At 41.2% G+C, this 57,671-nt stretch carries 57 protein-coding genes and 2 pseudogenes (1 of these 59 running past the window's edge); 42 read left to right on the forward strand and 17 right to left on the reverse strand.

Annotated features, from left to right (window positions below; all coding sequences use genetic code 11):
- Positions 1 to 58 precede the first annotated feature (58 nt).
- On the reverse strand, positions 59 to 397 hold the full coding sequence (locus PG840_RS09580) for a hypothetical protein (protein WP_173686612.1): 339 nt from the start codon (positions 395 to 397) through the stop codon (positions 59 to 61).
- 151 nt (positions 398 to 548) lie between these two features.
- Here PG840_RS09580 and PG840_RS09585 point away from each other — a divergent pair, with 151 nt between their 5' ends.
- The 26 genes from PG840_RS09585 (at position 549) to PG840_RS09705 (ending at position 27,321) form a co-directional block, all read left to right on the forward strand.
- Complete coding sequence (locus PG840_RS09585) at positions 549 to 740, forward strand: hypothetical protein (protein ID WP_008370191.1); 192 nt, start codon at positions 549 to 551, stop codon at positions 738 to 740.
- A gap of 21 nt (positions 741 to 761) precedes the next feature.
- A complete protein-coding gene (gene bsh / locus PG840_RS09590; RefSeq protein ID WP_270613549.1) occupies positions 762 to 1,751 on the forward strand; it encodes a choloylglycine hydrolase in 990 nt (329 codons plus the stop codon).
- Between the two features lie 50 nt (positions 1,752 to 1,801).
- The gene (gene ftsH / locus PG840_RS09595; RefSeq protein ID WP_270613550.1) at positions 1,802 to 3,616 is read left to right on the forward strand and encodes an ATP-dependent zinc metalloprotease FtsH; all 1,815 of its coding nucleotides are present in this window, start codon (positions 1,802 to 1,804) and stop codon (positions 3,614 to 3,616) included.
- Between the two features lie 712 nt (positions 3,617 to 4,328).
- Entirely contained in the window at positions 4,329 to 4,700 is a 372-nt protein-coding gene (locus PG840_RS17035; RefSeq protein WP_416387083.1) for a hypothetical protein, read from the forward strand.
- 244 nt (positions 4,701 to 4,944) lie between these two features.
- Complete coding sequence (locus PG840_RS09600) at positions 4,945 to 5,109, forward strand: helix-turn-helix domain-containing protein (RefSeq protein WP_270613551.1); 165 nt, start codon at positions 4,945 to 4,947, stop codon at positions 5,107 to 5,109.
- 144 nt (positions 5,110 to 5,253) lie between these two features.
- The gene (locus PG840_RS09605; RefSeq protein ID WP_270203665.1) at positions 5,254 to 5,547 is read left to right on the forward strand and encodes a hypothetical protein; all 294 of its coding nucleotides are present in this window, start codon (positions 5,254 to 5,256) and stop codon (positions 5,545 to 5,547) included.
- A gap of 25 nt (positions 5,548 to 5,572) precedes the next feature.
- The gene (locus tag PG840_RS09610; protein ID WP_270613552.1) at positions 5,573 to 6,184 is read left to right on the forward strand and encodes a site-specific integrase; all 612 of its coding nucleotides are present in this window, start codon (positions 5,573 to 5,575) and stop codon (positions 6,182 to 6,184) included.
- A complete protein-coding gene (locus PG840_RS09615; protein WP_147326329.1) occupies positions 6,175 to 6,612 on the forward strand; it encodes a tyrosine-type recombinase/integrase in 438 nt (145 codons plus the stop codon). Before PG840_RS09610 ends, PG840_RS09615 begins: the two co-directional genes overlap by 10 nt.
- 17 nt (positions 6,613 to 6,629) lie before the next feature.
- Complete coding sequence (gene mutS, locus PG840_RS09620; protein ID WP_330412065.1) at positions 6,630 to 9,281, forward strand: DNA mismatch repair protein MutS; 2,652 nt, start codon at positions 6,630 to 6,632, stop codon at positions 9,279 to 9,281.
- A 33-nt stretch (positions 9,282 to 9,314) separates the two neighbouring features.
- Positions 9,315 to 11,435, forward strand: coding sequence for a DNA mismatch repair endonuclease MutL (gene mutL, locus PG840_RS09625; RefSeq protein ID WP_270613553.1), 2,121 nt, complete (start codon positions 9,315 to 9,317; stop codon positions 11,433 to 11,435).
- Between the two features lie 9 nt (positions 11,436 to 11,444).
- Complete coding sequence (gene miaA, locus PG840_RS09630) at positions 11,445 to 12,410, forward strand: tRNA (adenosine(37)-N6)-dimethylallyltransferase MiaA (protein ID WP_173692525.1); 966 nt, start codon at positions 11,445 to 11,447, stop codon at positions 12,408 to 12,410.
- A complete protein-coding gene (locus PG840_RS09635) occupies positions 12,410 to 13,705 on the forward strand; it encodes a methionine gamma-lyase family protein (RefSeq protein WP_270613554.1) in 1,296 nt (431 codons plus the stop codon). Before miaA ends, PG840_RS09635 begins: the two co-directional genes overlap by 1 nt.
- A 1-nt stretch (position 13,706) precedes the next feature.
- On the forward strand, positions 13,707 to 14,942 hold the full coding sequence (locus tag PG840_RS09640; protein ID WP_195250626.1) for an NAD(P)/FAD-dependent oxidoreductase: 1,236 nt from the start codon (positions 13,707 to 13,709) through the stop codon (positions 14,940 to 14,942).
- Complete coding sequence (locus tag PG840_RS09645) at positions 14,935 to 16,602, forward strand: NAD(P)/FAD-dependent oxidoreductase (RefSeq protein WP_270613555.1); 1,668 nt, start codon at positions 14,935 to 14,937, stop codon at positions 16,600 to 16,602. The genes PG840_RS09640 and PG840_RS09645 overlap by 8 nt, the downstream gene beginning before the upstream one ends.
- Positions 16,603 to 16,707: 105 nt before the next feature.
- Positions 16,708 to 16,968, forward strand: coding sequence for a DUF4321 domain-containing protein (locus tag PG840_RS09650; RefSeq protein ID WP_008370229.1), 261 nt, complete (start codon positions 16,708 to 16,710; stop codon positions 16,966 to 16,968).
- Positions 16,969 to 17,034: 66 nt separating this feature from the next.
- Positions 17,035 to 17,745 (forward strand): RadC family protein, encoded by a 711-nt coding sequence (radC, locus tag PG840_RS09655; protein ID WP_008370231.1) that lies wholly within the window; start codon positions 17,035 to 17,037, stop codon positions 17,743 to 17,745.
- A 21-nt stretch (positions 17,746 to 17,766) separates the two neighbouring features.
- Complete coding sequence (locus PG840_RS09660) at positions 17,767 to 18,789, forward strand: rod shape-determining protein (protein ID WP_118198279.1); 1,023 nt, start codon at positions 17,767 to 17,769, stop codon at positions 18,787 to 18,789.
- Complete coding sequence (gene mreC / locus PG840_RS09665) at positions 18,790 to 19,677, forward strand: rod shape-determining protein MreC (RefSeq protein ID WP_117823648.1); 888 nt, start codon at positions 18,790 to 18,792, stop codon at positions 19,675 to 19,677.
- A 2-nt stretch (positions 19,678 to 19,679) separates the two neighbouring features.
- On the forward strand, positions 19,680 to 20,207 hold the full coding sequence (gene mreD / locus PG840_RS09670; protein ID WP_173826051.1) for a rod shape-determining protein MreD: 528 nt from the start codon (positions 19,680 to 19,682) through the stop codon (positions 20,205 to 20,207).
- A gap of 61 nt (positions 20,208 to 20,268) precedes the next feature.
- On the forward strand, positions 20,269 to 23,109 hold the full coding sequence (locus PG840_RS09675; RefSeq protein WP_442872507.1) for a penicillin-binding transpeptidase domain-containing protein: 2,841 nt from the start codon (positions 20,269 to 20,271) through the stop codon (positions 23,107 to 23,109).
- A 19-nt stretch (positions 23,110 to 23,128) separates the two neighbouring features.
- Entirely contained in the window at positions 23,129 to 23,773 is a 645-nt protein-coding gene (locus PG840_RS09680) for a septum site-determining protein MinC (protein ID WP_242999992.1), read from the forward strand.
- A gap of 13 nt (positions 23,774 to 23,786) precedes the next feature.
- Positions 23,787 to 24,578 (forward strand): septum site-determining protein MinD, encoded by a 792-nt coding sequence (gene minD / locus PG840_RS09685; RefSeq protein WP_215686514.1) that lies wholly within the window; start codon positions 23,787 to 23,789, stop codon positions 24,576 to 24,578.
- 11 nt (positions 24,579 to 24,589) lie between these two features.
- Complete coding sequence (locus PG840_RS09690; RefSeq protein ID WP_022221008.1) at positions 24,590 to 24,820, forward strand: cell division topological specificity factor MinE; 231 nt, start codon at positions 24,590 to 24,592, stop codon at positions 24,818 to 24,820.
- Positions 24,817 to 25,941, forward strand: coding sequence for an FtsW/RodA/SpoVE family cell cycle protein (locus tag PG840_RS09695; protein WP_195250629.1), 1,125 nt, complete (start codon positions 24,817 to 24,819; stop codon positions 25,939 to 25,941). Before PG840_RS09690 ends, PG840_RS09695 begins: the two co-directional genes overlap by 4 nt.
- A gap of 14 nt (positions 25,942 to 25,955) precedes the next feature.
- Positions 25,956 to 26,351: a methylglyoxal synthase gene (locus PG840_RS09700; RefSeq protein ID WP_008370250.1), complete on the forward strand. Its 396-nt coding sequence runs from the start codon at positions 25,956 to 25,958 to the stop codon at positions 26,349 to 26,351.
- Entirely contained in the window at positions 26,335 to 27,321 is a 987-nt protein-coding gene (locus tag PG840_RS09705) for a D-alanyl-D-alanine carboxypeptidase family protein (protein WP_055157101.1), read from the forward strand. Before PG840_RS09700 ends, PG840_RS09705 begins: the two co-directional genes overlap by 17 nt.
- 122 nt (positions 27,322 to 27,443) lie before the next feature.
- Here the strand turns inward: PG840_RS09705 and PG840_RS09710 are convergent, their stop codons facing one another.
- Positions 27,444 to 27,650 (reverse strand): DUF378 domain-containing protein, encoded by a 207-nt coding sequence (locus PG840_RS09710; RefSeq protein ID WP_022221010.1) that lies wholly within the window; start codon positions 27,648 to 27,650, stop codon positions 27,444 to 27,446.
- Between the two features lie 79 nt (positions 27,651 to 27,729).
- Between PG840_RS09710 and PG840_RS09715 the strand changes: the two genes are divergently transcribed.
- From PG840_RS09715 to pepV, 10 genes are all read left to right on the forward strand, one after another.
- Positions 27,730 to 28,674 carry a TIGR01212 family radical SAM protein gene (locus tag PG840_RS09715; RefSeq protein WP_055248553.1) on the forward strand — a complete coding sequence of 315 codons (945 nt, stop codon included), beginning with the start codon at positions 27,730 to 27,732 and terminating at the stop codon, positions 28,672 to 28,674.
- 17 nt (positions 28,675 to 28,691) lie between these two features.
- Positions 28,692 to 30,107, forward strand: coding sequence for an HlyD family efflux transporter periplasmic adaptor subunit (locus tag PG840_RS09720; RefSeq protein ID WP_270613557.1), 1,416 nt, complete (start codon positions 28,692 to 28,694; stop codon positions 30,105 to 30,107).
- A gap of 17 nt (positions 30,108 to 30,124) precedes the next feature.
- Positions 30,125 to 30,823, forward strand: coding sequence for a YggS family pyridoxal phosphate-dependent enzyme (locus PG840_RS09725; protein WP_270613558.1), 699 nt, complete (start codon positions 30,125 to 30,127; stop codon positions 30,821 to 30,823).
- A gap of 28 nt (positions 30,824 to 30,851) precedes the next feature.
- Entirely contained in the window at positions 30,852 to 31,397 is a 546-nt protein-coding gene (locus tag PG840_RS09730) for a cell division protein SepF (RefSeq protein ID WP_008370263.1), read from the forward strand.
- 17 nt (positions 31,398 to 31,414) lie between these two features.
- On the forward strand, positions 31,415 to 32,191 hold the full coding sequence (locus PG840_RS09735; RefSeq protein ID WP_008370265.1) for a YlmH/Sll1252 family protein: 777 nt from the start codon (positions 31,415 to 31,417) through the stop codon (positions 32,189 to 32,191).
- Positions 32,192 to 32,216: 25 nt separating this feature from the next.
- Positions 32,217 to 32,744 carry a signal peptidase II gene (gene lspA / locus PG840_RS09740; protein WP_118198275.1) on the forward strand — a complete coding sequence of 176 codons (528 nt, stop codon included), beginning with the start codon at positions 32,217 to 32,219 and terminating at the stop codon, positions 32,742 to 32,744.
- On the forward strand, positions 32,734 to 33,651 hold the full coding sequence (locus PG840_RS09745) for an RluA family pseudouridine synthase (RefSeq protein ID WP_022221013.1): 918 nt from the start codon (positions 32,734 to 32,736) through the stop codon (positions 33,649 to 33,651). The genes lspA and PG840_RS09745 overlap by 11 nt, the downstream gene beginning before the upstream one ends.
- Before the next feature lie 83 nt (positions 33,652 to 33,734).
- Positions 33,735 to 34,370 carry a cytidylate kinase-like family protein gene (locus PG840_RS09750; RefSeq protein ID WP_117558349.1) on the forward strand — a complete coding sequence of 212 codons (636 nt, stop codon included), beginning with the start codon at positions 33,735 to 33,737 and terminating at the stop codon, positions 34,368 to 34,370.
- Positions 34,371 to 34,513: 143 nt separating this feature from the next.
- On the forward strand, positions 34,514 to 34,963 hold the full coding sequence (gene dtd, locus PG840_RS09755; protein WP_055260960.1) for a D-aminoacyl-tRNA deacylase: 450 nt from the start codon (positions 34,514 to 34,516) through the stop codon (positions 34,961 to 34,963).
- Between the two features lie 78 nt (positions 34,964 to 35,041).
- A complete protein-coding gene (gene pepV, locus PG840_RS09760) occupies positions 35,042 to 36,409 on the forward strand; it encodes a dipeptidase PepV (RefSeq protein WP_195502631.1) in 1,368 nt (455 codons plus the stop codon).
- A gap of 271 nt (positions 36,410 to 36,680) precedes the next feature.
- Here pepV and lexA read toward each other — a convergent pair whose 3' ends face one another.
- A complete protein-coding gene (gene lexA, locus PG840_RS09765) occupies positions 36,681 to 37,301 on the reverse strand; it encodes a transcriptional repressor LexA (protein WP_173826056.1) in 621 nt (206 codons plus the stop codon).
- 235 nt (positions 37,302 to 37,536) lie between these two features.
- Between lexA and PG840_RS09770 the strand changes: the two genes are divergently transcribed.
- From PG840_RS09770 to PG840_RS09785, 4 genes and pseudogenes are all read left to right on the forward strand, one after another.
- On the forward strand, positions 37,537 to 37,956 hold the full coding sequence (locus tag PG840_RS09770) for a LysM peptidoglycan-binding domain-containing protein (RefSeq protein ID WP_055157086.1): 420 nt from the start codon (positions 37,537 to 37,539) through the stop codon (positions 37,954 to 37,956).
- 278 nt (positions 37,957 to 38,234) lie between these two features.
- Positions 38,235 to 39,605: a sodium-dependent transporter gene (locus tag PG840_RS09775; RefSeq protein ID WP_270613559.1), complete on the forward strand. Its 1,371-nt coding sequence runs from the start codon at positions 38,235 to 38,237 to the stop codon at positions 39,603 to 39,605.
- Between the two features lie 27 nt (positions 39,606 to 39,632).
- Positions 39,633 to 40,631: pseudogene (locus PG840_RS16945) on the forward strand (Gfo/Idh/MocA family protein); the annotation flags it as partial.
- 175 nt (positions 40,632 to 40,806) lie between these two features.
- The gene (locus tag PG840_RS09785; RefSeq protein WP_270613560.1) at positions 40,807 to 41,883 is read left to right on the forward strand and encodes a tyrosine-type recombinase/integrase; all 1,077 of its coding nucleotides are present in this window, start codon (positions 40,807 to 40,809) and stop codon (positions 41,881 to 41,883) included.
- A 21-nt stretch (positions 41,884 to 41,904) separates the two neighbouring features.
- On the opposite strand, the gene PG840_RS09790 is transcribed toward PG840_RS09785, so the two are convergent.
- Together PG840_RS09790 and PG840_RS09795 are read right to left on the reverse strand one after the other, a co-directional pair.
- Positions 41,905 to 42,609: a DNA alkylation repair protein gene (locus tag PG840_RS09790; protein WP_117558359.1), complete on the reverse strand. Its 705-nt coding sequence runs from the start codon at positions 42,607 to 42,609 to the stop codon at positions 41,905 to 41,907.
- 80 nt (positions 42,610 to 42,689) lie between these two features.
- Positions 42,690 to 44,084, reverse strand: a complete 1,395-nt coding sequence (locus PG840_RS09795; protein ID WP_117558361.1) for an MATE family efflux transporter — start codon at positions 44,082 to 44,084, stop codon at positions 42,690 to 42,692.
- Positions 44,085 to 44,236: 152 nt separating this feature from the next.
- Between PG840_RS09795 and PG840_RS09800 the strand changes: the two genes are divergently transcribed.
- Positions 44,237 to 45,091 carry a LysR family transcriptional regulator gene (locus PG840_RS09800; protein WP_022221020.1) on the forward strand — a complete coding sequence of 285 codons (855 nt, stop codon included), beginning with the start codon at positions 44,237 to 44,239 and terminating at the stop codon, positions 45,089 to 45,091.
- Between the two features lie 88 nt (positions 45,092 to 45,179).
- Here the strand turns inward: PG840_RS09800 and PG840_RS09805 are convergent, their stop codons facing one another.
- Positions 45,180 to 46,712 carry a hypothetical protein gene (locus tag PG840_RS09805; RefSeq protein WP_270613561.1) on the reverse strand — a complete coding sequence of 511 codons (1,533 nt, stop codon included), beginning with the start codon at positions 46,710 to 46,712 and terminating at the stop codon, positions 45,180 to 45,182.
- A gap of 114 nt (positions 46,713 to 46,826) precedes the next feature.
- Positions 46,827 to 47,720, reverse strand: a complete 894-nt coding sequence (locus PG840_RS09810; protein ID WP_008370312.1) for a NifB/NifX family molybdenum-iron cluster-binding protein — start codon at positions 47,718 to 47,720, stop codon at positions 46,827 to 46,829.
- A gap of 125 nt (positions 47,721 to 47,845) precedes the next feature.
- On the opposite strand from PG840_RS09810, the gene PG840_RS09815 reads away from it, so the two are divergent.
- Positions 47,846 to 49,732, forward strand: a complete 1,887-nt coding sequence (locus tag PG840_RS09815) for an ATP-binding protein (RefSeq protein WP_270613563.1) — start codon at positions 47,846 to 47,848, stop codon at positions 49,730 to 49,732.
- Between the two features lie 62 nt (positions 49,733 to 49,794).
- Here PG840_RS09815 and PG840_RS09820 read toward each other — a convergent pair whose 3' ends face one another.
- The 10 genes and pseudogenes from PG840_RS09820 to PG840_RS09865 form a co-directional block, all read right to left on the reverse strand.
- Positions 49,795 to 50,457, reverse strand: coding sequence for a vWA domain-containing protein (locus PG840_RS09820; RefSeq protein ID WP_270613564.1), 663 nt, complete (start codon positions 50,455 to 50,457; stop codon positions 49,795 to 49,797).
- A 170-nt stretch (positions 50,458 to 50,627) separates the two neighbouring features.
- Positions 50,628 to 51,638 (reverse strand): O-acetyl-ADP-ribose deacetylase, encoded by a 1,011-nt coding sequence (locus PG840_RS09825; protein ID WP_270613565.1) that lies wholly within the window; start codon positions 51,636 to 51,638, stop codon positions 50,628 to 50,630.
- A gap of 2 nt (positions 51,639 to 51,640) precedes the next feature.
- Positions 51,641 to 52,039 (reverse strand): (deoxy)nucleoside triphosphate pyrophosphohydrolase, encoded by a 399-nt coding sequence (locus PG840_RS09830; RefSeq protein WP_270613566.1) that lies wholly within the window; start codon positions 52,037 to 52,039, stop codon positions 51,641 to 51,643.
- A gap of 192 nt (positions 52,040 to 52,231) precedes the next feature.
- On the reverse strand, positions 52,232 to 52,948 hold the full coding sequence (locus PG840_RS09835) for a hypothetical protein (protein ID WP_270613567.1): 717 nt from the start codon (positions 52,946 to 52,948) through the stop codon (positions 52,232 to 52,234).
- Positions 52,949 to 53,159: 211 nt separating this feature from the next.
- Positions 53,160 to 53,378: pseudogene (locus tag PG840_RS16950) on the reverse strand (DEAD/DEAH box helicase); the annotation flags it as partial.
- 64 nt (positions 53,379 to 53,442) lie between these two features.
- Positions 53,443 to 54,852, reverse strand: a complete 1,410-nt coding sequence (locus PG840_RS09845; protein WP_270613568.1) for a YecA family protein — start codon at positions 54,850 to 54,852, stop codon at positions 53,443 to 53,445.
- Between the two features lie 67 nt (positions 54,853 to 54,919).
- Positions 54,920 to 55,087, reverse strand: a complete 168-nt coding sequence (locus tag PG840_RS09850; protein ID WP_211133917.1) for a hypothetical protein — start codon at positions 55,085 to 55,087, stop codon at positions 54,920 to 54,922.
- A 384-nt stretch (positions 55,088 to 55,471) separates the two neighbouring features.
- A complete protein-coding gene (locus PG840_RS09855) occupies positions 55,472 to 55,828 on the reverse strand; it encodes a hypothetical protein (RefSeq protein WP_270613569.1) in 357 nt (118 codons plus the stop codon).
- Between the two features lie 36 nt (positions 55,829 to 55,864).
- Positions 55,865 to 56,956 (reverse strand): DEAD/DEAH box helicase, encoded by a 1,092-nt coding sequence (locus tag PG840_RS09860; RefSeq protein WP_270613570.1) that lies wholly within the window; start codon positions 56,954 to 56,956, stop codon positions 55,865 to 55,867.
- A 21-nt stretch (positions 56,957 to 56,977) separates the two neighbouring features.
- On the reverse strand, positions 56,978 to 57,671 hold the 3' portion of the coding sequence (locus PG840_RS09865; RefSeq protein ID WP_270613571.1) for a hypothetical protein. 116 nt of this gene lie beyond the right edge of the window; the window shows 694 of its 810 coding nt (coding positions 117-810); the start codon falls outside the window, past its right edge; the stop codon is at positions 56,978 to 56,980.

Raw genomic sequence — 57,671 nt, forward strand, 5'->3', positions numbered from 1 at the left:
TATGACAAAAAGACAGATTGCATATCTGCCTCATAACGCAGTATAATGGTAACGAGATTTATGCAACCCGATACATGAAATCCCTATTTCTCTTTGGACTGAGGTGGATAGGATATTTTCGATTGTACCTGACAGGTGTCAGATACTTTTGTATGAGAAGCATGGTCTCTGTTTCATCACCGCCGTGTTTGAGATATGCCCTGCATATGTTTACTGCATTTGAAACGGATTTACTCTGCATCTGGAGCATAAACTGAATATACTCGCGGAAAGAAAGTTTGCGGTTCCTGGTAAAATCACTTTCCGGATTACGGCAGAACATGGAGTGAATTTCATCGAGTTCTGTGATGCAGTTGTCGAGTGTGGATTTTAAATTAGATAAGAAAAAATCAGCCATAATGAGCCTCCTTGAAATATGTTTATAATCAAGGCTTGCGCAACATATATTGGCTTACTTGTCAACTGTTTTTTGTAATATTTTTAAAGTTTTTAGGCATAAAAACAGTGGCTTTCTATGACAGAAAACCACTAAAATGATGCTTAACTGAATGGCATTGCTTTATAATCACTTTGAAAATGGTTGTTTTATGGCGGATAGTCAGACAGTTTTGGATATAAGAGATGATCTTGGAGCAACAATGAATGAATGCAGGGAAGTGACCGAAAAGTACCGCACAGGACGGAGTGCATATTTACGGATCGGACAGTTGTTTATGAGATTGTTTGCAGGACTATTATAGCAGAAAGAAGAGGTGTTCGATATGTGTACAGCAGCAACTTACAAAACAAAAGATTTTTATATGGGTAGAACGCTTGATTATGAATTTTCCTATGGGGAACAGATTACGATAACGCCAAGAAATTACGAATTTGATTTCCGGTTTGCCGGGAAGATAAAAAGCCATTATGCTTTGATCGGAATGGCATTTGTTGCAGGAGGTTATCCGCTTTATTATGATGCTGTTAATGAAAAAGGCCTTGGAATGGCAGGTCTTAATTTTGTCGGCAATGCGGCATATGAAGAGGCTTTGCCGGAAGATGAAACAGAAGTCAGCCAGGTGGCACAGTTCGAGTTCATCCCATGGATCCTTACACAGTGTGCTACTGTAGCAGAGACGAGAGAGAAGCTGGCAGCAATGAGACTGACAGGCACAGCATTCAGTGAACAGCTGCCGACAGCACAGCTTCACTGGATCATTGCAGACAAAGACGCCTGTATCGTTGTTGAGTCTATGAAGGATGGGCTGCATGTATATGATAATCCGGTAGGAGTGCTTACCAATAATCCACCATTCCTGGGTCAGATGTTTGCACTGAATAATTATGCCGGAGTATCCAGAAAACAGCCGGAGAGTACTTTTGCAGGAGTATTACAGCTTGATGCATATAGCAGAGGAATGGGTGGAATGGGAATACCTGGAGATCTTTCCAGCCAGTCAAGATTTGTGAAAGTTGCCTTTACAAAATTAAATTCGATCTCCGGTGAAGAAGAGGGTGAGAGTGTAAGCCAGTTCTTCCATATCTTAGGATCTGTAGACCAGCAGCGTGGATGTTGTGAGGTGACAGAAGGCAAATATGAGATCACGATATACACGTCCTGTTGTAATACAGCAAAAGGTATTTATTATTATACGACTTATGATAATCATCAGATCACAGCGGTTGACATGCATGCGGAAAATCTGGATTCAGATCAGCTGATCTGTTATCTGCTTCTGTCCAAGGGCGAAGTCAGATGGCAGAATAAATAATACGAAAATGCACGGAGAAAGCATATCGCAGAATAACAGGAGGAAAGACCATGAAAGAAGTTAAAACACCGAAAAAGCCACTGGCATATTATTATGGGATTGTGTTAATAGTGCTGATCGTATTTAATCTGGTTGTCACACCAATCCTTATGGAGCATCAGGTAAAGGAAACGGATTATGGAACTTTTATGAGCATGATCGAGAAGAAGAATATCGGTGAAGTAGAAGTTAAGGACAATCAGATCATCTTTACAGATAAAGATCAAAAAAATATTTATAAAACAGGTCTGATGAACGATCCGAACCTGACGGACAGGCTATATGAAGGTGGAGCAGTATTCGCAAAAGATATTGATAAGCAGATGTCACCGATCATCAGCTTCCTGCTGACCGGGGTTTTGCCATTGATCCTTTTTATCGCACTGGGAAATTATATGGCGAAGAAACTGATGGAGCATGCCGGAGGAAAAAATTCGATGGCTTTTGGAATGGGAAAAAGCAATGCGAAGATTTATGTGCAATCCAGTGAGGGAATCCGTTTTTCAGACGTTGCAGGAGAAGATGAGGCGAAAGAAAACCTTTCAGAGATCGTTGATTATCTTCACAATCCGAAGAAGTATACCGATGTAGGTGCGTCTATGCCAAAAGGTGTCCTTCTTGTAGGACCTCCGGGAACTGGTAAAACAATGCTTGCAAAAGCAGTTGCGGGTGAATCAAATGTACCATTTTTCTCAATGTCCGGATCAGAATTCGTAGAGATGTTTGTCGGTATGGGAGCTTCCAAGGTTCGAGATCTTTTCAGACAGGCAAAGGAAAAGGCACCATGTATCGTGTTTATTGATGAAATTGATGCCATTGGTAAAAAGCGTGACGGACAAATGGGCGGAAATGATGAGAGGGAGCAGACCTTAAATCAGCTTCTTACAGAGATGGATGGATTTGAAGGAAATAATGGTGTCATCATTCTTGCTGCAACGAACCGTCCGGAGTCGTTAGATCCGGCACTTACACGTCCGGGACGTTTTGACAGGCGTGTGCCGGTTGAACTGCCGGATCTTGCAGGCCGTGAAGCAATTTTAAAGGTTCATGCAAAGAAGATAAAAGCATCTGATGATGTTGACCTGCATACGATTGCACGTATGGCATCCGGTGCATCCGGTGCGGAGCTTGCCAATATTATAAATGAAGCAGCATTACGTGCTGTCCGTAGTGGAAGGACCGTTGTAAATGAATCTGATCTCGAAGAAAGTATAGAAGTGGTTATTGCAGGATATCAGAAGAAGAATGCGGTTCTTTCAGATCAGGAGAAGAAGGTTGTTGCATATCATGAGATAGGACACGCTCTGGTAGCTGCATTGCAGAGTCATTCAGCACCGGTCCAGAAGATTACGATCATCCCGCGTACCTCAGGTGCACTCGGCTACACTATGCAGGTTGAGCAGGGTGATAAATATCTGATGACGAAAAAAGAACTTGAGAATAAGATTGTTACATTTACAGGCGGACGTGCGGCAGAGGAGATCGTATTTGGTGAGATCACGACAGGAGCCTCCAATGATATCGAACAGGCAACAAAAATTGCAAGAGCGATGATCACCCGCTACGGCATGACAGATGAATTCGACATGGTGGCAATGGAAACCGTGACCAACCAGTATCTTGGCGGCGATACGTCTCTTTCCTGTTCCACAGATACCCAGAAGGAAATTGATGAAAAAGTCGTGCAGCTCGTAAAAGCAGAGCATGAAAAAGCAAGAAAAATCCTTTCCGAAAACAGGGAAAAACTGGACGAACTGGCTATGTACCTGTATGAGAAGGAAACAATTACAGGTGACGAATTTATGGATATTTTAGACAGAAAATAATGTAGTTAATTAGATAATCAATGTCATTTAGATAAGGTTTTTTATGATGAAAACAGTATATCATATGCGTTCATGCATTGAAAATACTGTTCAGTTAAGAAATGCTGTATTTTTTAGGTGCACTAATGCGTAGAAAGCAGGTGTATGATGAGTTCAAATCATTTTTTGTGTATGACAAAAAGACAGATTGCATATCTGCCTCATAACGCAGTATAATGGTAACGAGATTTATGCAACCCGATACATGAAATCCCTATTTCTCTTTGGACTGAGGTGGATAGGATATTTTCGATTGTACTTGACAGGTGTCAGATACTTTTGTATGAGAAGCATGGTCTCTGTTTCATCACCGCCGTGTTTGAGATATGCCCTGCATATGTTTACTGCGGTGGCGAAATTAATTTTATAGACGTGTTTGGTATTTTTAGATGTTTTTACCACAGCGTGAGAAGTCACTAATTCACAGAAATTATACAGAATCATACGAGCATTGATTTCCCCAATTAATACTAAATTGACTACTCCAGCATCACCTATTGATCATATCTTTATTAAAGGATTTATAAAAAATACATGTAGAGTGTCGCAACCAACAGAGTGTTCTGATCATTTAATTTTATGGGCTGAAGAAAAATAGTTAGTAGTTCTGAAAAATGGAATTATTTTTATCAAATTAATCAATACAGCCTGCTGGTTTGATCCAAAAAGTCCAATTTACAGCTTTGGGGCATTTATTTATCTGCTACTCATCATAATGTACTCATATTTTTATACAAATATTACTTTCAATGCGAGCGAAGTAGCACACAGCATTCAGAAAAGTGATGGAATTATCCCTGGAATAAGGTCTGGGCAAAATACAGTTGCATATTTAAAAAGACAGATGAAATCACTGATCTTTATCGGAGCAATCTGTATGTCCATCATTGCTATGGTTCCTATTTTTATCAGTGCACATTATGGATTATCCCGGCTGTCGTTTCTTGGTACATCAGTAATCATTACTGTGAGTGTAATTACTGATACAAAAAATCAAGTACTTAGTCAGCGACGCAGTAAAAAATATATAGCAAAGGCGGTGTAAAAATGTTTAAGAAAAAAGAAAAAAAAGATACAGCATCCGTGTTTTTCTATCCGTCATTAAAGAACACTATCGTCGATACTTTTTTTATTTTATTCATTGCGGCTATAGGAACTGCCACTTATTTTGGAATCGATATGATCATGAGTAAAATAATTTCGTTTATTTGAAAAAAGGCTGGGGAACCAGCCTTTTCCTATTTTTTACAAATTATTTCATATTGCTCATAGCTAAGGAGGTTTATTAATTGGAATATGCTAAGAAAAATACAGAGGATCCAAAACTTCTTTTATCAGTAAAAGAAGCCTGCAAGTTAACAGGAGTGTCCGAAAAAACAATGCGTTCTTTAGCTTATGAGCAAAAAATGATGGTGCGAATAGGAAAAAGAACTTTAATTCACAAAAAAAATTAGAAAAATGGATTGACCATCAAGTGCGGCATTGAGTATTTTATCCTATAGTACCCAAAAAGAGCTTCTTGAAAAGCTCATTAAAATTTGATACTATTAAACGGATGAAGTACCTGTCCATGGGTCAAGGAAAGACAGGTGATCGTCATGGGAAAAGATCTAACAGGCAAAGAATTAGGAAAAGGGTTTACCCAACGAAAAGATGGGCGTTATCAAACACGTATATCCCTTGGAGGAGGAAAGAAACCGATATGCCTATATGGTCATACTTTAAAAGAAGTTAAAAAGAAAAGGGAAAAATTATTAGAAAAAACAAAATACGGATTAGATATAGACACACACAAAATAACTCTAAATCAGTGGTTTGAAAAATGGATGGAACTCTATATCGTAAATAGGATAAAAAAAAACAACAATTCGAAATTATATCGATTCGTATAATCGGTGTATAAAATATATAGGCTATATGAAATTAGCAGATATTCAAATCACGCATGTTCAAAATATGGTTATTGAACTAGCTAACAAAGGCTATAAAAAATCCACTATCCGTTCTACTGTTTCTGTCGTATCCAGCTGTCTTGAAAGAGCTGTAATCGGAAAAATGCTTTTATTCAATCCATGCAGAGGGATTGTTTATCCGGAAATAACGAATAAAAACTTCAAACCGGTCAAAATGGCAGGACAGAATTTGAAACGCATGACAAATGACGAAATCATAAGGTTTTTTGATGTAGCAAGAGATACTCGATATTACGAATTATATATACTGCTTCTTTTTACAAGAATGCGGATTGGAGAGGCGTGTGCATTGGAATGGAAAGATGTTGACTTTCAAAACAACTATCTCCATGTGTATAAAACAATCAATATTGTCCCTGTTTATTACGATGACAACGGGAACAAACTAGATAGACCTTATTACATCAAGCAAATTACATCTCCAAAAAGAACCGCAAGTATAAGAAAAATCCCACTATTCAAGGCTGCAGTTGATGCGTTATATAGTTGGCACGAAAAACAGCTTGCTGACAAAAGAAAGTACAAAAAAAGTGGGGGATTAAAAATTTGTTATTAAATGATTATCCTCAATTGATTTTTACGACACAAGAGGGAAATTGTTTTATGCCGACACAGGCAGAAAAAGAGTGCCGACGGATAACTTCCATAATGAATAATCATGAAAAACAACAGGCACTAACAGAAAATAGGGAATATCATATTTCCAATATTCATCCTCATTTATTCCGCCATACGTTTATTACATTGTGTTATGAATCTCATATGGATCCAGCGTCTATAATGCTTATTTCCGGACATAATGATATTGATATGATGAAACATTATACACATCCGGACTCCGTATTTATTAACAGCGAGTTTAATAAATATACAGATTATATGCATAATTATTCATTCCGTTCAAATGCAACAATTGATCAGGATTTACAAATTTGGTCAAAAGATGGTCAAATTAGCATACCACAAACGCTGAAACCCTTATAAAATAAGGAGATTTTGATATGAGTAATGAATTAACACCGATGATGAAGCAATATATGCAGACAAAAGAGGAATACAAGGATTGTATCCTTTTTTACCGCTTAGGAGATTTTTATGAAATGTTTTTCGACGATGCTCTCACAGCATCAAAAGAGCTGGAAATTACTCTGACTGGAAAGAATTGCGGACTGGAAGAACGGGCACCGATGTGCGGAATCCCGTACCATGCAGTTGACAGTTATCTGAACCGTCTGGTATCAAAAGGCTATAAGGTAGCAATCTGTGAGCAGGTAGAAGATCCGAAAACAGCAAAAGGAATTGTAAAACGGGAAGTTATCCGTGTAGTAACACCTGGAACCAACCTGGATACTCAGGGACTGGATGAAACAAAGAACAATTACATTATGTGTATTGTCTATATGGCAGACCGGTACGGACTTTCGGTTGCGGATGTTACAACTGGGGAATATCTGGTAACAGAACTGGATTCCCAGACAAAACTGATGGATGAGCTTTACAAATTTATGCCGTCTGAGATTGTCTGCAATGAAGCATTTTACATGAGTGGACTGGATTTGGATGATCTGAAAAACCGTCTGCATATGGCAATTTATTCACTGGAAGCATGGTATTTTGATGATGCACTCTGCCGGGAAACTTTGCAGGAACATTTTAAAGTGGCTTCTCTTGAAGGGATTGGACTTTCGGATTGTGAATGTGGGATGATCGCGTCCGGTGCGCTTTTAAAGTATCTGGAAGAGACGCAGAAGAATTCCCTGTCTCATATGAGCCGTCTGACACGTTATGCAACGGGTAATTATATGGTTCTGGACAGTGCTACAAGGCGTAATCTGGAGTTGGTTGAGACTTTGCGTGAAAAGCAGAAAAGAGGATCCCTTCTGTGGGTACTGGATAAGACAAAGACGGCAATGGGGGCGAGAACCCTTCGGAAATATGTAGAACAGCCGTTGATCGACAAGGAATCCATTGTCAAAAGGCTGGATGCAGTTGCGGAATTGAAGGACAATGCTATTTGCAGAGAAGAAATCCGGGAATATTTGAATCCGGTGTACGATCTGGAGCGTCTGGTCGGGAAAATCACCTATCAGTCAGCAAATCCAAGAGACTTGATTGCATTTCAGAGTTCCCTTTCCATGCTCCCGTCGGTTAAATGCATATTAAAGGATATGGAGAGTGACCTTTTAAAAGAAATTTATGAAGAACTGGATCCGCTGGAAGAACTTTGTGATCTGGTTGGACGGGCGATTCAGGAAGAACCGCCGCTTGCCATGAAAGAAGGCGGAATCATCAAAGACGGTTATAATGAAGAAGTGGATCGTCTTCGAAAAGCAAAATCCGAAGGAAAGAACTGGCTTGCTGATCTGGAGACCAAGGAACGGGAAAAGACCGGGATTAAAAACCTGCGGATCCGTTATAATAAAGTATTCGGTTATTATCTGGAAGTTACCAATTCGTTCAAAGATCTGGTTCCGGATTATTATACAAGAAAGCAGACCCTTGCCAATGCGGAGCGTTATATCATTCCAGAACTGAAAGAGCTGGAAGATACGATTCTGGGAGCAGAGGATAAACTCTGTGCACTGGAATATGAGCTTTACTGTGAGGTGAGAAATACTATCGCAGCAGAGTTAACCAGGATACAGAGAACAGCAAAGGCAGTTGCAAAGCTGGATGTGATAGCTTCTCTTGCACTGGTTGCCGAGCGCAACAACTATGTACGGCCAAAGATCAATGAAAAGGGCGTGATCGACATTCGTGATGGGCGACATCCGGTGGTGGAAAAGATGATCCCGAATGATATGTTTATTGCCAACGATACTTATCTGGATGATAAAAAACAGCGCATTTCCATCATTACCGGACCAAACATGGCTGGAAAATCCACCTATATGCGTCAGGCTGCGCTGATCGTACTGATGGCACAGCTGGGATCCTTTGTGCCGGCGTCTTCAGCAAATATTGGACTTGTGGACCGCATTTTTACCCGTGTGGGAGCGTCAGATGACCTGGCAAGCGGACAGAGCACCTTCATGGTGGAGATGAACGAAGTGGCAAATATTCTGCGAAATGCGACAAGCAAGAGCCTTCTGATCTTGGATGAGATTGGAAGAGGAACCAGTACCTTTGATGGATTGAGTATTGCTTGGGCGGTTGTCGAGTATATCAGCAACAGCAAGCTTCTTGGGGCAAAGACCTTATTTGCAACCCACTATCATGAGCTTACCGAGCTGGAAGGCAAGATTAGCAATGTCAACAACTATTGTATTGCGGTCAAGGAAAAAGGTGATGATATCGTATTCCTGCGTAAGATCGTAAAGGGTGGAGCAGACAAGAGTTATGGTATCCAGGTCGCAAAGCTTGCAGGAGTGCCGGATCCTGTCATTAACCGCGCCAAAGAGATCGTAGAAGAGCTGGTGACAGCGGATATTACCGGAAAAGTAAAGGATATTGCGGTACAGGGAAGTGAGACGAAGAAAAAAACGCAGAAGAAGCTGGATGAGGTGGATCTGACACAGTTTTCTCTGTTTGATACCGTAAAAGATGATGATGTGTTAAATGAGTTAAAGGAACTGGATATCAGCCATATGACGCCAATGGATGCCATGAACAAACTGTATCAGTTGCAGAATAAGCTGCGGAACAGATGGTAGGCTGATCCATAAGAGAAAGGAAAGAAGAATCGAATGCCGCATATAGAATTGCTGGATCAGATTACAATTGATAAGATAGCAGCCGGGGAAGTGATTGAACGCCCGGCTTCTGTTGTGAAAGAGCTGGTGGAAAATGCGATTGACGCAGGATCTACAGCGGTGACTGTGGAGATTGAAGAGGGCGGGATTTCTCTGATACGAATTACGGATAATGGTTGTGGGATCGCGAAACAGGACGTGGAAAATGCATTTCTGCGCCATTCGACCAGCAAAATCCGCAGTGCAGAGGATCTGACACATTTGTCTTCTCTTGGGTTCCGCGGAGAAGCGTTGTCGAGTATTTCGGCAGTTGCAAGAGTGGAACTGATCACAAAGACAAGAGAAGACGTATTTGGGACAAAATATATCATAGAAGGCGGAAAAGGAAGAACGCCGGAGGAGACCGGAGCGCCGGATGGGACGACCTTTCTGGTGCGTCAGCTGTTTTTTAATACACCTGCCAGGCGCAAATTCCTGAAGACACCGATGACAGAGGCAAGCCATATCAGTGATCTGCTGACCAGACTTGCTCTTTCGCATCCGGATATTTCCTTCCGGTTTATCAACAATGGACAGGTAAAGCTGCATACTTCCGGGAACGGGAAGATGAAAGATGTCATTTACCACATTTACGGACGGGAAATTGCGAACAATCTGATCCCACTGGAATTTGAAAAAGATGGTGTAAGGCTGTCCGGATATCTGGGAAAGCCAGTGATTAACCGTGGAAATCGAAATTTTGAAAATTATTTTGTCAACGGGCGTTATGTAAGGAACAGTATTCTTGCAAAAGCGATTGAAGATGGATACAAAGATTTTACGATGCAGCATCGTTATCCGTTTGTTACATTCCAGATTGAGATCAATCCGGAAAAAATTGATGTAAATGTGCATCCATCCAAGATGGAACTTAGGTTCAGTAACCAGCAGGGGATTTACAATCTGCTTTATGAAGCGATCAGTAAGGGACTGCATGAGCCGGAGTTGATTCCGGAAGTGGAAATGTCTGAGATCAAAGTACCGGGAATGTCTGAAAAAAGACAGGAAAAGAAAACTGTTATAAGAGATGCGGGGAATCCATATCGGACAGATGGCACTTCATCCAAGATGCGAAAGAGTTCCGTTCAGGAGGGGGCAGAGCGAGCGGAATCCTGGTCGCAGTCAGAGATGCCGTCAGCAGAACTTCAGACACAGATAAGTACAGAAAAGACAGTCTCAACCGGTGACGAAAAGCTGGATTATTTTATGCAGAAGATGAGAGAGCGGGTTTATGCCAGTCATCTTGCAGAAGCAAAAGAAGATCAAGAGAAGAATATCGGTGCTAAAGAGTCAAAGATGGCTGCATTAGATGAAAATCCGGCTGTAGATATCCAGAATAAAGGAATGGAAAACAGAGCGTATTCTGATAAAAGCAAAGAAAAAACAGAGTGCGATCCGGAAAAAACAGAGTCAAATCTGTTTTTGAAGGATTTGAAAGCAAAAAAAGTAAAACAGTTAGATTTGTTTGAAGAGCAGATTTTAAAGAAAGAGGCAAGACAGGAATACCGGATCATCGGACAGGTCTTTGAAACCTACTGGCTGATCCAGTATCGTGACAGCCTCTATATTGTAGACCAGCATGCCGCACATGAAAGAGTCCTTTATGAAAGGACCCTTGCAGGAATGAAGAAGAGAGAGTATACTTCACAATACTTGAGCCCACCGATTATCCTGAGCCTTTCTATGCAGGAGATTGATGTGTTGGAGACATTTAAAGACCGCTTTACGGCAATCGGGTTTGAAATTGAGCCATTTGGTGGTGACGAGTACGCAGTTCGCGCAATTCCGGATAATCTGTTTGGAATCGCCAAAAAGGAACTGCTTCTTGAAATGTTGGATTCCCTGTCGGATGGGTTATCGACCAGTCTGGAACCAGAGCTGATTGATGAGAAGATTGCGTCCATGTCCTGCAAGGCGGCTGTCAAAGGAAATATGAAGCTGTCCTATGCAGAAATGGATGAACTGATCAATGAACTGTTGTCCCTGGATAATCCATATCATTGTCCGCATGGCAGACCAACGATCATTGCGATGACAAAGCGGGAACTGGAAAAGAAATTTAAGCGTATTGTGTAGGAGAAGAACATGACACAGATGACAGAGAAGAAAAAGCCACTGATTATATTGACAGGTCCGACTGCTGTCGGAAAGACGGCTGCGTCGATTGGTCTTGCAAAAGCAATTGGAGGAGAGATCATTTCGGCGGATTCGATGCAGGTATACCGGCACATGGATATTGGTTCCGCGAAGATTTTGCCGGAAGAGATGAAAGGTGTGAAACATTATCTGATCGATGTGCTTAATCCGGAAGAGGAATTTAATGTAGCTGTTTTTCAGAAGATGGCAAAAGATGCAATGGTAGAGATCTATAAGAGAGGACGTATTCCGATTGTTGTAGGTGGCACGGGATTTTATATCCAGGCGCTTTTGTATGACATTGATTTTGAAAAGGGAGAAGAAAACACTGCCTATCGAAAGAAGCTGGAAACGTATGCAAAGGAGCATGGTGCGCAGGCGCTCCATGACAGGCTCCGGGAAGCTGATCCAAAGTCGGCAGATGCAATTCATGCAAATAATGTAAAACGAGTGATTCGTGCTCTGGAATATTATCATGAGACAGGAACAAAGATTTCCGAACATAATGAAGCAGAACGGGAGAAGGATTCCCCGTATCGGTTTGCGTATTTTGTTCTGAATGATGTGCGTAGCCGTTTGTATGAGCGGATTGATCGTCGTGTGGATTTGATGGTGGAGCAGGGGCTTGTAGATGAGGTGACTGCTTTAAAGACCAGAGGATGCACAAGGGAAATGGTTTCAATGCAGGGACTTGGATATAAGGAAATTCTGGATTATCTGGATGGAAAGAATTCACTTGAAGAAGCGGTAACGATCCTGAAAAGGGATACCCGTCATTTTGCAAAACGCCAGTTGACCTGGTTCCGCAGAGAGCGGGATGTGAACTGGATCCAGAAAGAGGAATTCGGATACGATGAAGAGAAGATTTTGCAGGCAATGCTTGCGATACTGAAAGAAAAGGAGATTACAGACTAATGGATATCAGTCAGAAAATACAGAAATTATATGAACAGACCGGAATTTCACCGGAAGTTTATGACTTTGGAGAAAAAATTGAAAAATCACTGAAAGAACGTTTTGATAAGATCGATAAGATGGCAGAGTTGAACCAGTTGAAGGTCATTCATGCCATGCAGGAGGCAAGGGTGAATGCAGAATGCTTTAACTATGCATCTGGCTATGGATACAATGATTTCGGAAGAGATACGTTGGAAAAGGTGTATGCAAATGTCTTTCATACCGAAGATGCGCTGGTAAGACCACAGATTACCTGTGGAACCCATGCACTTGCTTTAACGCTTTCTGCAAATTTAAGACCTGGTGATGAACTGCTTTCCATCGCAGGAAAGCCTTATGACACACTGGAAGAGGTCATTGGAATCCGCCCATCCACAGGTTCCCTTGCAGAATATGGAGTAATCTATAACCAGGTGGACCTGCTGCCGGACGGAAGCTTTGACTTTGATTCGATTGAAAAAGCGATTGGCGAGAAAACAAAGCTGATCACGATTCAGCGTTCCAAAGGATATCAGACAAGACCGAGTTTTTCTGTGGATCAAATTGGGGAAGCAATTGCATTTGTCAAGAAGATCAAACCGGAAGTCATCTGTATGGTGGATAACTGCTATGGTGAATTCGTAGAAGAAAAGGAGCCAAGTGATGTGGGTGCGGATCTGGTTGTCGGTTCCCTGATCAAGAATCCGGGCGGCGGACTTGCCCCGATCGGTGGCTATGTGGTTGGAAGAAAGGATCTGATCGAGCAGTGTGCTTATCGCCTTACTTCTCCTGGACTTGGAAAAGAAGTGGGTGCTTCACTTGGTGTGATGCAGTCGTTTTATCAGGGACTTTTCCTTGCACCGACTGTTGTTGCAGGTGCATTAAAAGGTGCTATTTTTGCGGCGAATGTATATGAAAAGCTTGGTTACGCAGTTGTACCGGATGGAAAAGAGGAACGCCACGATATCATTCAGGCGGTAACACTTGGAAGTGCGGAAGGTGTAATCGCATTCTGTCAGGGAATCCAGGCGGCAGCACCGGTTGACAGTTATGTGACACCGGAACCGTGGGCAATGCCGGGATATGACAGTGATGTGATTATGGCGGCAGGGGCGTTTGTACAGGGATCGTCCATCGAACTGAGTGCAGATGGACCGATCAAAGAACCGTATGCAGTATATTTTCAGGGAGGTCTCACCTGGGCGCATGCAAAACTTGGTATTTTAATGTCTCTTCAGAAGTTATATGAAAAAGGAATTGTAAAGGAATTATAGAATGAAAAAAAGAGTCATCATCATCGGCGGCGGAGCAGCTGGCAGTATGGCTGCACTTACGGCGGCGCAGAACGGCGCAGATGTACTGCTTCTGGAACAGAATGAAATAATTGGCAGAAAAATACTGTCGACGGGTAATGGCAGATGTAACTTTACCAATCGTTTTCAGGATCCATCCTGTTATCGAAGCGACAATAGCGGATTTGCATGGAAATCAATCGGAAAATTTTCTGAGCCTGAGACAACGTCTTTTTTTAAAAATCTTGGAATTTATCCGAAGGATAAAAATGGCTATCTGTATCCCTGGTCCGAGCAAGCCTCTGCAGTGAGGGAAGCGCTGGAGTCTGCGCTGAAACTGGCAAAGATCCGGATTCATACCGGAGTTCGCGTATTTGGGATCATACCAAAGAAAAATGGTTTTCAGATCAGTTTTTCAAAAGATGGGAAAAAAGGAATGATTTCCGGTGAGGCTGTGATCCTTGCGGCCGGATCAAAGGCAGCTGCAAAACTAGGGAGTGACGGAAGTGGATATGACCTGGCAAAAATGCTGGGACATAAGCTGGTTCCGGTTGTCCCGGCTCTGGTACAGCTCCGGTGCAGGGAAAAGCTGTACCGGCAAGTCGCAGGCGTGCGTACTCATGGAAAAGTAACGGTTTTTATCGATGGGACAGAAACGGCTTCTGATATCGGCGAGCTGCAGCTTACGGATTATGGTATTTCCGGGATCCCGGTTTTTCAGATCAGCCGTTATGCGGCGAGAGGTCTGTATGAAAAGAAAGAAGTTTTTGCAGAACTGGATTTTATGCCGGATTTTGGAGATGTAGAATTTTTGCAGATGTTAAAGGAACGGAAGATAAGGCTGGATGGTCTTGTGATGGAACAGTATTTTAATGGACTATTCCACAAAAAGCTTGCCGGTGCGCTGCTTAAGAGAATTGGAATTTCAGGAACAATGCCGGTGCATGACCTTGGTGAAGAGAATCTGGAAAGACTTTGCCGGATCTGTAAGCATTTCCGGACTTATATTGATAAGACAAATCCGTTTGAACAGGCGCAGATCTGTGCGGGTGGTGTAGATACAAGCGAGATTGATCCGGACACGATGGAGTCGAAGCTTGTAAAAGGACTTTATTTTGCAGGAGAAATTCTGGATGTAGATGGAATCTGCGGAGGTTACAATCTGCAGTGGGCATGGACCAGTGGTTATCTGGCAGGGAAAGGAGCGGCAAATGCTTAGAATCAGTCAGCTGAAGCTTCCGGTTACGCATACGGAAGAGGATTTGAAGAAAAAGATTGTGCACACACTGATGTGCAGGACAGAAGCGGTACAGAGCTATGAGATTATCAAGCAGTCTCTGGATGCCAGAAAGAAGCCGGAGCTGTTCTATGTCTATACTGTGGATGTAAAAGCGGACAATGAAAAACAGCTTTTGAAGATGCTTACCCGAAAAAAGCGTGCAGGCAATGTGCAACTCCATGAAGCAATGCCATATGTTTTTCCGGCAGGAGGCAACGAAAAATTGAAGTCACGTCCGGTAGTTGTCGGATGCGGTCCTGCCGGACTTTTCTGTGCGTATTTTCTTGCAGAATATGGGTATCAGCCGGTTCTTCTGGAACAGGGGGCACCGGTAGAAGAGCGACAGAAAGATGTTGAGGAGTTCTGGAAGACGGGGGTGCTGAAACCGGATTCTAATGTGCAGTTTGGAGAAGGCGGAGCAGGGACGTTTTCAGACGGAAAACTAAATACACTGATCAAGGATCCGGTGGGGCGCAATCGTAAGGTGCTGGAGATTTTCGTGGAAAACGGAGCACCAAAAGACATTCTTTATGTGAATAAACCACACATTGGAACGGATATTCTACGGACTGTGATCAGAAATATGCGGGAGAAAATCCTTGTGTGGGGTGGTGAAATCCATTTCCATACACAGATGACAGAGGTCCTTTTTACAGAAAATACAAGGCGGATCAGAGGGATCATATATGAAGATCTTCTGAAAAAAGAAAAAGAAGAAATACAGACGGAGACGCTGGTTCTGGCACCGGGACACAGTGCGCGGGAGACCTTTGCGATGCTCTTCGAGAAAAAGGTTCCGATGGAGGCAAAATCCTTTGCAGTTGGTGTACGTGCAGAACATCCGCAGGAGCTGATCGATCATTCCCAGTATGGGGATGCAAAGGCATCTCTTCCGGCGGCAGCCTATAAGCTGACTGCAAAACTGCCGGATGGAAGGGGTGTATATTCGTTCTGTATGTGTCCGGGAGGCTATGTGGTTAATGCGTCTTCGGAGGAAGGATATCTTGCGGTCAACGGAATGAGCTATCATGCCCGTGACAGCCGCAATGCCAACAGTGCAATCGTTGTGACGGTTACACCGGAGGATTTTGAAAGCGACCATCCGCTCGCCGGAATTACATTCCAGAGAGAACTGGAAAAGGCAGCTTACGAAGCAGGAAAAGGAAAAATTCCGTTACAGAGATACGGGGATTTTTACCGGAGTGTGACCGGAAAAGAAAAGGAAAAGACCGAAGCAGAAGTGACCGAAGCAGAAGTCTGGTATCAGGGACATGAGCCATGTATGAAGGGTGCGTATGAAGAGACAGACCTGGCGGGGATTTTCCCGGCAAAGATCAGTAGCGCGCTGGTGGATGGGATGGAAGATTTTAACAAGAAAATTCGAGGATTTTCGCATCCTCTTTCCATTCTTTCCGGAGTGGAGAGCAGAACCTCTTCGCCGGTACGGATCGTAAGAGATAGTAATTCGCTAGAAAGCGTGATTGGAGGACTTTATCCTTGCGGAGAGGGCGCAGGATATGCCGGCGGGATTACATCGGCGGCAGCAGACGGTATTAAAATCGCAGAAAAAATTCGACAAAAATATGCACCGTTTTTATAGAAAACAGCTGTGTTAAGAAAAAAATAATATTTAAAAAGTCTATACACGTTTTTTAAAATATGCTAAAATGATACCAGTTTGTGATTCAAAAGAGGAGGAGTACAGATGAGAGGAGCCGGAAGTAAGAATGCCTGGGCTTTATTTTTGCTGATTCTGGCAGGGATTGTTCTGGGTGGCTTTATCGGTGTGCTTGCAGAAGGGGTTCCAGCACTTAGCTGGCTTTCTTATGGACAGACTTTCGGGGTAGAGACACCGATTGTTTTGAACCTCGGACTTGTCGTTATTACGTTTGGTCTTACGATTAAGATCACGATCGCAAGCATTATTGGAGTGATTATCTCCATATTCATTTATCGTTTCTTATAGGATGTATAAAGCATCCCATATACAAGGGTGGAGAGTCTGGTGTGAATCAACAAATCCTGCAAAAGGATGAATCAAAAAAATACCATTCGAGAAATGTTATCAGAAGAGCGGCCATATGAAAAATGTGAACGCTTTGGGGCGGGCAGTTTAACAGATATTGAATTGCTCGCTGTTTTGTTAAGGACTGGAACAAAGGGAGAGAGTGCACTGGATCTTGCCAGGAAGCTTTTTTATCCCGGAGAAGGTACACAGCCACAAGCCAAAGCCCATCTTCAAAGCTGGACAAAAGAAGAACTGCTGAAAATCAGTGGAATCGGAAGAGTAAAGGCTATTCAGATCTTATGCCTTTGTGAGCTTTCCAAGAGAATGTCCCAGCTTTCAGCCAGAGAAGATCTGGATTTTTCAAGACCGGATACAATTGCAGCATATTATATGGAAGATATGCGCTATTACAGGCAGGAGCATTTGAAACTGCTGATGCTGAATACGCGTTCCAGACTGATCGGAGAAAGCGAAATTTCGAGAGGGACAGTAAATATGTCCGTAATTTCCCCGAGAGAGCTTTTTATAGAGGCATTGCAAAAGAACGCAGTCTATATTATATTGTTGCACAATCATCCAAGTGGTGATCCGATGCCGAGCAGGGAAGATATTCTTGTGACGCAGCGCATCCGGGAGGGCGGAAGCCTTCTTGGAATTGAACTTCTGGATCATATCATTATTGGTGATAACTGCTATGTATCACTCGCAGAGCAGAAGCTGCTTAAGGAAAAGTAGTATGGAAAGGAACTTTAGATTATGGCGCGAAATATTTACGGTCTTGATCTCGGGACTTATGAGATCAAGGTGTATGATAAAAAGCAGGACAGTACGTGGAAAGAGAAGAATGTAATTGCTATTGTGGACGGAAAAGAGATCTTGGCTGTCGGCGATGAAGCATATGCGATGTTCGAGAGAACACCGGGAAATATTGAAGTGGTGTTTCCGATGAAAGAAGGGGTAATCAGCAGATTTACGGATATGCAGTATCTTCTTCAGAATCTGCTGAAGAAAGAGCGCCGTTTTACAAGAGGATCAGAATATCTGATCGCAGTACCTACGGATGTCACAGAAGTTGAAAAACGGGCGTTTTTTGATCTGGTTGTTCATTCAACGGCTAAAGCAAAAGAAGTGAGTATTGTAGAACGCGGTGTTGCGCAGTGTATCGGAATGGGAATTGATGTCCGGAAGACAAAAGGGATGCTGATCGTTGATTTTGGTGCGGCTACAACCGAATTATCTGTAGTAGGTTCAGGTGGCATGGTACTTAATAAAATGCTTAAGATTGGTGGTATGACATTTGATGTGGCAGTTCAGAATATGGTCCGCCGGAATTATGATTTTCTGATCGGAAGACAGACAGCCGAGGCTCTCAGAAAACGTTTTGGAGTGCTTGGCGGAAACGGAAAAGCTTCCATGGTGGTTGCCGGACGTAATCTGGTTGTTGGTGTACCAAGATACCAGGAAATCCCAAGCAGTGCGGTACGGGCTGCGATGAAAGAATCTCTGGAAACCTGCACTTCGCAGATTGGTCAGTTGATTGAACGGACCCCACCGGAGGTAGCCCGTTCAATCAAAAAGAATGGAATCTGTCTGACGGGTGGTGTTTCCAGGCTACCGGGGCTTGACCGGTACATAGAAGCTGTGACTGGATATCCGGTGCATGTGGCTGCTAAGCCGGATCTGTGTGCAGTAGAAGGGCTGCGACGGATGATCAATTCAAAAGAACTTAAAAAAATTTCGTACTCAATGTTGGATGAAAATTATAGGTGGATAAGATAGATGAAAAGAAAGAATCAATTTTCGACATCAAATAAATACTGGTTGCTGATCCTTGCTATCATATGTATTGTATTGATGGGACTTTCCGGATTTGCAGAGTCCGGGAAAGGACCGCTTTCCTGGGCAGCAGGTTACACGATCGTGCCGATGCAGAAAGGAATCAACCGTGTCGGGATGTGGATCGGCGATGTTTCAGAGAATTTTGCAACACTTCAGGAAATAAAAAAAGAAAACAAAGAACTGAAATCCCGACTGGAAGAGATGACGACTGAGAATAACCGGTTGCAGCAGAATTCAGCAACGCTGGAAAGATATAAAGAACTATATAAGATGGATCAGAATACAGCGGATTATCCGAAAGTTGCTGCAAATGTAATCGCCAGCGAGAATAGCAACTGGTTTTCGAAATTTACGATTGATAAGGGAAGCAATGATGGGATCAGGAAAGATATGAATGTCCTATCTGGAACCGGACTAGTTGGAATCGTCACAGAAGTCGGACCGAACTGGGCAACAGTAAGTTCGATTATCGATGATAAAAATGTAAGTGCCATGATCTTGACAACCTTTGACAAATGTATTGTAAGCGGAGATCTGCAGACGGTGCAGGACGGACTTTTAAAATTTGAACAGCTTGCCAATAATGAAAATGAAGTGGCGGTTGGAGAACAGGTTGTAACATCGAATATCAGCAGCAAATATCTGCAGGGACTTCTGGTTGGATATATTTCAGAGGTAAATGTAGATTCCAATAACCTGACAAGATCCGGATATATCATTCCTGCTACGGATTTCAAGGAATTACAGGAAGTTCTTGTTATTACAACAACAAAGCAGGATCTGATCGATGGAAAAGGTGAAAGTGGAAGCGATAACGGAGGCGAATAGACATGAAAAAGATTAAAAGGATCCTGATCTGTGCTGTGTTGATCACTGTCTGTTTTCTTCTGGAGACAACGGTGTTTCAAAAGCTGGCGTTTGCCTCGATTATTCCGAATCTCCTGATTATCGTGACGTCCTCATTTGGATTTATGAGGGGACAAAAAGAAGGAATGATCATCGGCTTTTTCTGTGGACTTTTAAAAGATATACTAGGTGGAAATCTGCTTGGATTTTATGCGCTGATCTATATGCTGATCGGATATGGCAACGGATTTTTCCAGAGAGTATTTTATGACGAAGACATCAAACTCCCTTTGGCACTTATTGCCGGCAGTGAGTTTTTATATGGTATGGTGATTTATGTCCTTTTATTCATGTTAAAAAGTGATTTCCATTTTTTGAATTATCTGAGACATGTGATCATGCCGGAACTGGTTTACACGATTCTGGTTACACTTGTTCTGTATCAGATCATTCTGCATATTAACCGAAGACTTGAAGAAGAAGAAAAAAGGAGTGCTAGCAGATTTGTTTGATTTATTGGATCGTCTGAAAAGATGGTTTATCGACTTGGTAAAATCTAGAGTGTTTGTGCTGATGCTTGTGTTTATTGTGCTTTCTGCAATTTTGATACAGCGTGTGTTTGCTTTACAGATCGTAAACGGACAGGCATATCTGGATGACTATAAGCTTCAGATCCAGAAAACAAAAGAGGTACAGGGAACCAGAGGTCGTATCCTGGACCGGAACGGAGTGGTTCTGGCAGATAACAAGCTCGCATATTCCGTCACGATTGAAGACAACGGTGACTATGATACGGTTAAAGAGAAAAATAAAATCATCAATGCAACAATTGAGAAAGTGATCAGTATTGTTGAATCGAATGGAGATTCTATTGTCAATGATTTCAAAATTATTCTCAATGATAATGGAGAATATGCTTATTCCATGACAAGCGAGGTGCAGCGTCTGCGGTTCCTTGCGGATGTGTTTGGAAAAGCAACCATTGATAAGCTCAGTAACAAGCAGAAGGCATACAGTGCGGCAGATCTGATGCATTATCTCTGTACAGATGAGACCTACGGTTATGGGCTGGACGAACAGAAACTGTCCAAAGAAGAAATCCTGAAGCTGGTAACAATCCGATATTCCATGGGACTGAACCGCTATCAGAAGTATGTGGCTACAACGATTGCAAGTGATGTCAGTGAAAGTACAACAGCTGCTATTATGGAAAACCTGGATACTCTTCAGGGAGTTAATATTGAAGAGGATTCAATCCGTTATTACCCAGACAGCAAATATTTTGCGTCTATTCTTGGTTATACGGGTGTGATTTCACAAGATGAATATGATGCGTTGGATGAAAAGGAGCAGGACTCGTATTCTCTTACGGATGTGGTTGGAAAAGCAGGGCTGGAGCAGACACTGGATAAAACACTTCAGGGTGAAAAAGGTGAAATCAAACTTTATGTTAACAGTGTGGGAAAGGTCATTGAGTCCAAGCAGGGGAAAAAGGCAAAGGCAGGAAATGATGTCTATCTTTCTATTGATGCCAATCTGCAAAAGGCAGCTTATGATCTCCTGGAAGAAAAGCTTGCCGGAATCATCCTTTCCAATCTGACTACGTCTCTGACCTATGACCGTACACAGGCAGAAGAGGGAAGTGATGTGAAGATACCGATTGGTGATGTTTACAATGCATTTATTTCTAATGAGATTCTGAATGTGGGACATTTTGAGGCTGCGGATGCCGGGGAGACTGAGAAAAGTGTGTATGCGTCATTTTCTTCTAAAAAGGAGGCAGTGCTTGCAGATGTGATGGCACAGCTGAGTGATTCAGGTGCGCCGGCATATAAAGACTGTGATGAGGATATGCAGGCATATCTCAGTTATATTATCAGTACTGTACTTACCCAGAATGCAGCAATCATTCAGAAAGATTCGATTGATACCAATGATTCTACATATATTGCGTGGGAAAATGATGAGAGCATCAGTCTCTATACTTATCTGAATTATGCGATCTCCAAGAACTGGATCGATACATCAAAACTGACTGATTATATGAACAGTGACAGTGAGTATTCGGATCAGAATGAAGTATATCAGGGGATTCTGGCGTATATCAGTGCAAATCTTCCTAAGGATTCCGGATTTGACAAACTGATCTACAAGTATATGATACGCAATGAAGAAATCACAGGAAGCCAGATTGGTATGATGCTTTATGAGCAGGGAATTCTGAATTATGATGCAGATGTTTATAATAAGCTTGCGGATGGTACAATGACCGCCTATGATTTCATGTATTCCAAGATTGAAGATCTGGAAATCACACCGGGACAGCTTGGACTGGAACCATCTACCGGATCGGTCGTAGTAACTGACACGAAGACCGGACAGCTTCTTGCCTGTGTATCCTACCCGGGATATGATAATAACCGGCTTGCAAATACCATGGATTCAGGCTATTATACAAAGCTTTTAAATGATCAGTCAGCACCGTTATATAATAATGCGACGCAGGAGAAGACGGCACCGGGATCTACTTACAAACCACTGGTTGCTGTTGCCGGACTGACAGAAGATGTCATTGATACCAGTACGTATATCAGCTGCGGCGGACTCTATGAAAAAATTTCACCGAGTCCACGATGCTGGATTTATCCGGGGTCGCATGGAAGTCTGAATGTGACGAGTGCGATCCAGCATTCCTGCAATATGTTCTTCTATGAAGTTGGATACCGTCTGGGACTTACAAACCAGATGCTCAGTAATGCAAAGAGCAGCGAGTCGGGATATTCTTCTGACCAGGGATGTGAGACGCTTCTGAAATATGCGACTATGTTTGGACTGAACCAGACAACAGGAATCGAAATTCCGGAATCGTCACCTCAGGTATCTGATCAGGACTCTGTACGTTCTGCAATCGGTCAGGGTACTAATAACTATACGACAACTCAGCTTGCAAGATATGTTACAGCAATTGCAAACAGAGGAACTGTTTATAATCTTTCCCTTCTGGATCATGTGGAAAATAAGGATGGTAAGGTAACAAAAACTTACGAACCGGATGTGCTGAACCAGATAGAGGGTGTTTCCGGAAATACATGGGATGCTGTTCAGTCGGGAATGCGGGCAGTTGTTACCAGCAACAGTACATATTCTTCGCTGGGAAATATTACAATGTCAGGTAAAACCGGTACGGCACAGCAGAGTACTACACATCCGGATCACGGTCTGTTTGTTGGCTATGCGCCAAGTGACGATCCGGAAGTCGCATTTGCGATCCGTATCAAAAATGGTTATGAATCTTTATATCCGTCAGAGATTGGAAGAGACCTGATGCGCTATTATTATGGAGAGACAAGCCGTGATGAGCTGATCACAGGGCATGCATCGGCAGCAGGTTCATCATCGACACATGGAGACTAGATTGAGGGGGATCACAGGTATGAAACAGAAAGTCATCATTAAAAGTAATAAATACGGTCTGATTGTTCATATGGATCCTGATGCAGAGTATACAGAGATTCTGAAGGAATTGAGAGAAAAATTTACCGAATCTGCCCGCTTTTTCAAAGATGCGACCATGGCGGTTACGTTTGAAGGGCGGATTCTTACAAAACCACAGGAAGAAGAGGTCATTGGTCTGATCACTGATGTCGCTCATATCCATATTGTCTGTATTTTTGATACTAATGAAAATACAGAAAGATTATACAAAAAAGTAGTAGAAGACTCTCTTAACAGTTTAACCAGAAAAGAAGGTCAGTTCTACAAAGGTACACTCAGACAAAGGCAGGTACTGGAGACAGAGCAGAGTATTATTATACTTGGCGATGTAGAGTTTGGTGCAACCGTAGTATCCAAGGGCAATATTGTTGTGCTGGGTGCGGTAAGGGGAACGGTACATGCCGGGGCAACAGGAGATCGGAATGCGTTTATTACGGCGTTGTCGATGAGACCGCATGTGATGAAGATTGCAGATATTGTATCAACACATACATATCTTCAGGATGAAACCGTAAGACCAAGTATCGCCCGTCTTGACGGCAAGCGCATTTATATCGATCCACTGGAGAATTTAGAGTGGTAGGAGGATCTGAAAAATGGGTGAAATTATTGTAGTGACATCGGGAAAAGGCGGTGTCGGAAAAACAACAACGACAGCAAATATAGGTGCCGGACTTTCAAGGCTCGGGAAAAAGGTACTGGTGATCGATACGGATCTGGGTCTTCGGAATCTGGATGTTGTCATGGGACTTGAAAACCGGATCGTATATAATCTGGTCGACGTGATCGAAGGTGGCTGCCGTTTGAAGCAGGCGATGATCAGTGATAAGCGTCATGAAAATCTGTATCTGCTGCCATCGGCACAGACAAAGGATAAGTCAGCGATCACACCGGAGCAGATGATCAAGCTTACAAATGAGCTTCGAGATGAATTTGATTACGTTTTACTGGATTGTCCGGCAGGGATTGAGCAGGGATTCCAGAATGCGATTGCCGGAGCTGACAGAGCATTTGTTGTGACAACGCCAGAAGTATCCTCCATTCGTGATGCTGACCGCATCATTGGGCTGCTGGAGCAGAATCACATGAAAAAACTGAATCTTATTATTAACCGTATCAGGATGGATATGGTGAAAAGAGGAGAGATGATGTCAGTAGAAGATGTGACAGAGATTCTTCCCATCGATCTGATCGGAGCAATTCCGGATGATGAACAGGTCGTGATCGGAACGAACCAGGGAGAGACGGTTGTAGATATGGATTCGCTGGCGGGAAAAGCATATACCAATATCTGCCGGCGTATAACCGGTGAAGAAGTGCCATTTCTCGATCTGGATAAACAGGAAAGTTTGTTTTACAAACTTTCCCATATGTTTAAAAGAAATTAGGAGGATGTATCATGCATGTATTTGAAAGAGGTATGCACCACTCATCTGTCCGCATTGCAAAAGAACGTTTGAAAAGCCTTCTTGTTTCGGACCGGGTGCAGTGTCAGCCAGATACTTATGAACTTTTGTGCGGAGAATTATACCACACAATCGGAAAATACATGAAGATAACCGAAGATAATTTTAAAGTGGAAATAACACGTTCACAGATTAGAATCAACTTGACAGGAGAAAAATCGTGAGATTACCAAAAAAGACAAAACCTTATCATTTAAAAGATGTGAAATTCGGTCTGGTCATTTCTGTTATTGCTATATCGATTATTGGAGTTATGGTAATCGGAAGTGCAAAGCAGGCAGTACAGGGAAGACAGATCATAGGACTTGTCGCCGGAGTGATCCTGATGATCATTCTTTCGATGATAGACTATGTATGGCTTCTGAACTTTTACTGGATTTTATACGGGATCAATATCATTGCACTGGTATGTGTAAAGCTGTTTGGAACCAATGTAAATGGTGCACAGCGGTGGATCGATATCGGAGTGACGAATTTTCAGCCATCAGAGCTCAGCAAAATACTGGTTGTCGTATTCTTTGCAAAATTTCTGATGAATCATGAGGATGATCTGAGCAGTGCTGCAACCATCCTGAAAGCAGTAGGACTGATTGCACCAACACTGATCCTGATCGTTCTTCAGCCAGACCTTTCAACAACCTTATCCATAGCGCTTGTCTTTTGTGCTATGATGTATCTGGCGGGACTGAGTTATCGATTTATCGGAACCCTGATTGCGATTCTGGTTCCGGTTACGATTATTTTTATCAGTATTGTTGTACAGCCGAATCAGCCATTTCTGCACGATTATCAGCAAAAGCGTATTCTGGCATGGCTGGAACCGCAGAAATATGCAAGTGATGAAGCTTACCAGCAGAATAATGCAATTATGGCGATTGGTTCCGGACAGCTTACCGGTAAAGGACTGAATAATAATACAACCACATCCGTGAAGAATGGAAATTTTATTTCTGAGCCACAGACAGACTTTATTTTTGCAATTGTAGGTGAAGAATTAGGTTTTGTGGGTTGCTGTATCGTGATTGGTCTGTTATTATTGATTGTAGTACAATGCATATTGATAGGACTCAGGGCACAAGATCTGGCGGGGCGGATTATTTGCTGCGGTGTAGCCGCGCAGATAGGATTTCAGTCGTTTATCAATATCGGCGTGGCAACAGGGATCTTACCAAATACAGGAATTCCCCTTCCGTTTGTTAGTTACGGACTGACTTCGCTTATCAGCTTATATATGGGAATTGGCATTGTATTAAATATAGGGCTTCAGCCTAAAAAATATCAGTAAAAGGAGCTGAGAAAATGAATATCGGACTTATTGCGCATGACTCTAAGAAAACACTGATGCAGAATTTCTGTATTGCATATCGTGGGATTTTGAGCAAGCATGAGTTGTATGCGACCGGTACAACCGGCCGGCTGATCGAAGAAGTTACTAATCTTTCTATTCACAAATATCTTGCGGGACCGCTGGGCGGCAAACAACAGCTCGGTGCGCAGATTGCACAGAATGGAATTGATGCTCTAATCTTTCTTCGGGATCCACAGAATCCAAAGCCACATGAACCGGATGTAAATGATGTCATTCGTCTTTGTGACATGCACAACATCCCGATGGCTACCAATCTTGCAACGGCAGAAATCATTATACTTGCATTAGACAGAGGAGACTTGGATTGGCGTGAGATGTATAAGTAGAGCAAAAAGTGCCGCACTGGTATGTGTGGCATCGATAAGTCTGTTTACAGGTGGTTGCATCGGAGGAAAAGGAGCAACACCTGTGACAGCATATGAACTTAAAAATTATAATCAGGATTTATACCAGGGAAAGCTTTATGCAGAGGAGCTGTGTGTAGCACAAAATGATGTGGCGTTAGAGGGTTATACAGAAGATACTGAATTGCACAGTGCTGCATTATTTGATCTTACAGGAGAACGTGTATTATATTCTTATAAAGCGCATGAACGACTGTATCCTGCCAGTACAACCAAGATCATGACGGCACTTCTCGCTATTGAGAATGCAAATTTGGATGACCAGGTGACGATCAGTGGAAACGCAGATGCATCCAGTTTTCCGGCGGATGCGCAGGTGTGCGGCCTTGCGAAAGGAGAAGTCTGGACACTCAGGGATCTTTTGGGAGCTCTTCTTTTGTATTCTGGAAATGATGCAGCAACTGCAATCGCGGAATATGTAGGTGGATCAGAAGAAGCGTTTGTTAATATGATGAACCGCAGAGCCCAGGAATTGATGGCGAACGGGACTCATTTTATGAATCCGCACGGACTGCATGATGACAATCATTATACAACAGCGTATGACCTTTATCTGATATTTAATGAGTGCATAAAGCATGAAGATTTTGTAAATATCATACAGAGTGAAGCATATACCGCATATTATACAGATGTGGACGGTAACAGCCAGGAGGCGTTGTTTACACCGACCAATCTCTATGCGCAGGGAGAGGTGGATGTGCCGGAGAATGTTACGATCGTAGGCGGGAAGACCGGGACAACAGATGAAGCAGGATATTGTCTGATTCTGATGGAAAAAGATTCCAGTGACAATCCATACATATCGATTGTTATGGGAGCCTCAGAAAAACCGGTTCTGTATGAGGATATGACATCATTGATCGAGGCAATCCCGTCTGGTCAGCAGTAAATGTGGTGTGTGAATCTTATCGTATACACAAAAAGGGGCATCTCTTGTCTGGGAGCCCCTTTCTTTTTTTCAAGCATGTAGAAAATACACCGAGATGGTATCAGGTACATTACCTGGGCGTATTAAGATTCGGACATGGATCCGATTCTACCAAAAAGACTGATCAGGTAGAGTCCACACAGTCCGACGATCGTGTAGACGATACGTGAGAGCCATGACATGTTTCCAAAAAGCCAGGCAATAAGATCCAGACGGAATATACCGATCAGAAGCCAGTTCACAGCACCGATGATCACGACGGTGAGTGCTGTATTATCAAACCATTTCATGTAAATATCCTCCTTATACGATTCTATACGGTTAGTATGTGTTAAAATTTTGTGATTATTCATAAATGAGAGGAAAAATATGTTATATTATAAATATTCGGATTACCTGAAAAACAAATATGGTGAAAAAGTATACAAGCTTCCGGTGAACCTTCCGGTCACATGTCCAAACCGTCTTGACGGAGATGGATGTGCATTCTGTGCCGGTGCAGGAACCGGATTTGAGGCAATGGCGGCTACAGTTTCTGTCACAGAACAGTTGACACGGACCAGACAGATGATCACGAGAAAATACCATGCCAACAAATATATTGCATATTTTCAGAATTATACCAATACCTTTCTTCCTCCGGACAGATTTCGCAGTTATCTGATGGAGGCTACCAGGATTCCGGGTGTCGTGGAGATATCTGTTTCCACAAGACCGGATTGTGTTTCGGCTGAGTATCTTGATATTATGAGAGATATCCGCGCGATGACCGGAATTCAGATGAATGTAGAACTTGGATTACAGACAGCAAATTATCATACACTGCAGATGATCGACAGGGGACATGGTCTTGCAGAATTTATCGATGCAGTACTGCGGATTAAAAGATATACTGGTATTTCAATCTGTACCCATGTGATTCTTAATCTTCCGGGAGATACGGCAGCGGATGCAAAAGAGACTGCAAGAATCCTTACTGCGCTTGGTGTGGATATTGTGAAACTGCATTCGCTTTATATTGCCAGAAATACACGGTTGTGCGATTGGTATGAAAATGGTAAAATAACGGTATGTTCAAAGGAAGAATATTTTGAAAGAGTGATTACGTTTCTTGAACAGATTCCGGAAACCGTGGCAGTAGAACGAATGTTTTCAAGAATTCCTGAGAAAGATGCGGTATTCTGTAACTGGGGATGCAGCTGGTGGAGGCTGAGGGACGAACTGCTGCAGAAGATGGAAGAGGAAGGCAGGTATCAGGGCAGGTGCTGTGATTATCTGAATGGTGCGGCACTGTGCCTGTTAAAATCCGAATAGATTTGGAGGCTTGATTTTTGGCTGGGAAAAAGAAGAATACGGAGGTTGTCAGCCTCCAGAAATATAAACGAAAAGGACATTTAAATATTGGTACGATTCTGTTTGGAATTATTTTTGTGTATCTTGTTTTTACCGTTCTGATCTATTTTACAAAAGACAGAGTGAGTGTATATGAGGTACGGGAAGGAAGCATTTTAAAAGACAGGAATCTTACCGGAATGGTTCTCAGAAAAGAAACGGTGGTAAATGCTGAAAAAAGCGGATATGTCAATTATTTTGTAGACGATGCACAGAAGGTTGCACTTGGAACCAATATTTACACCATTACGTCTTCCAAGCTCGAGACACAGACGGATCAGGACAGCAATGAAGAAGTTTCCCTGAATGCAGATGAATGGAACAGTATTCTGCTGAAGGCACAGGGATTTAATGAATCCTATTCACCGGAGGAGTTTAAGACGGCATCAAATCTGAAAAGTGAAGTAACAGCGATCTTACAGAACAATACGACACAGAGCAGGGTTGCACAGCTGAATTCTATTCTGCAGTCCGGAAATGTAGATGCATTTCAAAGCCCGGATGACGGAATCGTGGAGCTTTCGGTAGATGGCTATGAAAATCTGACGACAGATAATATCACGGATGAGATGTTTGATAAGGCAAATTACAGTGTCACAGAGCTTTCAGGCAACCAGAAGATTGATGCAGGGCAGCCGGTATATCGCCTGGTCACAGATGAAGAGTGGACGGTAACGATACGCCTGACCTCTGATCTGGCACAAACCTTCCAGAAAAAAATGAACGGGGAAGATTCCCTTTCTGTTGAGGTCAGATTCCTGAAGGATAATAAGGACCTGTGGGGAACTATGCGACTTACGGAAAAGAAAAATGATATTTATGCCAATATTACTTTTAAGGATTCCATGATCCGGTATGCAGATGAACGGTTCGTGAATATTGAACTGATCCTGGAAGACGAGTCCGGGCTTAAGATTCCGAAAACCTCGGTAACGGAGAAAGACTGTTATGCTGTTCCGATAGATTATATCACGAGCGGCGGGGCTTCTCAGAACGAAGGTGTCTACAGGCAGACGACCAAAAAAGGAAAGACGACAACGGAATTTATTCCGGTGACGATCATTAACGAGGATACGGAATCGGGTATTGCATATCTGGATACAGAGAATCTGAAAAAAGGAGATACTCTTTTGTTGCCGGAATCTTCCGATACGATGGATCTTTTGAAAACCGAAAGCATCAAAGGAGTTTATAATGTCAATAAAGGCTATGCTGTATTCAAGCAGGTTCAGATCCTGAGTGAGAGTGATGAATACTATATTATTGCAGAAGGAAACAGCTACAGTCTTTCCAATTATGATCATATTGCCCTGAACGGAGATTCTGTTCGGGATAATCAGATAGTAAGTCAATAAGAAATGGAGTGAAAGAAATGATCACAGAAAACTTAAAAGATGTGGAAGCGCGTGTATGCGCTGCATGCGAACGCTCCGGCAGAAAACGGGAGGATGTAACACTGATTGCTGTCAGCAAGACCAAACCGGTAGAAATGCTGGAAGAAGCGTATGCTTACGGTTGCCGTTATTTTGGTGAAAATAAAGTGCAGGAACTGGATGAAAAATATGACATAATGCCGAAGGATATTCACTGGCAGATGATTGGTCATCTGCAGCGCAACAAAGTAAAATATATCATCGATAAGGCAGAGCTGATCCATTCTGTTGATTCTATTCGTCTTGCGGAAACAATTGATAAAGAAGCAGCGAAAAAAGGTATTGTTGTAAATGTGCTTCTCGAAGTAAACATGGCAAAAGAAGATACAAAATTCGGTCTGATGCCAGAGGAAATTATGGATTTTATTCATGAAATTGTCAGATTTCAACACATAAAAGTACAAGGATTGATGACAATTGCTCCGTTTGTAGAAAACCCGGAAGAAAATCGTATACATTTTGCAAACTTACGAAAATTATCTGTTGACATTGCAAAGGAAAAAGTTGATAATGTTAACATGAGTATTCTTTCAATGGGGATGACCAATGATTTTGAAGTTGCTATAGAAGAGGGAGCCACCATGGTTCGGATAGGGACAGCAATTTTTGGCGAGCGAAATTATGCTCATCAGATTTAGATACCACAGATAGGAGTGTATAAGAAAAATGGGAGTATTAGATAAGTTTTTAGACGTTATGAAATTAAACGGCGACGATGATGAGTATGATGATGATTTCTACGATGAAGATGACGATTTTGAAGATGAGTCATATGAAGAAGAGAAGCCAAAAAAGAATATTTTTGGAAAGAAAGATAAACCGGCTGCTTACGAAGAAGAAGAGGAAGATTATCAGCTTAAAAAATCAGGTCGTTCAAATAAAGTCACCCCGATGCGCCAGCCTTCTACACGCAGAAATGCTCCTGCAATGGAAGTTTGTGTAATCAAACCAAACGCAATGGATGATACACGTGAGATTACAGAGACTCTTCTCGCGGGAAGAACTGTTATTTTGAATTTGGAAGGTATGGATCTTGAGATCGCGCAGAGAATTATTGATTTCACATCAGGATCTGCTTTTGCAATTGATGGTAATCTTCAGAAAATTTCAAGTTATATTTTTCTGGTAACACCGGCAAATGTTGATATTTCCGGCGATATGCAGGATCTTCTGAATACTTCGTTCGATGTGCCGATCCAGAACCGTTACTAGAAGAAAGAAGACAGGGTATGGAAAAAGAAGAGACTTTACTTCGTAAACGTCTGATTGAGCTGTCTAACAATGCTTATCAGAGAGGAATCATTATGTATTCCGATTTCCTGAACCTGAATGAACTGAATATATTACATACTACGCCGAAGGATTCTTTCCCTGTTCCATACAGGACCTTTGGCGGGTATGATCCGTCAGAGCGTCAGATGGCAGCATTTCTACCTGATGCTTTTTATATGTATATGGATGAGGAAAGTATCCGCAGTACATATCCGATCCGCATTCTGAAGATCAGTCCGCTACAGCCGAAATTTGCTGAGGAATTATCACACAGAGATTATCTGGGCGCACTTCTGAACCTTGGGATCACACGGGCAAAGACGGGAGATATTCTGATTCACGATAAGGAAGCTTATGTTTTTGTACATCAGGAACTGACGGAGTTTCTTGTAAAAGAACTGACCAGGGTACGTCATACAACCGTTCGTGCCGTAGAAGTAGAAAATGCAGATTTTAAATGGGAGCCAAAGTACGAAGAGATTAAGGGGACTGTTGCGTCAGTACGCCTGGATTCCCTTCTTTCACTGGCTTTTTCTTCGTCCAGAAGTAAACTTACTGCATTGATTGAGGCTGGGCGTGTATATGTAAACGGAAAGCTGATTACCAGTAATGGATATCATGTAAAGGACAATGATATCATTTCCGTAAGACAGATGGGACGTTTTCAGTACGAAGGAGTTCTTTCCGAGACAAAAAAGGGACGTTATTATGTTACAATCCGAAAGTATATCTAATGGCATTAGCAGTAAAGGAGAGCATATGAAGAACAGACCAGGGTTAAAACAATATATTTTTGCAGCACTTGGAATCGTAATCCTGGTGCTTCTGGATCAGTATACAAAGCTTCTGGCAATTGCACATTTGAAGGATCAGTCTGCATTTGTGTTGTGGAATAATGTTTTTGAATTGCATTATCTTGAAAACAGAGGAGCTGCATTTGGGATTTTTCAGAACCAGCGATGGTTCTTTGTCATCATGACCGTTGTGATCCTTGTTATTGTGAGCTGGTTTTATGGCAGAACTCCGGTAGAAAAAAGATATCTGCCACTCAGAATCTGTATGATCGTTCTGACAGCCGGAGCAATCGGGAATTTTATTGACCGTCTGACCAGAGGATATGTGGTTGACTTTTTTTATTTTTCACTGATTGATTTTCCGATTTTCAATGTGGCGGATATTTATGTGACTGTGACGTTTATCGTTCTGGTTCTGCTGATCTTTTTTTATTATAAGGACGAAGATTTTTCTATTTATTCGCGCAGACAGGAGCAGAAACATGCAGATTAAAGAATTTCAGAGTGAAGAAAATGCAGGGGAGAGAATCGACAAATTTCTCACAGAGAAAGTGCCGGAGCTTTCCCGTTCTTATATTCAAAAACTGATAAAAGAAAAAAATGTAAAGGTAAATTCCACAGTAATCAAATCTAACTATAAGGTTGCAAAAGGAGATCAAATTCAGATTACGATACCGGATTTGACGGAACCGGATATCCTGCCGGAAAATATACCATTGGATATTCTCTATGAGGATGATGATATCCTGGTGGTTAATAAGCCGAAAGGTATGGTAGTGCACCCGGCAGCAGGTCATTATACCGGAACTCTGGTCAATGCGATCATGTATCATTGCAAAGACCGGCTTTCAGGAATCAACGGTGTAATGCGTCCGGGAATCGTACACCGGATCGATATGGATACTACCGGTTCTCTTCTGGTATGTAAAAATGATACCGCACACCAGATCCTTGCAGAGCAGTTAAAAGAGCACAGCATTAAGCGGATTTATCATGCGATTGTACACGGTAATATCAAAGAGGATTCCGGTACTGTGAATGCGCCGATCGGACGCCATCCGATTGACCGGAAGAAAATGAGTATCAATGAAAAAAATGGCAGAAATGCAGTGACACACTACCGGGTCCTGGAGCGGTTTGGCGATTATACTTATATTGCCTGTGAGCTTGAAACCGGTCGCACACATCAGATCCGTGTGCATATGGCAAGTATCCATCATCCGTTGCTTGGAGATTGTGTATATGGTCCGGCAAAATGTCCGTGGACACTACAGGGGCAGACACTTCATGCGAAAATTCTTGGAATTATCCATCCGAGAACCGGAAAATATATGGAATTTGATGCCCCACTTCCGGAATATTTTGAAAATTTATTGAAAAAACTACGCAAAATGTCATGAAAATCTATACATTTATTATGAATTGTTATATAATATGTATAGGATAATCATGGAATAATGACCTGCAAAGGAGCGTGACGTTTATGAGTAAAACACATACAATTATAACAATAGGTCGTCAGTTTGGAAGCGGAGGACGCGAAATTGGAAAACGTCTGGCAGATGAACTGGGAATTGAGTTTTATGATAAAGAATTGTTGTCACGGGCAGCAAAGGACAGTAAGATATGCAAAGAGCTTTTTGAGACACATGATGAAAAACCGACGAACAGTTTTCTCTATTCATTGGTAATGGATACATATTCTATGGGATTTGCATCCGGTTCTGTCAATGAAATGCCACTAAATCACAAGATTTTCCTTGCGCAGTTTGATGCGATCAAAAAGATTGCGGAGGAAGGACCGTGTGTACTGGTAGGAAGATGTGCGGATTATGCACTGGAAGAGCGGGATGATGTACTAAGTGTATTCATTCATGCAGATCTGGAAGACAGGATTAAAAATGTAGCAAAGCTGAATGAACTGACAGATAACAAAGCAAAAGATCTGATACATAAGACAGATAAACGCAGGGCAAGCTATTACAATTATTATACCAACAAAAAATGGGGCGATGCCGAAAGTTATGATATTTGTATAAACAGTTCCAAGTTTGGTGTTGACGGATGTGTGAAAGCTATCAAAGATTTTCTTGAATTAAAGGCAAGCTTGGAAGAGTAAGAACAGAGATTATAATGTTATAAGACGGGGGAAATAAAAATCCCCCGTTTTTTAGACCTGTAGCAAAATACTTATGTTCTGATAATTTCGGAACACAGGCATTATAGTGTCAAATAAAGAGAAGAAAGAGGAGACAAGAAAACATGAAATTTGTAATTCAGAGAGTAACACATGCCGAGGTTGCGGTAGAAGGAGAAGTGATCGGAAAGATTGGAAAAGGATTTATGGTGCTGATCGGAGTGGCACAGGATGATACCAGAGTGATTGCAGACAAAATGGTAAAGAAGTTGACAGGACTTCGCATTTTTGAAGATGAGAACGGAAAGACCAATCTTGCCCTGAAGGATGTGGATGGAGAACTTCTTCTGATTTCCCAGTTTACCTTATATGCAAACTGTAAAAAAGGATTCCGCCCAAGTTTTATTGAGGCAGGTGCACCGGATATGGCAAATGAACTGTATGAATATATTATTGAAGAATGTAAGAAAGTGATCCCGGTTGTGGAAAGAGGAAACTTTGGCGCGGATATGAAGGTATCTCTTTTAAATGACGGTCCATTTACGATCGTGCTGGATTCGGAGCAGATTTGTTAAATTATTATTTGGTTTCTAAAGATGTATCGTGTATAATAGAATACAGATGGAATACACAAGAAAGTGGGGAATGTAATAATGAGTTATGAAGCATTAAACAGCAGGATTATGGAGATGAAGGATGAAATTCTTGCTGGAATCCAACAGAACATGAGAATTGAAAGCGTGCGTGGTGAGGCACAGCCAGACGCGCCATATGGTCCGGGACCGAAGGCTGCTCTGGAAGATGCCCTTGAACTTGGCCGCAAGCTTGGCTTCAAGGTTGGGCAGGCAGACAATCGTATAGGCTGGGTAGAATATGGAGAAGGAAAAGAGATGGTAGGCGTTCTTGGTCATGTAGACGTTGTACCGGCTGGCGATACCGGTTGGACTTATCCTGCCTATGGTGCCGAGATCCATGATGGAATTCTTTGGGGAAGAGGATGTCTGGATGATAAGGGACCGATCATTGGATCAATTTACGCATTGAAGGCGATCCGTGACCTGAATCTTCCAATTGACCGTAGAATCCGTGTTATTTTTGGATCTGATGAGGAATGTGGCTCTTCATGTGCAGCGTATTACGTAGAGAACGGATATGAGATGCCGACGATCGGATTTACTCCGGATGCAGATTTTCCGGTTATTTTCTGTGAAAAAGGAACGACCGGCATCAAAGGCGGTTCTAAGGTTTATGACAAAGGTCATATCGAAGTGGAATATTTTGGTGGTGGAATTGCTGACAATGTCGTGATTCCAACTTGTAAACTGATCGTAAAAGGAGACATTAAGGTAGCAGAGACAGAAGGAATCACTGTGACGCATGAAAACGGAAAAACAATCGTTGAAGCGGTGGGAAGAAGTGCACATGGAAGTACCCCGCATCTTGGTGTAAATGCAGCAATTCTTCTTTTGAATGCAGTGAAAGAGAATGAATTTGGTGGAGAATTCCAGCAACTGATGGAATTTCTTCTGAACGAGATCGGAGCGGAGACAAATGGAGAATCACTGGGAGTACATTATGTGGATGAAGAAACTGGTGAGACAACCGTAAACCTTGGTATTGTTTATTATGATGGAGAAGAGACCTATTTTACATTAGATGTCCGTTATCCAAAAAATGCAGATCCGAAAGTTGTTGATGATACACTGATCAATCATATCAACAGTTACACATTCGATGTGCTCCGGAAAAATAACCACAAAATTCTCTATGTACCAAAAGACTCTGAACTGGTGACAAAGCTCGTTCATGTATATGAAGAAGAGACTGGCGAGCACCTGGAACCACTTGCAATCGGTGGTGGAACTTACGCAAAGAAATTCCCGAACATGGTTGCATTCGGACCGGTATTTCCAGGTGAAGCAGACGTGATCCATCAGCCAGATGAACATGTGGAAGTAGAAAAGCTTCTCCGTGCACTGCAGATTACGGCAGCAGCAATGTACGAACTTGCAAAAAAATAGTAGAAAACAGTACTGACTGAATCATCTGAATATGTCATATATAGATACGAGCATCGAAGGGTGAGCTGTTCAATGGAACAAAAGCCGGATAAGATGACAGGTTGAGAATACCTGTACATCTTATCCGGCTTTTTTGATGCATTAAAAAAATATTTATGATAGTAAGAGAAAAAGGGATATGGAGAAGAACATATATAAAAAACAGGTGATTACTTGCAAAAAGCACTTCTATCTGAGATGCTTCTGCAAGTAATCACCTGTTTTTTAAAAATTAACGGAAGAAGCGCATAACAGCAGCAACTTTCCCTAAAATCGTAACATCTTCAAGGATAAATGGTTCCATTGTATCATTCTCCGGTTGAAGACGGATCACACCTTCTTCTCGGTAAAACGTCTTTACCGTTGCACCGTCATCAATCAGAGCAACAACCATGTCACCGTTCTCTGCAGTTGCCTGCTTTTCCACAATGACATAATCTCCATCCAGTATACCGGCATTTATCATACTTTCACCCTGAACTTTCAGCATAAAGAGTTCTTTATTTGATGAAATATATTCAGTAGGAACAGGATAGTAATCTTCAATATTCTCCTGTGCAAGAACCGGTTCTCCTGCAGCTACATGGCCTACGATCGGAATCTGAACCATCTCACGTCTTGTGAGATTAAATGAATCATCCAGAATCTCGATTGCACGTGGTTTGGTTGGGTCGCGTCGTATGTATCCGTTCTTCTCAAGAGTCTCGAGATGAGAGTGTACAGAAGAAGTTGACTTCAGATTCACAGCATCACAGATCTCACGTACAGCCGGTGGAAAACCACGTTGCAGGATCTGGGACTTAATATATTCAAGTATCTCTTCCTGTTTCTTGCTAATATTACCTTTACTCATAAAAGACCTCCTAAATCTGTATCTATATCAATTTGAATTATTATCCGAACTATTAAAATTATCATATCATACAGAAGAAAAAATAGCAAACAAATGTTTAGAAAATACGTTCGATTTGCATATTGACAAACGTATGTTCTTGCTGTATATTGATAACAGAACAGTTGTTCGGGAACATGCTTTCTGGTATATAGGAGAACTGAAAAGATTACAGAAGAAAAGGGAGGAATTTATCATGAGATCAGAGAAAAGAAAAGATATGTATGCAGATCGATATCATGCAGGAGCAAAAGGACAGAAGCACTGTCATTATGCAAAGCACCGTAAGACGAATTCTATCAGACGGTTTGTGACAGGGATTGCGGCTCTGGTGATGGTTATGTCATTGAGTTTTGGATTTGGAAGCTTTTTCTCCAGTGCGCACGATAGCAAAGCTGAAGAACCTTCCGGAGAGAGATATTATAAAAGTGTCCAGCTTGAAAAAGGGGATTCACTCTGGAGCATTGCACAAAGATACAGACGAACAGAAGATTCCATATATGAATATATGGATGAGCTGGCAGAAGCAAATCATTTAAGTTTAAAAGACAGGAATAATCTCCAGGAAGGAGACTATCTGGTTGTTTCGTATTATGGAGATGATTCTGTTTATTAAAGACCATCTGTGCTGTCAGGTAGCAGCGAATAATCTGCCTGACAGCACATTATATACACTCTATTTTTTATAAAAGTCTAAAAGACTAAGACATTCTTAAGGTCTCTAACCAAGATCCCATCGCTCACCCCGTCTTAGTCTTTCCGGACTTTTTAATTTTATACTAAGAAATTTTATATTTTTAAGGCTATACTTGATTTTACTAGTGACTTTAAAGGATTATCATGATAAAATCAAACAGATGTATTTAATTTTAGAATAAAAGAGGAGATTTTGTTATGGATAATCATAAAAAAAGGAGTACATTTTCCGGTAAATTAGGATATGTACTGTCAGCAGCAGGAGCTTCTGTAGGTCTTGGAAATATCTGGAGGTTTCCTTATCTTGCGGCGAAATATGGCGGAGGAATTTTTCTGCTTATCTATATTCTGTTAGCTCTTACTTTCGGTTATACGATGATAATTGCTGAATCAGCAATTGGCCGTATGACAAGAAAAAGCCCGGTAGGTGCGTTCAAATCTTTTGGAAAGTCAAAATGGATTTCTTTTGGTGGATGGATTAATGCGATTATTCCGGTTCTGATTGTACCATATTATTCTGTAATTGGAGGATGGGTTATCAAGTACCTTTTGGAATATATAAAAGGGAACAGCAGTAGTCTGGCTCAAGATGGATATTTTTCAGAGTTTATTTCAAATGGATTTTCTACAGAAATCTGTTTTATCATATTCTGTCTGATTACACTGATTATTATTTATGCAGGTGTTCGGAATGGAATTGAGCGTGTTTCAAAGTTTATGATGCCGATTTTGATCGTGCTTTCGCTGATCATTACCATTTACTCAGTAACACGACCAGGTGCAATGGAAGGCGTGAAGTATTTTCTGGTGCCAAATCTAAAGAATTTCTCATGGATGTCTGTGGTAGCTGCTATGGGACAGATGTTTTATTCCCTATCGATCGCTATGGGAATTTTGATTACATTTGGTTCTTATATGAAAAAAGATATTTCGATTGAAGATTCTACAAGAAATGTAGAAGTATTTGATACAGCGATTGCAATTATGGCAGGACTTATGATCATCCCAGCCGTATTTGCGTTTTCAGGTGGAAATCCGGATATGTTACAGGCAGGGCCGGCACTGATGTTTATTACAATACCAAAGGTGTTTGAGAATATGGGATTGGGAACAGCAATTGGAATTCTGTTCTTTCTGCTTGTTCTTTTTGCTGCGCTGACAAGCTCAATCGCATTGACAGAGAGTGCAGTATCTACATTTGAAGATGAAATCGGCTGGAGTCGTAAAAAGTCTACTGTGCTTGTTGGTGTGATCATGATAGTATTAGGAAGTTTATCTTCACTTGGATATGGACCACTTGCATTTGTGAAAATTATTGGTATGCAGTTCCTGGATTTCTTTGATTTTCTGACTAATTCGGTAATGATGCCGATCGCGGCACTGATGACAAGCCTTTTGGTAGCTAGAGTTGTTGGGGTAAAGAAGATAGAAGAAGAGATTATTCATGGAGAAAATACATTCCGCAGAAAGAAGATTTTTGCTGTTATGATTAAATATCTGTGTCCAATCTTTGTCCTGATTATTTTGATCAGTTCTGTGGCGAATGCATTTGGATGGATTTCCATGTAGAATAATATGTGAAAAAAGGAGTGTAAAGAAATGGAACAGATGAAAGTTGGAATTATCGGTGCTGGGCGAATTGCAGCAAATATGGCGAAAACACTGGACGGTATGGACGATGCGGCTGCATATGCCATTGCTGCAAGAAATCTTGACAGAGCGCAGAAATTTGCCAAAGAATGGGGATTTGAAAAGGCATATGGCTCATACGAAGAACTGGTAAATGATCCGGAAGTAGAGTTGATTTATATCGCGACACCACATCCGTTTCATATAGAACATGCCAAACTTTGTATCAATCATGGGAAACCGGTACTTTGTGAAAAACCATTTACTGTAAATGCTGTTGGAGCAAAAGAAGTATTTGCTCTCGCAAAGGAAAAAGAAGTCTTTATTACGGAGGCAATTTGGACAAGATACCTTCCATCCCGTAAAATAATCGATGATATTATTGCAAGTGGTGAAATCGGAGAAATAAAGGGGATTTCAGCAAATCTCGGATATGATATGCATACAAAAGAACGTCTGATCGATCCGAAGCTTGCCGGTGGAGCGCTATTAGATGTAGGTATTTACCCACTGAATTTTGCAAGCATGGTTTTAGGCGATGATGTTGAAGAAACGCTTTCTTCCTGCGTAAAATTTGACAGTGGAGTGGATGCACAGAATTCCATTATTCTGAAATACAAAAATGGATCGATGGCTTCTATACAAAGTAGTGCACTTACCGGTACAGAACAATATGGTATGATATATGGGACCAAGGGGTATCTGATTGCGGAAAATATTAATGATATTACAGCGGTAAAAGTATATACACCGGATCGGGAATTTGTAAGGGAAATTACAATGCCAGAACAGATCACTGGGTTTGAATATGAAGTACGCGCTTCTATGAAGGCCATCCGTGAAGGAAAACTTGAATGTATGGAAATGCCGCATGAAGAAAGTATTCGCATCATGGAACAGATGGATGGGCTTAGAAAAGACTGGGGGATTGAATATCCATTTGAAAAAGGAAACAGACCGTGCTAGTAATTATAATTAGCTGTCCCTGGCAAAAAGTTGTCTTGGGACAGCAGTATTTTGAATAACCAATCTATACGACAAATACCGATTTTTCCAAAAGATATAGACAAATCTTCCGAAACCATGCTATAATCATACCTATATCGGGGAAATTTATGGAATTTAGGAGGTTCTTAGAATCATGCCATCTGATACAAAAACATACCAGGAAGAAACTTATATTGATAATACTATTCGTCTTCGTGGTGTTTTAAACACCATGCCTGACTTTGCACGTGATTATTTTCGTGCCATTGAACCAACCACATCACCAAAGACACGAATATCGTATGCATATGACATCCGTTTGTTCTTTCAGTTTTTAATTGAAGAAAATCCTGTTTATAAACATCACTCAATTAAGGACTTTCAGGTACAGGATCTGGAAGCTATTCAGCCGGTTGATATTGAGGAATATCTGGAATATCTGAAGGTCTATGATACTACAGATGTTCATACCAAAGAAACCAAACAGGTCACAAACTCTGAACGCGGCTTATTCCGCAAAATGTCTGCATTACGCAGCTTTTATAATTATTTCTTTAAAAGACAGATAATTCAGAAAAATCCGACCTTATTTGTAGATATGCCGAAGTTACATGACAAGGCGATCATACGTTTGGATACCGATGAGGTTGCAAAGCTTTTGGATTATGTGGAATTCTGTGGTTCCAAATTAACCGGTCAGGCACTCTCCTATTATAATAAGACGAAAGAACGTGATATTGCGATCATTACTCTTCTACTTGGAACAGGTATTCGAGTATCGGAGTTAGTTGGACTGGACCTGTCAGATGTGGATTTCAACAATAATGGGGTCATGGTGACACGAAAAGGTGGAAGCCAGATGGTTGTTTATTTTGGTGAAGAGGTGGAAAAAGCACTTCGCAATTATCTGGAGACATACCGTAAAGCGGTAACGCCCCTTGCTGGCTATGAAAATGCTCTGTTTTTATCAACCCAAAGACGCCGGATCGGTGTGCAGGCGGTTGAAAATATGGTTAAAAAGTATGCCAGTCAGATTACAAATAAAAGAATCACGCCACATAAGCTCAGAAGTACCTATGGTACTGCCCTTTATAAGGAAACGGGGGATATTTACCTGGTAGCGGATGTTCTGGGGCACAAAGATGTCAATACAACGAAAAAGCACTACGCTGCAATCGATGAAGACAGACGACGTAGTGCTGCAAATGTGGTAAAATTGCGGGAACCGTAAATTGTCAAAGCTCGGTAAAACTTATTGTTTCTTTACTCTTAATGTCCTTAAATAGATCTTCTGTTCCGGCGTGATCCGGTAGCTTTCAATTGCTTTCTGAATCGTCTTATTATGTGTCCAGGTGTCCAGCCTTTTCTTTTCCAGATAAGGAATGATCTGGTCATACTGCTTTGCAAGAGCGGTAGCAAAATACCAGGCACGCATCATGTTTACATAATATTCGTCCGATTTAACTTCGGCTACCTTTTTGGGATATTCCGGTTTAAACTGTTCATCCAGATAATACCGCATCAGCATTCCAATTCCAAAACGGACGATATACGGGTGATCCGATGCTATCCAGCGGCAGACTTCCTGGATAAATATGTCCAGATGATTTTTTACTGTCCGGAGCGCGATCATATCACAGGTTGCCCAGTTATCTATATACGGGAGAAAACGGTCCAGTGCGGCAATACAGGACGGGTACGCTTTAATCTGTTCAATCAGTAGTCCATGAAGGTTGTTTTCTTCATAATATTTATGTGGAAGCACTTCAAGAAATGCAGAAACATTGTCTGTTTTACCGAATTTTTTTGCGTATGCGCGCAAAGAAGGAGTCCGCACACCGATGACGGTTTCCTTATTGACTGTCGGCATCAGTTTTGCCTGAAAATCCCGATAAGCAAGATCCTGTATTGCAAAGAGATCTGCTTGTACATTTTCTATTACTTCTCTACTGCTCATTTGTCATTTCCTCCTGAAATATTGTAGATTTATAATTCGGTATAACGAAATTTGCTACAGCTTGACAGTGGTTTACGCATTTATAAGATCGTGCCTGTCTCATAGAGCGCATTCTTCCGCTCCATACGCTTTAATTCCGGCAATACGGTAAGTAACATGGTGATGAAGCATAATCCTCCACCAATGACGTTAGAAACCGGCTCAGCGAGAAATACGCCGTCTGTTCCCATATGCAGGGCATACGGCATCAGATATGTCAGAGGCACGACGATAAATACCTTCCGAAGTAGTGAGAAAAAGATTGCATGCTTCTTCTTATTCAGGGATTTAAAGACCGTCTGGCCAATGTATTGCATATCCATGCAGATAAACGCTGCAAAATACTGCTTCAGGGCAGGAACTGCATCTTTCATCAACGTAGCATCCGAACTGAAAATTCCGATCAGGGTTTTTGGCGCGATGATGATAATACTCCACATCACAGCTGTGTATCCGAGAATCATAAGTGCCATCATGGCACCGGCTTTTCTTACACGGCATGGGCGTCTTGCACCATAATTGTAACTCAGGATTGGCGAAGTCCCTTCGTTGATTGCATAAATCGGAGTTTCTACAAGCTGTCTGACACTGGATACGATGGTCATAACAGAAATGTAGATATCTCCGCCTGTGACGGAAAGTACATTGTTGCAGACAATCGTTACCAGACTGTTTGTTAACTGCATGATAAATCCGGCAGTTCCCAGGCTTACAATGTTTTTTGCATAAGCTGTACAGTTGGCAAGTTCCTCTTTTTTGAGGAGCCTCACTTTCAGTTCTGCTTTCTTTGTAAGAAAGAAAAATACAAATGCAGCAGAAAGTGTCTGAGAAATGACCGTTGCAATTGCGGCACCGCGCACGCCAAGTCCGAACACAAAAATAAACAACGGGTCAAGCAGCAGGTTCGTTACTGCCCCTATGGTAACTGAAAGCATGCCGATGGTTGAATATCCCTGTGCATTGATAAACGGGTTCATACCGGTTGCAATCATAGAAGGCAGAGTTCCAATTAGGTAAAGCATCAGGTACGGATATGCATAGATCAGAGCGTCTTTTGAGGCCCCAAACAGTACCAGGATCGGGCGGGCAAATAAAAAGCCAATTACCATGAGTACAATGGCACAGATACAGACCATGGAAAAAGAAATATTCATAATTTTTTTCGCTTCCTGTGGCTCATTTTTGCCGCGCTCAATCGAAAATAATGGTGCACCGCCGCTTCCGAATAGATTGCTGAATGCGGTAATGATGACAATTACCGGGAAACAAAGACCGACTGCACCAAGTGCTGCAGTTCCGATGTGCGGGATACGTGCAATATAAATCCGGTCTACAATGTTATAAAGTAAACTTAAAATCTGGGCAACCAGCATCGGGAGCGATGCTCCAAGGATATTACTGGTTATCGTTCCATTTTCAAAATCGACTCGTTTCATTTGTAAATTCATTCCTTTTTATTTTTCTTGCTTTTTAATTCTAACATGATGTAATATATATGTAAATTATTGTTTTTATATGATAATTCAATAAAAATCATATGGATAATATATTTTCATTTTTAAATAATCAGGAGATGAATTACATTTTTATGGAAATCAGACAGTTGGAATATTTTCGTGCGATCGTAGATGCCGGAACGATCAGCGGTGCAGCAAGAGTTCTTCACATGACCCAGCCACCGCTGAGCTATCAGATGAAGATGCTGGAGGAAGAATTACAGGTATCACTCTTTTTGCGAGGTACAAAGAAAATTACGCTTACAGATGCCGGAAAGACGCTTTATGAGCAGGCCGGTAATCTTCTGATGCTTGCAGATCTGACCAAACAGGAGGTTGTCAAATCCGGTCAGGCAGCTACCCTGCACATAGGGATCACACCATCCACTGTATCGATGATGTCCGAATATCTGCTTTACTTTGCAAAAAAGTATCCTCAAATTCATTTTGATGTACATGAAGGATCTACATTTACACTGAAAGATCAGCTGGAAAATGGAATGATCGATTTGACTACACTCCGCACACCAATTGTGTTAAATGGCTGTGAAACCAAGTCTCTTTCCCGGGAGAAGCTGCTTGTGATGGCAGTTCCTGATCACCCTCTGTTGCAGGGACATACATCCATCAGTCTGCGGGAACTTTCCGAACAACCCTTAATCCTCTCCCACCGCTACCGCAAATATATGCTTGCCGCATTTGAGGGCGCCGGACTGGTCTGTGATATTTATTTTGCCTGTGAGGATGCCCGCACTGCAATGACGATGGCAGAAAAGGGACTGGGAATTGCGATTCTTCCGGAGTCTATGCTGAAGCTCACTAATAAATTAAAAGCATATGATATTACTGGAGCTGATCTTACAACTGAAATTCTTCTTGCATGGAGGAAAGGCAGGATGCCGGCGGAATTACAGGATTTTCTGACATTATTTGAGGAGAAAATATAAAGTAAAAGAGCAGAGATACCTTCGAATAACTCTGCTCTTTACTTTATTTTATCATTTGGTAAGTATTTTTTTAATAGGATAAATAGAATTACCAGCTTGATTTCTGCTCATCTATAACTTCCAAAGTCTCCGGATTTACCAGATAGAAATCAACCAGTTCTGTCTCATATCCACCATCCGGATATACCTTTTCCAGAACCAATTCTTCGAAAGTATTATTATTTTCATCTGTCTTAGAACCGTTATCATACAGACAGTAATTGACATTTACTGTTGTGCCATCCTTCTCTTCTGTTGTCTCAGAGAGGATCGCGTAATTTTCGCCCTTTGCATTTGCCGTGTAAGTGAAATTCATATCCGGAAGGGGATTCTGTTGCTGGATATATTGATACACAGCACGCATTTCGTCCTGAAGCGGTGAAGCCTTCTGGGATTCCTGTGCCGGAGAATTTTCGGTTGAATCAGTGGTACTACTATCTTGTGTTTCAGAATCATTCGGGTCGGAATCTGGTACAGAGGATTCTGTTAAAGTATCTGTATTCGGTAAAAACAAACCCGTTTTTTGCATATAAATCAGGTTATCAGTTCGGTACTGTGTAGCGATGCCGTAATCAGGCTGTACGGAAAGATAAATATAATGCTGATCTTGACCGGTTACGGTTTCCGTTCCTTCTACGCCAAAGCTCACAATTAAAAAGCTGTAACCAATCAGAGAAAGTAAGAAAAGAGTCAGTGCGGCATAAGAAACGGCAATTATTCGTCTGGCTGCTTTCCTATTAAGAAGGCTTTTTTGCTTTTTATACAGACAGATCATGCCCCAGATCAGCAGGCAGGACAAGGTGACGGAAACGCAGATGGCGGATATTTCAGCAAAATAATAGCGGATTGCATATCCTGCGCTTTTATTGATACCATACCATGCACCGTAGAAAAAGGTACTGTATGCCAGAACGATTGTAATCAGACAAGTACGCAGGATATGCTCTTTTCTTGTCGGAGTAAATTTTTTTAATGCAGAAATAAGTCTGTCCATTTCTTCTGCTTCAATCCAGGTGGTAAGTTCTGCTTCAGATGGATATTCACCGTTTGTGTCAGGAATTCCTGTATAACGGGTTAAAAACTGATTTTTTGTATCAGTATCTCCCACTTCTGCTGCCAGTAAGATCTGCATATAATACAACTGTTTTAACTGGACCGGTGTGCATTTTCTAACAGAAATCTGTGTAATTGTCTGTGTAGCATGATCGTATTTCCCAAGCTGGATTTCAAGGCTTGCAATCAGGAGCAGCATGCGGTTATTCGTAGCAAGATCGCGGACAGATTGTATATGATACATATAAAGCGCATACTCATAATGTTCGTCCAGTGGCATTCTACTCGATATCTTTCTGCTCCATCCGGCTTCTACAAACTGGAGCCCGAAAGCAAGTTCGATAACGGCAAGAAGCTGGCAAAGGAAAGCTGTAAGTTCCCAGACATTGGTAGTGAGTTTCTGATAGGTCAGAAAAAAGATTGCAGCGGCAGTCAGGATGATGAACAACCATCTCAGCATGAACACGCGGCGGGCTTTCTTTTTTACGGTTGGATTCCATGGATATGTTTTTAATTCTGAATCTAGCACGGGAAAATCTCCCTTCCGTTGTCTAATTATCGATTTCCAAAAATATAATCTTAGTATTTAAGCGCCTCCTTTATGACGAAATAGAAGGGGCGCTTAAATCACTTTTCATATTTACTATTTTACTTCTACCAGTTCGATCTGGAAGTTCAGTTCTTTTCCAGCCATCTCATGGTTGGCATCAAATGTGATGTTGGTTTCTGTCTTTTCGGTTACGGTTACCGGAAATGGCTGTCCATACTGGTTGGTCAGATATGCACGTGCACCGACTTCCAGATCTTCTGATCCAGGAAGTTGTGCGATTTCCAGCGTGAAAATGGCGCGTGGATCCGGCATGCCGTAAGCTTCTTCCGGCATCAGATGGATGTTGATGGTCTGTCCTACTTCCATTGTTGCAACGGCTTTATCGTAACCATGGATCATCTGTCCGGCTCCGCATACAAATTCCAATGGCTCTCCGCGGTCATAGGAAGAATCAAACTGGGTACCATCATCAAAGGTACCTCTGTAATGGGTACGGCAGGTCTTTCCGACATTCGGACCTTCAAAATCCGGCACATGTGCGCCACCACATCCGCTGCATCCACTGCAGTGTCCGCCACAGGAATGTTCTTCTTCAGCAGAAGCTTCTTCTGTTGCTGTTTCTTCATGCTGTCCACAGCAGGAATGACCTTCTTCGTGGTGATGGTCACAATTTGTACCTGCAGATTCCAGTTCTCCTGCAAGATAGGCATTCACTGCCGCATCTACTTCTCCTGCTGCACCGGATATAACTTTGATACCGGCTTCTTTCAGCGCTTCTTGTGCACCTTCTCCGATACCGCCACAGATCAGAACATTTGCACTCTGCTCAGAAAGGAATCCTGCAAGCGCACTGTGTCCGGCGCCACCAGCATGAACAATCTGCATGGAAGTGATCTTTCCGTCTTCTACCTCATACATTTTAAAAGTTTCTGTCTTTCCGAAGTGCTGGAAAATAGATCCGCCTTCGTATGTTACTGCTATTTTCATTTGTAAAATCCTCCTTGAGATACCTTTACTCAATAGTATAACATATGGATTGCGAAACGCATAGAAAAAGTATACAATAATGAAAGAAATAATGAGACAAAACGAAAGAAAAAAGGGACTGGAAAATGAGTAGTATTTATTTGAGCAACGCAATATTTATGATGATAATACTGACGATCATCTTTTTAAGGATCCGGTATTATATTACATGGAGCCCGAGTAAAAAATATACGATGATCTTTATTGGCATGGTAGAGCTTTATGTGTTAATGGATGCATTGTTTATGAAAGAACTCTTAGGTAAGTCAGGAGACCTTTTGCAGTTTAAGCTGGTTGTGTTTTTCTTTTATCTGGTTTATGTAATCATGCCATATGTGTGGCATTTGTTTATGCAGAGTTATATGGGGATTAACCGTTCAAAGAAGCAAAGATTTGCGGAAATGATTCCGTTCATTCTCCTGATTCTGATGGTGCTTCTCTCAGTTCCGACGGGAATTGTCTGGAGATTTTCACGGAACCGGACCTATATACGCGGTACATTTTTCGGAGTGTTTGCCGTACTCAATCTGTTTTATTACGTTTATACATTTGCACAGACATTCTTCATTTTATTCATGAACAATACAAAGGGTGTCAGATATCTCATAAAATCGGCACTGTTTTCAGCAGTCCCACTGATCGGAATTCTGGTAAATACCTATATCATTCCACTTTATGGGGTGTATCCGTTCCAACCGTACTGCCTGGTAATCGGAGCACTGCTCTCCTACCTGTTCATGGTGGAGCACCAGCAAAATCAGATGGAGTTTGAACACCGGAAAAGACTGTCCAATGCATTGGAACTGGAAAAAGAATCGACACGGAAAGCGAAAGTAGCCGGTGAGGTAAAGAATGCTTTCCTTGCAAATATGTCCCATGATATCCGTACCCCGATGAATGCGATCATTGGATTTTCTGATATCATTGCAGAACATCCGGATGATGAAGAAATTGTAAAAAATGCAATTTCCAAAATTCAGGCATCTGGTGAGATTCTTCTGAAGATCATCAATGATGTGTTGGATCTGTCTAAAATCGAAAGTGGAAAGGCAGAAATTGTGGAGATGGTAACTGACCTGAAGCAAATGGAAGAAAATCTGAAAATGATGCTCGAATACAGCATCCAAAAGGGAATGATTGATTTCAAAGTTGAGGATCAAATAGAGAATCCACTGGTATGGTGTGATGCGACAAAACTGCAGCAGGTACTGGTAAATGTACTGAATAATGCAGTTAAATTTACCCCAGCGGGAGGAACGATCACATTTAGCTGCGTCCAGAGAATGATCGCACCTGGATTTGCCGAATACAAATTCACGATAAAGGATACCGGAATCGGTATGACTGAAGAATTTCAGAAACATGCGTTTGAGGCATTTGAAAGAGAGCGAACTTCTACCGAGAGCAAGACTGAAGGAACAGGGCTTGGACTTGCGATTGTGAAGAAACTGGTAGATCTGATGCATGGTGATGTGATAATCCAAAGTAATTCCGGTCAGGGAACCAAAATACAGATTTCACTTCCCCTTCGGATTGCAACGGAAAATCAGCTTCATCAATCAGATAAAGCAAAGGAATACAAAATAGGTCTTGACGGAATGCATGTACTTTTGGTGGAAGATAATGAATTAAATGCAGAAATTGCCATGGAAGTTTTGAAAAATAAAGGGATTCTTGTGAACTGGGTTCCGGATGGGTGCGCCTGTGTGGAAGAAATTCAAGATAAGGAAGCAGGCACATATCAGTTTATCCTGATGGATGTACAGATGCCACGGATGAATGGATACGAAGCGACACAGAAAATCCGTCAGCTTGCAGATGTGAAGAAGGCACAGATTCCAATCATTGCCATGACTGCAAATGCATTTGAGGAAGACCGGAAACATGCGCTGGATGCCGGGATGGATGGGTTTATTATGAAACCGTTCCGGGTGGATGAGATGATGAAGGTGATCGGGGAAGTGATGGAATAAATGAATGGAAAGAGCAGGGAAAGAACTTTGGAAAGTTCATCCCCTGCTCTTTGTGTGTTTCATCAATCTACGCGGCTATGTTGCCCGCGTTTTTTGTAATCTTTATCAATCCGCTTTTTCCAACTAGAATCAAGCGCTGCATTGCACCGAACAGCAGATATGGCATCATTTAATACTTCATAATTCAATGCAGTTCCTTCGCAGTCACATTGATAATTGGCAGCTTTATCTGCGTCAATTCCAAAATGACTGGCTGTTTCAATCGCATCAATATTTGCGCCGAGGAACAGAAACTCCCATCCGTATTTTTCCTGCTGACGCTGAATTATCTGCTTTACTTTATCACTGCTGTACATATGGCTTGCATTTTCCATACCATCTGTCATGATGATAAAAACGGTATGCTCTGGTACATCTTCCGTGCGCGCATATTTGTGGACATTTCCAATGTGATGGATAGCACCGCCGATCGCATCCAGGAGAGCCGTACAGCCGTACACAGAATAATCGTCTTCTGTCATAGAGGGAATCTTCTGCACCTCTACTCTGTCATAAAGGACTTTACTGTTATTGTTAAAAAGCACGGTAGAAATCAGCGCCTGCCCTGCCTCTCTTTTCTGCTTTTCAATCATAGAATTGAAGCCGCCTATGGTGTCCTTTTCCAGTCCGCTCATGGATCCGCTGCGATCTAAAATAAATACAACTTCTGTCAGATTTTTTCTCATACTAAATTTCCTCCTAAGTAATGTCTTATTTTGTTTGTAACTATAGGATACTGCCATTTTCAGGGGAAATGGTCGCATGAAAAGCGACACTTTTTTATGGATCAGAAAATTTCTACAGAATCATATCAGGTGAACAACGCTATGTGCCAAATTGCCAAACTATTTTCTTCTTAGCCTCCAATCAGATTTTGATCAAAGGCAAAGAGGGCTTCATTGATTTCGTAAATATTATAATTTTGCTTTAAGATAAAATATTCAACGATTACGTCAAATTTGCTGGAATGAGACAGGGCAAATCCTGCTTTCATAAGCATATCCTGAATTTCCGGAAGCGGAAGCTCAAGTGCCAGCGCAAATGCAAGAACGGTCGGTTTGGATGGTTTGTAGTACTTGTCATTTTTAATCTTGGAAAATAATTTCCGGTCAATATTGGCTTTCTTATAACACTGAGAATCGGTCATTCCACTTTCATCAATCTTCCGAAGCAGCATTTCAGAAAAGCTTTCATCCATTTGCTGCAAGGCATCTTCCAAAGTTGCAGCCTTACTTAACGGTACATTTGATGGCTCTGGTAAAGATATGCTTTCACAGAGATCCATTTCCCGGAACTGCTTCTGGCGCCTCATTGCTTCGGATGTTTTGTTAATGTGTGTTTCTACATAATGATCATCGATATAAGATGCAATATCAGAAAACAGTTTGCTGCTGATCCGATAAGCTGCTTTATCAAAAATGACGATGTATACCGTCATATCATTTTCCATAAGAAATGCGCTGATCGCGTCGATTGCAACCTTCAGCGCCTGAGCTTTCGGATAGCCGTAAATTCCGGAAGAAATCAATGGAAATGCTATGGTTTCACAATGTTTTTCTTTCGCAAGCGCCAGGGATTTTTCATAGCAGGAAGTAAGCAGCTCCCGCTCATGAAACTGTCCGCCTCTCCATATAGGACCTACTGCGTGAATGACATAATTGCAAGGCAGATCATAGGCGTTTGTAATCTTTGCATCTCCGGTCTGACAGCCGCCCAAAGTGCGACATTCCGCTAAAAGCTTTGGCCCTGCTGCACGGTGAATGCAGCCATCCACTCCACCGCCGCCGAGCAGGGAAGAATTCGCGGCATTGACGATGGCGTCTACGGGCATTTTGGTGATATCATTTCTGACGATTTGTAATGGCATAATTAAGCATGTTCCTCTAAATATTTTTCAATCTTTCCAATCAGCGCCTGATCTGCCGGAAGCCAGTCTACGCTGTAAAGAGCCTCTTTGGTGAGCCATTTGGCAGCTTCATGCTCTTTTAGGATCAGATCGCCGGATTTTACATTACATATAAAACAATCCATTGATAGGTGGAATTTTGGATAGTCATATTCTACGGTGTCAAGTAACTGAATGACTTCGATTTTTGTATCTAATTCCTCTTTAATTTCTCTTATGATGGCATGTTCTGGCGTTTCATCTGGTTCGATCTTTCCACCGGGGAATTCCCAGCCGTCTTTAAATTCTCCATAACCTCGCTGGGTTGCAAATATTTTATTGTCAGCAAGAATGATTGCTGCAACGACTCTGATTGTTTTCATGGTAGTTATCTCCTGTTTTGGGTAAAAATTCATATAATTTTAAATGGTTCAATTATTGACAATTTTTCTTTTCATGTTATAATAACCGTAGGTTTATAGTGCTTTTGTGTTGGTGTCTGTTTACAGTCGTCGCATAGCCTGTATCCGCGCTGCCCGAGTCTCCGTGATGGTGTCTGCTTGCAGATGCTTGAATCACGGGGTCTTTTTTTGTCTATAAAGAAGAAAATCATATATTCTAATCATTCGTTTAAGACTACTTCTATCAGAGGTATTAGATGAACTAAGAATATTGGCATTTTCTTTAAATATTGTTTCTAATATTTGTTGATATTGTTCTACATCGATTTTATCTTCCGGCAGAAATCCCAGTAGCCTTATCGCTTTGAAGACGTTTGTTTTTTCTTGTGTCCATATTTCCATTGCAGTGCGACCTGCGATAGCAGTCCGATTTCGCTTGATGGAATCTTCTGAAACGATATCATTGTATGAATGCGGTGCTTTGCTTTCGACCAAGCTACTTTTATAGTCTGAATTTGCAATATAATACCATACTGGAAGTTTCCATGAGTTTTGTTTTGCTAATTCTGGATAAACATATTCTAACAATTTATCGCATGAATACGTAGAATCATGTAAAATAATATTGCGATACCACTGTTCTGAATTTACTGCTCTTGCTAATCCATATACACCTGTTGAGGCTAATCCGATACTTAATGCTAGCATATTTTCATCAATACGACCATCATCGAGTGCTGCAACTTGCATAGTTGGTCCAGGCTGTTGAGTTAATGCAAAAGAATATAATTCATCTTTAAAGCGTCTAAGTAACTTAACTGGAAGTGCAGCTTTTTTTGCGGATAAAGCATCATATAAAATTCCAAAGTCAGAGAGAATGATTTTAGTCATTTCAATTAATTTTCCGTTTATTACTAATGAATGAGAAGAAACTTCACAGTCAGTAGTATCTTTTTGATAGTCAACGAATATAAATCTTTTCTGTAGGGAATTTACTTTTTCTGGTGGTAAACACTCTACTACATCTCCGAGAATTTCTTGTATATCGGAATCTGAAATTGAATATCCGATGAATACAATTGGGTATTCCATAAAAATAGTCAATTCCAAAATAGTGAAAAGGACAGAGTAAATCTTCTTCCATTGCATTTTGCAAACGGATTTCATAAGCAATCTGATGATTGAAAATCTTATAAATATTTCTTCCTTCCAGATTGTCATCTCGTTTGTCCGGTGTGGCGGTCATTCCAAGCCAGAGACGAGGGATAAAATAGTCCATGATGCGTTTGTAACTGGCAGCAGAACTGTGGTGAGCTTCATCAGCGTATGTCAACATAGGTCTAAAGGTTTTTTCAGCCATATTTTCGATGGCAGAAAAACCACAATTATTTAATCGGCTTCATCTCACCTATATCGTTCCTACAGCATTTTTTATACTTCAGTCCGCTTCCGCAAGGACATCTATCGTTTTGACCGACTTTTTTATAAAACCTCGGATGTATCGCACTGTGCATATTATCGGCACGTAATTCCTGTCGGAGAATAAAGAGGAGTATTTCTCCAAAAACTACAGCTGCTCTGGCAAGTCCCAAGCAATCTAGAGCTACCTCCATCAAGCTTGTCTGCATCTTTATCCTATTCCTTCTCCGATAATCAAAGGTTGTTATAGTCTGTGTCAGTCCATCGTATTTGTAGTTATTGTGGCCTATACCATTTCTCAAATCCTTGTTTACCGGTATTCTCAAAGTCTTTTGAATCGGTTCGGCGTTATTTATCAGGTCGGCTTTTTTTCCGTTATCCATCCCTACATATTTTGCATAATCCGATCCTCGTGCACCTCTAAACCCAGGATCATTCAAAAAGCCTGTAATAGCGCTGTCAAAACTTGTGTAATCCGACCTCATCAGTATATTATCCATGCAAACCGGTATGTATAATAGCGATAGCAAAGATTCATACGCATCTTGATAAAAGGACTTAAGGTCCTCGAAAGAGCAAGTAGCAATTCCTAATAAAGGTTCAGGGGTCTTGTAACGCATATATGTCTCTGCAGGTAGAATATTCGGATATATATTCATAAAAGTCGAAAAGATTTCTATCACTTTCCTGTAATCAGAAACCAACGTATCCGTGCCGCCCTTATCATTGACAAATTGATGTAGTTTATCCTTATCAATTACTGCAAGATCAGCAATCAATCCTGCAATAATATCGTCTTCACTTTCCGGATAAAAAAGGTGCTTTGTCTCTTCTTGAACTACTTCCTGCAAACAATGAAGAGCCTTGAGGTAATTATCACATTTATATGAATACTCACCCATCATATGCTTTAAGGCTTCCGGCACATAATCAGTACTTCCTTCATTTAGCAATTGAAAGGCAATACTTCTCCACTCTTTCCATTCTTCCATGTTTTTGACGAAATAAGAAAGCCTGTTGATACGATCCATCATATCAATCTTATCTGTCACGTTTATGAATGGTGTTGTCTTTATAATCTTGCAGTCAAAGGCTTTTACCTTTGCGCAAGGAAGTTCACCAGATATCTCTACAACGTAATCAGCGTTTAATATTCTCTCAGAATTAGCATCTACATCACACTCTTCCACTTTTGCGTTGTAAAGGATTAATCCCTTTTGCCCAGGCAGAGAAATGTTATAAGTCCCCTTAATGAGAGCTCGACAATTAATGCAATTGAAGCGGACTGGATATTCCTTCAGATATCCTCCATCTTCGATTCTCATGTATGTTTTTTTTCCACAGATTGGGCAAACCGCCACTTTAGGAACTACCATATTAATCCTCCTAATAAAATAGGCATACAACCCGAAAATTATATGCCCAGTCCATCCTATATTGGAGCTAGCGCTCGCTGTTCACAGCGAACGCATACTCCTTACAAGTATCAACCACATGGGTTGATACTCGCTCGGCTGCACTGGCATCCATCTTCACTGCGAAAATGGTACCGACCGTAGCCGCGCCAAGGGCAACGACAAACTTCCAGTCAATGGTGACAACAAAGTTCATAGCACTACCTCCTTCCCAGAGCTCAGCTCCAAAAATAATATTGGTATGCTACGTTGCCCTTTCCAATCTTAAATTGGAATATTATAAAATACCACGGTTCGGTTTGTATGTCAATAGCTAATTTCAGATTTTCATAATATCATAGAATATCAATAATAAAAGATATATATACCCAGAACAATAGAATAACTGAGTTACCAACAAATAATTCTTCCATTTAGTACATTATGCTGTAGATAACAGCAACCCCCTTCTTTTCATTAGTTTAACATATTGACTTTAATGTAGTAATTATTGAGTTGTTTCTATATGCAAAACGAATTTTCAATTAGCTTTTACTCAAACATTATCATTGGATTCAAACCAACTAAAATGTCATCTTTATTATATCCCGCCCAATTCTACATAATAATTTTTCAAATCTTCTGTCAATTGTTCTTTCACTCTTGCCCAATCTTCCTCCGTCATCTGACTATACAGTGCATGATTCATAGAAATGACACTTAAATCTTTTGAGTAATACAAAAATCTCTTCCGCTCAAACTTTTCAAATGGATTCGTAAGCATATTTCTGCTAATAGCTTTTCGATCTTTCAGTGTCTTTACATTATACGGGCAGATGCTTCTATCTACCGGAAGTCCCCGGTCAATCCTATTCTGATAAAATCCAATATAACCGTCCAAAACTTTTTCTATGTCTGCATCTCCAATCGTATTAACAACTTTTATAAAGGACAACATAAATGGCATTTTGTACGAAAGTGAATAATCGCGTTCCTACAAAAAATCAAAGAAATCCTGTTTTATCGTATTGTCATTATGTTTTTTAATATTTAGCTCTTTTCGATATTTCTCTACATCATCCGGACTAAATAAGTAAATTGATCTGCTTCCGAATTTATATTCTGCACTCGGTATGATTTTTCCTTTTTTAATCCAGCTGATTACTGTTCCTGTACTGACAAAATATTCTCTGGCAATCTGTTCCTGACTCAAATAATTGCCATACTTATCTTCAAATGAATCAATGTCAACTTCTGATATACGCTCAATCCGCTCTTCCATTCCATCAATGATTACCATTTCTCCCGGCTTATAATCCATTTCAGTAATGTCACCAAACGGGACGTAATATGGATTAGCAAATATTGAATGCATATTGCATGCTTTTACCATAGCACCATATTCATCTACAACATCAATCACGATAACGTTCTTTTTTCTATCTGTTTTTCTTAATCCTCTGCCAATCTGTTGTAAATACAACCCCTTTGACAATGTCGGTCTTGCCATAACAAGAATTCCAAGTTCTGGATAATCCCATCCTTCTGAAATCATATTACATGCACATAAAAAACGAATTTTCTTCTGTTTAAATGCGTTCATTACAGTATCTTGATTTTTTGTCTGACGGGTATAACTTGATGCTAAAATCCCTGCCTGATTTAATAATTTTGCCATTTCATTCGCATGAGCTACATTAACACAGAAGATAACTCCTTGTCTTTTTCCTGCCTCTCCTTCCAGAAAATATTCCTTTAAAACATTCACAATTAATTCATTCCTAGAAGTGACTCTAATCCGTTTTTCCAAATCTGCATTCACATAATCTTTCCCATTAAAACGTACCTTTGAAAGATCAATATTCGTCTCAATTCGGTAAACATTTGCCTTAGCTACTATTTCTTTTTCCATTGCTTCTTTTAAAGACAATGATGTGGAATAAGTCTCAAAAACAGTTTCCAGCTTCTTTTTATCCGGTCTTTGGTCCGTAGCTGTAAGCCCTACTGTAAAATCCGTATCATAATATTGAATAACCCGTTTTAAAATCGGTGCAACTGCATGATGTGCTTCATCAGCGTATGTCAAAGATAGGTCTAAGAAAAAACATCATATTTTCTGATATAGAAAATGAGTGTTACGAATACTCTCAGATAATATTTCTCGATTTGTTCTTATAATGGATGTCTCACGTTTTAATTCATCCTCTATATTATTTGAAGAAAAATTGCAGACCTCCAACTGTCTAAAATATGAATTGCTTAATTGCGGAACAGACATATTATAAATATTATGATTTATCTTTTCATATACTGCTATATCTGCTAATACATTCTGTATTAATTCCTTGTCTGAAAATAATGTTTTAGATAAAATGCATATCCACTCATCAATTAAATCCTCTGAATCATCACTTGTGCTCCATGCTACCAGACCATTCTTCAAACAATCAAGATACTCTTGAAATCTTCTATCCAAATCTGATGTTAAGATATTCCAATCCTTTGGCTGTATATCCTCAAATTTTTTAGGTTTGTTAGATGCAATCAAAAATGCCGTATTTAAATAGTTTTCAATTTTATTTTGTCTATTTCTTGCATAGAATAAGGAAATATCATTATTATGACAAAACCATTTCCTTAGTTCTGATACATCCTCCCAAAATTTAATCGCTGCGTCATAATCAGTTCTGTCAATTAAGTCATATCGAAGCATCAACTCAAATAAATTTTTCTTTTCTTTTAATTGCGAACGATCACAATCCGAAAAAAGTCCATACAGCGTTACCACTTGTCTCCAAAAC

The sequence above is a fragment of the Coprococcus sp. AM97-35 genome, from assembly GCF_027697525.1.
In the GTDB taxonomy this organism is placed as follows: domain Bacteria; phylum Bacillota; class Clostridia; order Lachnospirales; family Lachnospiraceae; genus Allocoprococcus; species Allocoprococcus comes.

Coding starts and splice junctions, on each gene's coding strand:
- PG840_RS09580 (WP_173686612.1), bottom strand. CDS start 397: ATGGCTGATTTTTTCTTATCTAATTTAAAATCCACACTCGACAACTGC.
- PG840_RS09585 (WP_008370191.1), top strand. CDS start 549: ATGGCATTGCTTTATAATCACTTTGAAAATGGTTGTTTTATGGCGGAT.
- bsh (WP_270613549.1), top strand. CDS start 762: ATGTGTACAGCAGCAACTTACAAAACAAAAGATTTTTATATGGGTAGA.
- ftsH (WP_270613550.1), top strand. CDS start 1,802: ATGAAAGAAGTTAAAACACCGAAAAAGCCACTGGCATATTATTATGGG.
- PG840_RS09605 (WP_270203665.1), top strand. CDS start 5,254: ATGGGAAAAGATCTAACAGGCAAAGAATTAGGAAAAGGGTTTACCCAA.
- PG840_RS09610 (WP_270613552.1), top strand. CDS start 5,573: ATGAAATTAGCAGATATTCAAATCACGCATGTTCAAAATATGGTTATT.
- mutS (WP_330412065.1), top strand. CDS start 6,630: ATGAGTAATGAATTAACACCGATGATGAAGCAATATATGCAGACAAAA.
- mutL (WP_270613553.1), top strand. CDS start 9,315: ATGCCGCATATAGAATTGCTGGATCAGATTACAATTGATAAGATAGCA.
- miaA (WP_173692525.1), top strand. CDS start 11,445: ATGACACAGATGACAGAGAAGAAAAAGCCACTGATTATATTGACAGGT.
- PG840_RS09635 (WP_270613554.1), top strand. CDS start 12,410: ATGGATATCAGTCAGAAAATACAGAAATTATATGAACAGACCGGAATT.
- PG840_RS09640 (WP_195250626.1), top strand. CDS start 13,707: ATGAAAAAAAGAGTCATCATCATCGGCGGCGGAGCAGCTGGCAGTATG.
- PG840_RS09645 (WP_270613555.1), top strand. CDS start 14,935: ATGCTTAGAATCAGTCAGCTGAAGCTTCCGGTTACGCATACGGAAGAG.
- PG840_RS09650 (WP_008370229.1), top strand. CDS start 16,708: ATGAGAGGAGCCGGAAGTAAGAATGCCTGGGCTTTATTTTTGCTGATT.
- radC (WP_008370231.1), top strand. CDS start 17,035: ATGAATCAAAAAAATACCATTCGAGAAATGTTATCAGAAGAGCGGCCA.
- PG840_RS09660 (WP_118198279.1), top strand. CDS start 17,767: ATGGCGCGAAATATTTACGGTCTTGATCTCGGGACTTATGAGATCAAG.
- mreC (WP_117823648.1), top strand. CDS start 18,790: ATGAAAAGAAAGAATCAATTTTCGACATCAAATAAATACTGGTTGCTG.
- mreD (WP_173826051.1), top strand. CDS start 19,680: ATGAAAAAGATTAAAAGGATCCTGATCTGTGCTGTGTTGATCACTGTC.
- PG840_RS09675 (WP_442872507.1), top strand. CDS start 20,269: ATGCTTGTGTTTATTGTGCTTTCTGCAATTTTGATACAGCGTGTGTTT.
- PG840_RS09680 (WP_242999992.1), top strand. CDS start 23,129: ATGAAACAGAAAGTCATCATTAAAAGTAATAAATACGGTCTGATTGTT.
- minD (WP_215686514.1), top strand. CDS start 23,787: ATGGGTGAAATTATTGTAGTGACATCGGGAAAAGGCGGTGTCGGAAAA.
- PG840_RS09690 (WP_022221008.1), top strand. CDS start 24,590: ATGCATGTATTTGAAAGAGGTATGCACCACTCATCTGTCCGCATTGCA.
- PG840_RS09700 (WP_008370250.1), top strand. CDS start 25,956: ATGAATATCGGACTTATTGCGCATGACTCTAAGAAAACACTGATGCAG.
- PG840_RS09710 (WP_022221010.1), bottom strand. CDS start 27,650: ATGAAATGGTTTGATAATACAGCACTCACCGTCGTGATCATCGGTGCT.
- PG840_RS09715 (WP_055248553.1), top strand. CDS start 27,730: ATGTTATATTATAAATATTCGGATTACCTGAAAAACAAATATGGTGAA.
- PG840_RS09725 (WP_270613558.1), top strand. CDS start 30,125: ATGATCACAGAAAACTTAAAAGATGTGGAAGCGCGTGTATGCGCTGCA.
- PG840_RS09730 (WP_008370263.1), top strand. CDS start 30,852: ATGGGAGTATTAGATAAGTTTTTAGACGTTATGAAATTAAACGGCGAC.
- PG840_RS09735 (WP_008370265.1), top strand. CDS start 31,415: ATGGAAAAAGAAGAGACTTTACTTCGTAAACGTCTGATTGAGCTGTCT.
- lspA (WP_118198275.1), top strand. CDS start 32,217: ATGAAGAACAGACCAGGGTTAAAACAATATATTTTTGCAGCACTTGGA.
- PG840_RS09745 (WP_022221013.1), top strand. CDS start 32,734: ATGCAGATTAAAGAATTTCAGAGTGAAGAAAATGCAGGGGAGAGAATC.
- PG840_RS09750 (WP_117558349.1), top strand. CDS start 33,735: ATGAGTAAAACACATACAATTATAACAATAGGTCGTCAGTTTGGAAGC.
- dtd (WP_055260960.1), top strand. CDS start 34,514: ATGAAATTTGTAATTCAGAGAGTAACACATGCCGAGGTTGCGGTAGAA.
- pepV (WP_195502631.1), top strand. CDS start 35,042: ATGAGTTATGAAGCATTAAACAGCAGGATTATGGAGATGAAGGATGAA.
- lexA (WP_173826056.1), bottom strand. CDS start 37,301: ATGAGTAAAGGTAATATTAGCAAGAAACAGGAAGAGATACTTGAATAT.
- PG840_RS09770 (WP_055157086.1), top strand. CDS start 37,537: ATGAGATCAGAGAAAAGAAAAGATATGTATGCAGATCGATATCATGCA.
- PG840_RS09775 (WP_270613559.1), top strand. CDS start 38,235: ATGGATAATCATAAAAAAAGGAGTACATTTTCCGGTAAATTAGGATAT.
- PG840_RS09785 (WP_270613560.1), top strand. CDS start 40,807: ATGCCATCTGATACAAAAACATACCAGGAAGAAACTTATATTGATAAT.
- PG840_RS09790 (WP_117558359.1), bottom strand. CDS start 42,609: ATGAGCAGTAGAGAAGTAATAGAAAATGTACAAGCAGATCTCTTTGCA.
- PG840_RS09795 (WP_117558361.1), bottom strand. CDS start 44,084: ATGAAACGAGTCGATTTTGAAAATGGAACGATAACCAGTAATATCCTT.
- PG840_RS09800 (WP_022221020.1), top strand. CDS start 44,237: ATGGAAATCAGACAGTTGGAATATTTTCGTGCGATCGTAGATGCCGGA.
- PG840_RS09810 (WP_008370312.1), bottom strand. CDS start 47,720: ATGAAAATAGCAGTAACATACGAAGGCGGATCTATTTTCCAGCACTTC.
- PG840_RS09815 (WP_270613563.1), top strand. CDS start 47,846: ATGAGTAGTATTTATTTGAGCAACGCAATATTTATGATGATAATACTG.
- PG840_RS09820 (WP_270613564.1), bottom strand. CDS start 50,457: ATGAGAAAAAATCTGACAGAAGTTGTATTTATTTTAGATCGCAGCGGA.
- PG840_RS09825 (WP_270613565.1), bottom strand. CDS start 51,638: ATGCCATTACAAATCGTCAGAAATGATATCACCAAAATGCCCGTAGAC.
- PG840_RS09830 (WP_270613566.1), bottom strand. CDS start 52,039: ATGAAAACAATCAGAGTCGTTGCAGCAATCATTCTTGCTGACAATAAA.
- PG840_RS09835 (WP_270613567.1), bottom strand. CDS start 52,948: ATGACTAAAATCATTCTCTCTGACTTTGGAATTTTATATGATGCTTTA.
- PG840_RS09845 (WP_270613568.1), bottom strand. CDS start 54,852: ATGGTAGTTCCTAAAGTGGCGGTTTGCCCAATCTGTGGAAAAAAAACA.
- PG840_RS09850 (WP_211133917.1), bottom strand. CDS start 55,087: ATGAACTTTGTTGTCACCATTGACTGGAAGTTTGTCGTTGCCCTTGGC.
- PG840_RS09855 (WP_270613569.1), bottom strand. CDS start 55,828: ATGTTGTCCTTTATAAAAGTTGTTAATACGATTGGAGATGCAGACATA.